Source organism: Yeosuana marina (genome assembly GCF_011762485.1).
Taxonomy (GTDB): Bacteria; Bacteroidota; Bacteroidia; order Flavobacteriales; family Flavobacteriaceae; genus Yeosuana; species Yeosuana marina.
The window spans coordinates 1-57,671 of sequence record NZ_JAAKGI010000005.1; the positions used below are offsets into that span (position 1 = coordinate 1).

The 57,671-nt window shown below is 32.2% G+C and carries 51 protein-coding genes and 1 tRNA gene (1 of these 52 running past the window's edge); 36 read left to right on the forward strand and 16 right to left on the reverse strand.

Translation table 11 applies throughout. The features are described from left to right. Positions 1–100: LpxL/LpxP family acyltransferase (locus tag G5V56_RS07185; RefSeq protein ID WP_455433268.1), on the forward strand; the 100-nt coding region annotated here is incomplete at its 5' end. Between the two features lie 320 nt (positions 101–420). On the opposite strand, the gene G5V56_RS07190 is transcribed toward G5V56_RS07185, so the two are convergent. Next, on the reverse strand, positions 421–1,041 hold the full coding sequence (locus G5V56_RS07190) for an L-threonylcarbamoyladenylate synthase (RefSeq protein ID WP_166963340.1): 621 nt from the start codon (positions 1,039–1,041) through the stop codon (positions 421–423). Positions 1,042–1,197: 156 nt separating this feature from the next. Here G5V56_RS07190 and G5V56_RS07195 point away from each other — a divergent pair, with 156 nt between their 5' ends. Beyond that, complete coding sequence (locus G5V56_RS07195; protein WP_166963342.1) at positions 1,198–2,118, forward strand: aspartyl protease family protein; 921 nt, start codon at positions 1,198–1,200, stop codon at positions 2,116–2,118. Continuing rightward, a complete protein-coding gene (locus G5V56_RS07200) occupies positions 2,115–3,083 on the forward strand; it encodes a hypothetical protein (RefSeq protein WP_166963344.1) in 969 nt (322 codons plus the stop codon). Before G5V56_RS07195 ends, G5V56_RS07200 begins: the two co-directional genes overlap by 4 nt. A gap of 7 nt (positions 3,084–3,090) precedes the next feature. On the opposite strand, the gene G5V56_RS07205 is transcribed toward G5V56_RS07200, so the two are convergent. After that, positions 3,091–5,433 carry an ATP-dependent helicase gene (locus G5V56_RS07205; RefSeq protein WP_166963346.1) on the reverse strand — a complete coding sequence of 781 codons (2,343 nt, stop codon included), beginning with the start codon at positions 5,431–5,433 and terminating at the stop codon, positions 3,091–3,093. Between the two features lie 137 nt (positions 5,434–5,570). On the opposite strand from G5V56_RS07205, the gene G5V56_RS07210 reads away from it, so the two are divergent. Further along, complete coding sequence (locus G5V56_RS07210; RefSeq protein ID WP_166963348.1) at positions 5,571–7,136, forward strand: FMN-binding glutamate synthase family protein; 1,566 nt, start codon at positions 5,571–5,573, stop codon at positions 7,134–7,136. A gap of 11 nt (positions 7,137–7,147) precedes the next feature. After that, on the forward strand, positions 7,148–7,669 hold the full coding sequence (locus G5V56_RS07215) for a DUF7935 family protein (RefSeq protein WP_166963350.1): 522 nt from the start codon (positions 7,148–7,150) through the stop codon (positions 7,667–7,669). 1 nt (position 7,670) lies between these two features. Here G5V56_RS07215 and G5V56_RS07220 read toward each other — a convergent pair whose 3' ends face one another. The 3 genes from G5V56_RS07220 to G5V56_RS07230 form a co-directional block, all read right to left on the reverse strand. Further along, on the reverse strand, positions 7,671–8,585 hold the full coding sequence (locus G5V56_RS07220) for a patatin-like phospholipase family protein (protein ID WP_166963352.1): 915 nt from the start codon (positions 8,583–8,585) through the stop codon (positions 7,671–7,673). Positions 8,586–8,667: 82 nt separating this feature from the next. Continuing rightward, complete coding sequence (locus tag G5V56_RS07225) at positions 8,668–9,576, reverse strand: patatin-like phospholipase family protein (protein ID WP_166963354.1); 909 nt, start codon at positions 9,574–9,576, stop codon at positions 8,668–8,670. 12 nt (positions 9,577–9,588) lie between these two features. Next, on the reverse strand, positions 9,589–11,595 hold the full coding sequence (locus G5V56_RS07230) for a M1 family metallopeptidase (RefSeq protein ID WP_166963355.1): 2,007 nt from the start codon (positions 11,593–11,595) through the stop codon (positions 9,589–9,591). 76 nt (positions 11,596–11,671) lie between these two features. Here G5V56_RS07230 and recG point away from each other — a divergent pair, with 76 nt between their 5' ends. From recG to G5V56_RS07255, 5 genes are all read left to right on the forward strand, one after another. Further along, the gene (recG, locus tag G5V56_RS07235) at positions 11,672–13,774 is read left to right on the forward strand and encodes an ATP-dependent DNA helicase RecG (RefSeq protein ID WP_166963357.1); all 2,103 of its coding nucleotides are present in this window, start codon (positions 11,672–11,674) and stop codon (positions 13,772–13,774) included. 128 nt (positions 13,775–13,902) lie between these two features. Beyond that, complete coding sequence (locus tag G5V56_RS07240; RefSeq protein ID WP_166963359.1) at positions 13,903–14,133, forward strand: 4Fe-4S dicluster domain-containing protein; 231 nt, start codon at positions 13,903–13,905, stop codon at positions 14,131–14,133. A gap of 15 nt (positions 14,134–14,148) precedes the next feature. Then, positions 14,149–15,273 (forward strand): 3-methyl-2-oxobutanoate dehydrogenase subunit VorB, encoded by a 1,125-nt coding sequence (locus G5V56_RS07245; RefSeq protein ID WP_166963361.1) that lies wholly within the window; start codon positions 14,149–14,151, stop codon positions 15,271–15,273. 10 nt (positions 15,274–15,283) lie between these two features. Continuing rightward, positions 15,284–16,000, forward strand: a complete 717-nt coding sequence (locus G5V56_RS07250) for a thiamine pyrophosphate-dependent enzyme (RefSeq protein ID WP_240911241.1) — start codon at positions 15,284–15,286, stop codon at positions 15,998–16,000. 5 nt (positions 16,001–16,005) lie between these two features. Next, positions 16,006–16,575 (forward strand): 2-oxoacid:acceptor oxidoreductase family protein, encoded by a 570-nt coding sequence (locus tag G5V56_RS07255; RefSeq protein WP_166963365.1) that lies wholly within the window; start codon positions 16,006–16,008, stop codon positions 16,573–16,575. Positions 16,576–16,663: 88 nt separating this feature from the next. Here the strand turns inward: G5V56_RS07255 and G5V56_RS07260 are convergent, their stop codons facing one another. Continuing rightward, on the reverse strand, positions 16,664–17,755 hold the full coding sequence (locus tag G5V56_RS07260; protein ID WP_166963367.1) for a DUF2911 domain-containing protein: 1,092 nt from the start codon (positions 17,753–17,755) through the stop codon (positions 16,664–16,666). A gap of 184 nt (positions 17,756–17,939) precedes the next feature. Further along, complete coding sequence (locus tag G5V56_RS07265) at positions 17,940–18,752, reverse strand: universal stress protein (RefSeq protein WP_166963369.1); 813 nt, start codon at positions 18,750–18,752, stop codon at positions 17,940–17,942. A 147-nt stretch (positions 18,753–18,899) separates the two neighbouring features. Between G5V56_RS07265 and pheT the strand changes: the two genes are divergently transcribed. Further along, on the forward strand, positions 18,900–21,326 hold the full coding sequence (gene pheT / locus G5V56_RS07270; protein ID WP_166963371.1) for a phenylalanine--tRNA ligase subunit beta: 2,427 nt from the start codon (positions 18,900–18,902) through the stop codon (positions 21,324–21,326). A gap of 70 nt (positions 21,327–21,396) precedes the next feature. Here pheT and G5V56_RS07275 read toward each other — a convergent pair. After that, positions 21,397–21,472: transfer RNA gene (locus G5V56_RS07275), tRNA-His, on the reverse strand. A 173-nt stretch (positions 21,473–21,645) separates the two neighbouring features. After that, positions 21,646–22,368, reverse strand: coding sequence for a bacillithiol biosynthesis deacetylase BshB1 (gene bshB1, locus G5V56_RS07280; protein ID WP_166963373.1), 723 nt, complete (start codon positions 22,366–22,368; stop codon positions 21,646–21,648). Between the two features lie 397 nt (positions 22,369–22,765). Here bshB1 and pckA point away from each other — a divergent pair, with 397 nt between their 5' ends. From pckA to G5V56_RS07295, 3 genes are all read left to right on the forward strand, one after another. Beyond that, complete coding sequence (gene pckA, locus G5V56_RS07285) at positions 22,766–24,394, forward strand: phosphoenolpyruvate carboxykinase (ATP) (RefSeq protein WP_166963375.1); 1,629 nt, start codon at positions 22,766–22,768, stop codon at positions 24,392–24,394. A 262-nt stretch (positions 24,395–24,656) separates the two neighbouring features. After that, positions 24,657–25,259 (forward strand): SatD family protein, encoded by a 603-nt coding sequence (locus tag G5V56_RS07290; protein WP_166963377.1) that lies wholly within the window; start codon positions 24,657–24,659, stop codon positions 25,257–25,259. Further along, positions 25,253–25,972, forward strand: a complete 720-nt coding sequence (locus G5V56_RS07295; protein ID WP_166963379.1) for a DUF3307 domain-containing protein — start codon at positions 25,253–25,255, stop codon at positions 25,970–25,972. Before G5V56_RS07290 ends, G5V56_RS07295 begins: the two co-directional genes overlap by 7 nt. 38 nt (positions 25,973–26,010) lie before the next feature. On the opposite strand, the gene ccsA is transcribed toward G5V56_RS07295, so the two are convergent. Continuing rightward, positions 26,011–29,202 carry a cytochrome c biogenesis protein gene (ccsA, locus tag G5V56_RS07300; protein ID WP_166963381.1) on the reverse strand — a complete coding sequence of 1,064 codons (3,192 nt, stop codon included), beginning with the start codon at positions 29,200–29,202 and terminating at the stop codon, positions 26,011–26,013. 96 nt (positions 29,203–29,298) lie between these two features. After that, the gene (locus G5V56_RS07305) at positions 29,299–29,691 is read right to left on the reverse strand and encodes a group III truncated hemoglobin (protein WP_166963383.1); all 393 of its coding nucleotides are present in this window, start codon (positions 29,689–29,691) and stop codon (positions 29,299–29,301) included. A gap of 60 nt (positions 29,692–29,751) precedes the next feature. Between G5V56_RS07305 and G5V56_RS07310 the strand changes: the two genes are divergently transcribed. The 12 genes from G5V56_RS07310 (at position 29,752) to G5V56_RS07365 (ending at position 40,809) form a co-directional block, all read left to right on the forward strand. Beyond that, on the forward strand, positions 29,752–30,519 hold the full coding sequence (locus G5V56_RS07310) for a Rossmann-like and DUF2520 domain-containing protein (RefSeq protein ID WP_166963906.1): 768 nt from the start codon (positions 29,752–29,754) through the stop codon (positions 30,517–30,519). Next, positions 30,500–31,030 (forward strand): KdsC family phosphatase, encoded by a 531-nt coding sequence (locus G5V56_RS07315; RefSeq protein WP_166963385.1) that lies wholly within the window; start codon positions 30,500–30,502, stop codon positions 31,028–31,030. Before G5V56_RS07310 ends, G5V56_RS07315 begins: the two co-directional genes overlap by 20 nt. 8 nt (positions 31,031–31,038) lie before the next feature. Further along, positions 31,039–31,362 carry a hypothetical protein gene (locus tag G5V56_RS07320; RefSeq protein WP_166963387.1) on the forward strand — a complete coding sequence of 108 codons (324 nt, stop codon included), beginning with the start codon at positions 31,039–31,041 and terminating at the stop codon, positions 31,360–31,362. Positions 31,363–31,380: 18 nt separating this feature from the next. Further along, positions 31,381–32,295 carry a geranylgeranylglycerol-phosphate geranylgeranyltransferase gene (locus G5V56_RS07325; protein ID WP_166963389.1) on the forward strand — a complete coding sequence of 305 codons (915 nt, stop codon included), beginning with the start codon at positions 31,381–31,383 and terminating at the stop codon, positions 32,293–32,295. A 1-nt stretch (position 32,296) separates the two neighbouring features. Further along, positions 32,297–32,884, forward strand: a complete 588-nt coding sequence (locus tag G5V56_RS07330) for a Maf-like protein (RefSeq protein ID WP_166963391.1) — start codon at positions 32,297–32,299, stop codon at positions 32,882–32,884. A gap of 149 nt (positions 32,885–33,033) precedes the next feature. Then, the gene (locus G5V56_RS07335) at positions 33,034–33,564 is read left to right on the forward strand and encodes a mechanosensitive ion channel domain-containing protein (protein WP_166963393.1); all 531 of its coding nucleotides are present in this window, start codon (positions 33,034–33,036) and stop codon (positions 33,562–33,564) included. A 33-nt stretch (positions 33,565–33,597) separates the two neighbouring features. Beyond that, the gene (gene corA / locus G5V56_RS07340; protein WP_166963395.1) at positions 33,598–34,665 is read left to right on the forward strand and encodes a magnesium/cobalt transporter CorA; all 1,068 of its coding nucleotides are present in this window, start codon (positions 33,598–33,600) and stop codon (positions 34,663–34,665) included. A gap of 76 nt (positions 34,666–34,741) precedes the next feature. Then, a complete protein-coding gene (locus G5V56_RS07345; protein WP_166963397.1) occupies positions 34,742–37,264 on the forward strand; it encodes a PIG-L family deacetylase in 2,523 nt (840 codons plus the stop codon). A 116-nt stretch (positions 37,265–37,380) separates the two neighbouring features. Beyond that, positions 37,381–39,075 carry a sodium:solute symporter gene (locus G5V56_RS07350; protein WP_166963399.1) on the forward strand — a complete coding sequence of 565 codons (1,695 nt, stop codon included), beginning with the start codon at positions 37,381–37,383 and terminating at the stop codon, positions 39,073–39,075. Continuing rightward, the gene (locus tag G5V56_RS07355) at positions 39,053–40,039 is read left to right on the forward strand and encodes a Gfo/Idh/MocA family protein (RefSeq protein ID WP_166963401.1); all 987 of its coding nucleotides are present in this window, start codon (positions 39,053–39,055) and stop codon (positions 40,037–40,039) included. Before G5V56_RS07350 ends, G5V56_RS07355 begins: the two co-directional genes overlap by 23 nt. A gap of 103 nt (positions 40,040–40,142) precedes the next feature. Next, positions 40,143–40,619 carry a hypothetical protein gene (locus G5V56_RS07360; protein WP_166963403.1) on the forward strand — a complete coding sequence of 159 codons (477 nt, stop codon included), beginning with the start codon at positions 40,143–40,145 and terminating at the stop codon, positions 40,617–40,619. Continuing rightward, positions 40,609–40,809: a helix-turn-helix transcriptional regulator gene (locus G5V56_RS07365; RefSeq protein ID WP_166963405.1), complete on the forward strand. Its 201-nt coding sequence runs from the start codon at positions 40,609–40,611 to the stop codon at positions 40,807–40,809. Before G5V56_RS07360 ends, G5V56_RS07365 begins: the two co-directional genes overlap by 11 nt. Positions 40,810–40,863: 54 nt before the next feature. On the opposite strand, the gene G5V56_RS07370 is transcribed toward G5V56_RS07365, so the two are convergent. Beyond that, complete coding sequence (locus tag G5V56_RS07370; protein WP_166963407.1) at positions 40,864–41,712, reverse strand: DUF2911 domain-containing protein; 849 nt, start codon at positions 41,710–41,712, stop codon at positions 40,864–40,866. A gap of 88 nt (positions 41,713–41,800) precedes the next feature. Then, the gene (locus tag G5V56_RS07375) at positions 41,801–42,451 is read right to left on the reverse strand and encodes a DUF1003 domain-containing protein (RefSeq protein ID WP_166963908.1); all 651 of its coding nucleotides are present in this window, start codon (positions 42,449–42,451) and stop codon (positions 41,801–41,803) included. A gap of 112 nt (positions 42,452–42,563) precedes the next feature. Between G5V56_RS07375 and G5V56_RS07380 the strand changes: the two genes are divergently transcribed. The 9 genes from G5V56_RS07380 (at position 42,564) to G5V56_RS07420 (ending at position 52,132) form a co-directional block, all read left to right on the forward strand. Next, positions 42,564–43,460 carry an alpha/beta hydrolase gene (locus G5V56_RS07380; RefSeq protein WP_166963409.1) on the forward strand — a complete coding sequence of 299 codons (897 nt, stop codon included), beginning with the start codon at positions 42,564–42,566 and terminating at the stop codon, positions 43,458–43,460. 167 nt (positions 43,461–43,627) lie between these two features. Next, positions 43,628–44,284 carry a TetR family transcriptional regulator C-terminal domain-containing protein gene (locus G5V56_RS07385; protein ID WP_166963411.1) on the forward strand — a complete coding sequence of 219 codons (657 nt, stop codon included), beginning with the start codon at positions 43,628–43,630 and terminating at the stop codon, positions 44,282–44,284. 10 nt (positions 44,285–44,294) lie between these two features. Further along, positions 44,295–45,605 (forward strand): ABC1 kinase family protein, encoded by a 1,311-nt coding sequence (locus tag G5V56_RS07390; protein ID WP_166963413.1) that lies wholly within the window; start codon positions 44,295–44,297, stop codon positions 45,603–45,605. Positions 45,606–45,609: 4 nt separating this feature from the next. After that, positions 45,610–46,230: a flavin reductase family protein gene (locus G5V56_RS07395; protein ID WP_166963415.1), complete on the forward strand. Its 621-nt coding sequence runs from the start codon at positions 45,610–45,612 to the stop codon at positions 46,228–46,230. 44 nt (positions 46,231–46,274) lie between these two features. Then, positions 46,275–47,714 carry an SDR family oxidoreductase gene (locus tag G5V56_RS07400; RefSeq protein ID WP_166963417.1) on the forward strand — a complete coding sequence of 480 codons (1,440 nt, stop codon included), beginning with the start codon at positions 46,275–46,277 and terminating at the stop codon, positions 47,712–47,714. After that, positions 47,711–47,851 carry a DUF2256 domain-containing protein gene (locus tag G5V56_RS07405; RefSeq protein WP_166963419.1) on the forward strand — a complete coding sequence of 47 codons (141 nt, stop codon included), beginning with the start codon at positions 47,711–47,713 and terminating at the stop codon, positions 47,849–47,851. The genes G5V56_RS07400 and G5V56_RS07405 overlap by 4 nt, the downstream gene beginning before the upstream one ends. Further along, positions 47,821–49,128, forward strand: a complete 1,308-nt coding sequence (locus tag G5V56_RS07410; protein WP_166963421.1) for a DASH family cryptochrome — start codon at positions 47,821–47,823, stop codon at positions 49,126–49,128. The genes G5V56_RS07405 and G5V56_RS07410 overlap by 31 nt, the downstream gene beginning before the upstream one ends. Next, positions 49,129–50,661, forward strand: coding sequence for a cryptochrome/photolyase family protein (locus G5V56_RS07415; protein ID WP_166963423.1), 1,533 nt, complete (start codon positions 49,129–49,131; stop codon positions 50,659–50,661). It begins immediately after the preceding gene. Beyond that, positions 50,651–52,132, forward strand: a complete 1,482-nt coding sequence (locus G5V56_RS07420) for a cryptochrome/deoxyribodipyrimidine photo-lyase family protein (RefSeq protein WP_166963425.1) — start codon at positions 50,651–50,653, stop codon at positions 52,130–52,132. The genes G5V56_RS07415 and G5V56_RS07420 overlap by 11 nt, the downstream gene beginning before the upstream one ends. 1 nt (position 52,133) lies before the next feature. Here G5V56_RS07420 and G5V56_RS07425 read toward each other — a convergent pair whose 3' ends face one another. Beyond that, on the reverse strand, positions 52,134–54,194 hold the full coding sequence (locus tag G5V56_RS07425) for an acetate--CoA ligase family protein (protein ID WP_166963427.1): 2,061 nt from the start codon (positions 54,192–54,194) through the stop codon (positions 52,134–52,136). 123 nt (positions 54,195–54,317) lie between these two features. Between G5V56_RS07425 and G5V56_RS07430 the strand changes: the two genes are divergently transcribed. Beyond that, positions 54,318–55,535: an aminotransferase-like domain-containing protein gene (locus G5V56_RS07430; RefSeq protein WP_166963429.1), complete on the forward strand. Its 1,218-nt coding sequence runs from the start codon at positions 54,318–54,320 to the stop codon at positions 55,533–55,535. A 16-nt stretch (positions 55,536–55,551) separates the two neighbouring features. Here the strand turns inward: G5V56_RS07430 and G5V56_RS07435 are convergent, their stop codons facing one another. Further along, entirely contained in the window at positions 55,552–56,151 is a 600-nt protein-coding gene (locus G5V56_RS07435) for an indolepyruvate oxidoreductase subunit beta (RefSeq protein WP_166963431.1), read from the reverse strand. Between the two features lie 9 nt (positions 56,152–56,160). Further along, a protein-coding gene (locus G5V56_RS07440; RefSeq protein WP_166963433.1) for a thiamine pyrophosphate-dependent enzyme crosses the window boundary here: on the reverse strand, positions 56,161–57,671 show its 3' portion. The gene runs 103 nt beyond the window's last position; only the last 1,511 of its 1,614 coding nucleotides appear in the window; its start codon lies off the right edge, out of view — the gene reads right to left on this strand; the stop codon is at positions 56,161–56,163.

Consider the following 57,671-nt stretch of genomic DNA (forward strand, 5'->3'; position numbering starts at 1 on the left):
TCAACTAACAGATATGTTTTTACACGAGGTTGAAAAACAAATTCGTGAGGCTCCTGAGTATTATTTTTGGACTCATAAACGATGGAAGCACGCCAAATAAATTGTAACGAAGTAATATATTTTGGTGTTCGTCATTGCAAACGCAGTGAAGCAATCTGTTTAACATTAACTTCTTTTTAAGAGATTACTTCAGTCATTCCCCCTTCACAATTTTTTAGAAGTCCAGTAATTTGGTGTCAAAACTAAATATTATAAATTGAAGTATCAATTTTTGATAAAAGAATAGGGAGCAGTAAAAACTAATTCACATTCAAAGTATCAATTTGTTCACGATTATCCTAAAGCCAATGGAAAAACCCTAAATAGGTTTAATAAAAACGATCTTCGAATTAGTTAATATTTACCGCAATAAAACTTAAACTAAAAAATCTCTAAACTTCCTTTACCCTCCCTTATAATAAGTGGTTGCTCTTCAGATAAATCAATAATCGTTGAAGGCTCATTACCACCATAACCACCATCAATTACTAAATCAACTAAATCATCCCATTTTTCTAATATAAGTTCAGGATCTGTAGTGTATTCTATAATTTCATCTTCATCATGAATAGATGTTGATACAATGGGGTTCCCTAACTGTTTCACAATTTCTCGTGCAATGTTGTTATTAGGAACACGAATACCAACGGTTTTCTTCTGTTTAAAAGGGTTAGGTAATGTTTTTGCCCCTGGTAGCACGAACGTATAGGGGCCTGGCAGTGCTCGTTTTAATATTTTAAAGGTAGAGGTTTCTATTTGCTTTACATAATCACTTAAATTACTTAAATCATGGCAAATAAATGAAAAATTAGATTTTTCAAGCTTAACACCTTTAATTCTGGCTATTCGTTCTAGAGCTTTTATGTTAGTGATATCACAGCCCAAACCATAAACCGTATCTGTAGGGTAAATAATTAATCCTCCTCTTTTTAGAATTTTAATAACCTTATCAATTTCTCTAGGATTAGGATTCTCTTCATATATTCTTATAAATTCTGCCATAAAACCACTTAACACATTTACTTACAAAGTAAAGATATTTTTTAGAGACAATTATCTTTTATCGGTAAACTACTTAATTATGTAACAAATTCATAAAAAAATAGTCTTTTTTATATGTTACGATTCTGTATATGTTTTTTAATATCTTTCACTTGTGTGCATTCTGTTTTTTCCACAGATGTCACGCCACCCCCTATTATATTTACAGAAGCAAAAGTAGTTAATGACAATACAACAAGAATTCCCTTTAAACTAATAGATCATTTAATTGTTGTTGAAGCAGAACTTTTAAATCAAAAAGGTAACTTTATTATTGATACAGGCTCTGAAACACTCATTCTTAACAAAGTCCATTTTTCAAATAACAATATTTTCAACAAAACGACAGAAACCTCTGGAGTACTTTCTGAGATTGATATATCTTATGAGAAAAGAGTCAAAGAGTTTACAATAGATAATTTTACGGTTTTAAATACAAATTCTGATGTTATAGATTTATCACACATTGAAAAGAGCAAGCACATGAATCTCTTAGGTATTATTGGCTTTAATGTTTTAAAAGATTATGAAGTATTTATCGATTTGTATTTAAACCAAATAACTTTAAGCAAAGTGGACAGAAAAGGCAATAGACTTAACAAAAAAGTATATTTAGAAAAAATTGTTGATAGTATTGATTTCAAATTAAAAAATCATACCATCGTATTAAATGCTACTATTAATAAACAAAATGTTAAATTTGGGTTAGATAGTGGAGCAGAATTCAATCAAATAAATAAAAATATCAACAAAAAGATTTTAAAGTATTTTGTTCCTAAAAAAAGATTATTATTATCTGGTGCAGGAAAAAGAAAAATTGAAGTTTTGGCAGGGAAATTGTATCGTGTAAAACTTAGTAAAACTGTTTATTTTGGTCCTATGTTTACCGTTTTAACGAACCTAAGCAATATGAATAAAGCTTTTGGAACCAATTTAGATGGCATTTTAGGATTTGAATTTTTTAAACAAAAGCGAACAATTATCAACTATCAAAAAGAAAAAATATATTTTATAGATTATCCAAAAGGAACACATTGAAACAATTAGTCTTACATATTACTTTTATAGTTTTAGTTTTAACAAACTTAAACGCATTTGCCCAAAGCAATGACCTTAGTGGTTATAGAATAGAAGGTGATGATGTTGTTTTTTCTTTTGATAAACGCGATTATAAAAATGCAACTGCAGATAATCAAAGCTACAGACGCGATTTTGATGATTTAAATATAGAAAGTGTTGTGGTATCAGGTCAATTTAATAATTGGTCGAAAAACAAATGGCGCATGACCAAAATCAATGATAATGTTTATGAACTTCGTAAAAAATTAATAGATTTTACAGATGAATTTTCGTGGGAGTTTAAGTTTGTTATCAACAATACATTTTGGGCTGAGCCTTCAAGAAAAGATCCTAATATTGTTGTAGCAACTAAATACGGTTACGGACTTGGAAATGTATATAATCTTAAAATGTATACAGCATACCCTGATAAAAACGGGAATACAACTTTTAAATTGAAAGGATATACGGACGCTAAAGAGGTTATTTTGTCTGGCACTTTTAACCGATGGGATGAGCATCTTTTTAAAATGGAGAAAGCTAATGAAGGCTGGGAACTTACCTTACAATTAAAACCAGATGACTACGAATATCGCTTTATTGTAGATGGAAGTTGGATGGCAGACCCAGACAATAAAGATAAAGTAGTTAATGAATTTGGTGAATACAATTCTCATTTAAATATTAAACAACAAACCACCTTTAAGCTTAAAGGTTATGCCGATGCACAAGAAGTTATTTTAGCAGGAAGTTTTAATGGTTGGGACGAACACCAATATAAAATGCGTAAAACGGATGAGGGGTGGATATATAATATTCCTCTTTCTGGTGGAAAATATCACTACAAATTTATTGTGGATGGCGAATGGATTGTAGACCCCAACAACACCGTCAAAGAATACGATGATGATGGACATATCAACTCCGTGCGCATGGTAAAATAATGAACTTCTACCCTATTACTTCTAGCTTAGCAAAACGTAATAATAATTTTTTAACACCACCATGCTGAAAATTTATCTCGGCTTTTATATCTGCTCCAGAACCTTCTATTTTTAAAACTTCACCTGTTCCAAAACGCAAATGTTTCACAAGATTTCCAACGGTTAGTGTATTATCAAATAAATTTGCATTACTAGTTGCTTGTGCAGAACTAACTGGTTTTAAATTTTTAGGTGATGTTATTTGAACTTTTGCTGATTCTTGTTTTATAGATTTTATTGGCTTTTTAAAATCTGGCTGTTTCGCGGTCTTAAATCTAATTTTATTCGGATCAACATCACCAAAAATGTTAGCATCCAACATGGGATTGATTCGTCTTTCTTGCATCGGAGTTACATTTTCTACAAACTGCTCATCTATTTCTTCAATAAACCTACTTGGTTCAGAATCTACTAATTTACCCCAACGGTAACGCGATAAGGCATAGGTTAAATAGGCTTGCTTTTCGGCTCTCGTTAAAGCCACGTAGAATAAACGGCGTTCTTCTTCAAGTTCAGTACGCGTATTCATACTCATAGCACTAGGAAACAAATCTTCTTCCAGACCTACTACAAATACATGATTAAACTCCAGCCCTTTAGCTAAGTGAATAGTCATCAATGCAACGGCATCTTCATCGCCTTTTTCATTATCTAAATCGGTCGCTAAGGCCACATCTTCTAAAAATTCAGCTAAATTTCCTGTGGTATCAGCTATTTCAAGCTGTCCTTCAACAAAATCTTTAATACCATTTAATAATTCTTCAACGTTTTCTAATCGTGTAACACCTTCAGGAGTTCCATCTTTATTAAATTCGCGCATTAAACCACTCGCTTTTACAACATGTTCTGCTAATTCAAAAGCGGTAGCAGTTTGGTTCATTACCTGAAAACTTTCTATTAAGGTTACAAAATCTCGTAGTTTGTTTTTGGTACCATTATTAATATTGATGTCTAGAGAATCTAGGTTTTTCAGAACTTCAAAAATAGTTTTTTTATACCCATTCGCAGCTACTACTAATCTATCAATAGTTGTTTGTCCAATACCTCTTGCTGGATAATTTATAACACGTTTTAAAGCCTCTTCGTCAGCAGGGTTTAATATAATACGCAAATAAGAAATAACATCTTTAATCTCTTTACGCTGGTAAAAACTTAAACCACCGTAAATTCTATATGGAATATCTCGTTTTCTTAAAGCATCTTCCATAGCACGTGATTGTGCATTGGTGCGATATAAAATGGCAAATTCATTATTATGCAAGTGTTCTTGCATTTTAGTATCCCAAATAACACTTGCCACATAGCGTCCTTCATCACCATCTGTTAACGATCGATGTATTTTAACCTTAGAACCTTCTTCATTAGCAGTCCAAACAACTTTATCTAACTTTGTTTTATTGTGTTCTATAACCGAATTTGCGGCACCTACAATATTTTTAGTAGATCGATAGTTTTGCTCTAGTCTAAAAAGCTTCACATCATCATAATCCTTCTGAAAATTCAAAATATTATTGATATTAGCCCCTCGAAACGCATAGATACTCTGGGCATCATCACCTACTACACAAATGTTTTGAAAGCGATCTGCTAAAGCACGAACAATTAAATACTGGCTATGATTGGTATCTTGATACTCATCAACTAAAATATATCTAAATCGGTTTTGATATTGTGCCAAAACATTAGGAAATCGTGTTAATAACTCATTGGTTCTCAACAACAAATCATCAAAATCCATGGCTCCAGCTTTAAAACAGCGATCTACATATTCAGCATAAATTTCACCCATTTTCGGTCTTCTGGTCATAGCATCCGCTTCCAATAACTCAGGATTATTAAAATACGCTTTTACAGTAATCAAACTGTTTTTGTAGGATGAAATTCTATTGTAGACTTGCTTTGTTTTATAGATTTCTTTATCTAAGCCCATTTCTTTTATAATAGAACCTAATAGCTTTTGAGAGTCTTGTGTATCATAAATAGTGAAGTTGCTAGGAAACCCTAAATGATGTCCTTCAAAACGTAATATTTTAGCAAATACCGAGTGAAATGTTCCCATCCAAAGGTTTTTGGCTTCACTAGTGCCAACAATTTTTGCAATACGCTCTTTCATTTCGCGTGCTGCTTTATTAGTAAATGTTAATGATAAAATATTAAACGCATCAACCCCTTGACTCATTAAATAAGCAATACGATACGTTAACACGCGTGTCTTACCAGAACCTGCACCTGCTATAATAATCATGGGACCATCTTTTTGCAAAGTAGGTTCTAATTGTGCTTCGTTTAACTGACTTAAATACTTCTCCAAACTTCATGAATTTTTACGACGTGAAATTAACCATTGTTAGGCTTTTTATTGAGGTGATTTATTAATAATTATAAACAATTCGCATTCTTATTGAATTCCTAAATTTTAAATATATTTATGCCTCAATTACATTTTTCATGGAAGATCTATCAAATTTTTTATCAAATATTTCGTGGTGGATATGGTTTATAATTGCTATAGTCATGGTAATCATCAGAGATGTTTTTATTCAAAAAAAACATACAATCAGTCATAATTTTCCTCTTGTTGGACATTTTAGGTATATGCTTGAGAAAATTGGTCCTGAACTAAGACAATATCTAGTCGCTAACAATAGAGAAGAATTACCTTTTAACCGTATTGAACGTGGCTGGATTTACGCTTCTGCCAAAAAAGAAAATAATTACGAAGGCTTTGGTACCGATAGAGATATTTATGCCAATCAACATGTATTTGTTAACAATGCCATGATGGCTTATAGAATTGATGATAAACATCCTAACAGCATTGATCACTCCTTTTTACCATGCGCCAAGATTATTGGTATGCATCATAAACGCCAAAAACCGTTTCGCCCAGCCTCCATTATCAATGTATCTGCAATGAGTTTTGGATCACTATCGGCTAAAGCTATTGAATCACTTAATAAAGGAGTTAAAATTGCTAATGCCTATCACAATACAGGTGAAGGAGGCTTGTCACCATACCACAGTCATGGTGGTGATGTCATTTTTCAAATTGGTACAGGATATTTTGGGGTTCGTGATAAAAATGGGAATTTTTCAATTGATAAGCTTGTAAAATTAACTCAAGACAATTCATTTATTAAAGCGATTGAAATAAAACTATCGCAGGGAGCTAAACCAGGAAAAGGAGGTGTTCTTCCGGGTGCTAAAATCACCAATGAAATAGCTAAAATCCGAAATGTAGAAGTTGGAAAAGACGTTATTTCTCCACCAGGACATACTGCCTTTACTAATGTAATTGAAATGGTAGATTTTATAGAATCTATTGCAGAAAAAACAGGCTTACCCATTGGTATTAAAGCTGCTATTGGAAAATTAGAACAATGGGAAGAACTAGCTGATTTAATGAACAAAACAGGAAAAGGACCTGATTTTATTACTGTTGATGGTGGTGAAGGAGGCACAGGTGCAGCGCCACCAAGTTTTGCAGACCACGTATCGCTACCGTGGGTTTATGGATTTAGTGATGTGTACAAAGTATTTCAAAATAAGAACTTAACTAAACACCTCGTTTTTATTGCAAGTGGACGATTAGGATTTCCTGCAAAAGCAGCCATGTCTTTTGCTATGGGAGCCGATTGTATTAATGTAGCACGAGAGGCTATGATGAGCATTGGTTGTATACAGGCTCAACGTTGCCATACCAACAGATGCCCTAGTGGTGTAGCTACCCAAAGTAAATGGTTGCAAAACGGTATTGATCCTACACTAAAATCTGAACGATTAGCACAATATTTTAAAACCTTTAGAAAAGAACTTATTGAGATTACACATGCTTCGGGATACGAGCATCCATGTCAATTTAAAATGAGTGATATAAAAATTAATGTAGATGACTTTAACATCTCAAAAACACTTAACACAACCTATATGTATGATAAAACAGAAGTTCCATTTTCTGGTATGCAACATTTAAAAGATTGTGTATATTTGAGTGGTAATTTTAATAAAAATTAAAGCCTACAATTATGGAAACCGAAAAAATTATTGACCTATTTTTATATACTATCCCTTCATTAATTACTGGACTTATAGCTTATTCGTTTTTTAAAATTCATACAAAAAATGAAGATGGTCGTAGGCGTTTTTTACTAAAAAAAGACATGCAAGTAAACTCTTTGCCTTTACGCCTTCAAGCCTACGAGCGTATGGCTATTTTTTTAGAGCGTATCACACCTTCAAAATTGCTAATCAGAATATCTCCAATATCTTCAAATAAAACAGATTATGAAACCTTACTTATACAAAATATTGAACAAGAATTTGAACATAACTTATCTCAACAAATTTATATAACTGATAAGTGTTGGAGTATTATTACAGCCTCAAAGAATGCAACAATTCAACTAATAAGAAAAGCTAGTTTACTTGAAAAAACAGACACAGCAAATAAGCTTCGTGAGGTCATTTTAACTGAAATGATGGAGCGACGTTCTCCTAGCGATACCGCCTTATCATTTATAAAAGAAGAAGTAAGTGATCTTTGGTAAACTAATGATTTCTTAATTCATTCATTTCTATGCCGTTTTGGTTTCTAGCCTTGGCATAATCAAAACCTTGCTGCCACCATTTAACCATTAAGCGTTTACTAAAAATTAATGAATTTTCTGTTAATTGTGTAGGCGTGTAATATAGGTTAAGAGTGACATTTTTATGAGCTGCTGCCAACTTACCAATAGCAATATCAGCTTTTTCAACCTGATCTAACAAGTGACCAAACAAACTAATCATTAACGAAAATGGATTTTTACCCAACACCTTATTATATTCTAAATTTTCACTTTCTAAAACAATAGCATCAACCTCTGTAGCGCCGCGTGCAATCGCTTCTCGAATAGGTATAACACACCCCAAACCGCCATCAGCATACTCAAATCCATTACGGGTTGCTAATGACATAAACGGGATGTAATTACAAGAAATCCAAATCCAATCGCAAAACTCTTCATAACTAAACTCTTTTATAGACTTATACTCTACCCTGTTTTTTGATAAATTTGAAACGGTTACAATAACATCCTCTTTGGTAGCCCTAATTGTTTCGTACTCCTCCCTTGTAAAGTTTCTAAAAATATTTCTTCGTAAAGCTTTACTTTCTCCAAAGGTTCGTTTCTTTTTAATAAATTGAAGCACGGAATTGAAATAATTAATCGTTACATATTCTCGATCACCTTTTCTGCGCTGAACAAAAGGATTAATACTAAAAATAGTTTTTTGATTGACATTAGTAAAAATATTATACACTTTAGGAATATCATTGACCGCTAAATGCGGTATTAACAGGCTTCCGGTAGAGGTTCCCAAAAACATATCGTATTGATACCCTTTTTCCTCCATAAGGTATTGTGCTACGCCACCAGCAAAGGCTCCTTTACTTCCTCCGCCAGATACAACTAATGCTCTCATTTATTACTTTTTAATATTTTTTTTAGTCAGATAAAATGCTTGATTTGTTGCGCTCTGTTACTAATAATTTAAAATAAGCATTTTACATTTGATTTTCCAACGGACTTACTTCTTGATTTTTATGTTGTGCAAACTGATACCCACGTTGCCACCAATCTGTCATTTTTTGTTTATCAAAAATTAGGGAATTAGTAGTCAACACAGTGGGCGCATAATAAAAATTGATAACTGCATCATTGTGGTTCGCAACGTACTTCCCTATTCTTATGTTTTGAGATTCAATTCTATCCAACATAAACCCAAACATACTTGTCAACAATGAAAAGGCATTTTTAGAAGGCATTCTATTTAGTTGTGTTACTTCTGTTTGCAAAATAATAGCATCAACCTCTTTTGCTCCTCGGTTAATAGCCTCTTCAATAGGAACCATATTCCCTAGCCCACCATCAGCATATTCACAACCGTTTTTCTTTACTAAGGACATAAACGGCGTATAATTACAAGAAACCCAAACCCACTCAACAAATTCATCATAACTATAATCCTTTAAACGCTTATATTCTACCTGATTTAATGATAAATTAGACACTGTAATTACAATATCTCTCGATGAGTTTTTTAAAGCATTAAAATCACTTTTTGATAACGTATTTTCAATGAGTTTTTTTAAATTTTGACTTTCGCCAAAGGTTTTACTTCCTCGTAAAAAATTAAATAATACATTTAAATGATTGATTGCAATATTTTGTGTACCATGCTTTTGATTAACAACAAAAGGACAAACATTAAAAATACTTTCGGTTGAAACATTTGTATAAACGGATTTAATTTTATCAATCTCATTTAAAGCCAAATGAGATACTAACAAACTTCCCGTAGAGGTTCCTATAAATAATTGATAGTCGCGTTTTAGCTCTTCGATAAGATATTGAGCCACACCACCCGCAAAAGCACCTTTACTACCACCACCAGAAATTACTAACGCTTTCATTTTTTAAGTCAATTAATTTTTTTCTTGCTTTATTGTTTCCAACATGTTTTTTGAAAATTTAGAAAATCTCCAATTATGATGCTTCGTTGCCTGCTGTAAATTTTCTTGACAAATTGAATCACAAGCGTGTAATAATCCTAAATATTGAAAAGCATTTTGACGAAGGTTAAAATCATAGTTCGGATTTGTATAATTTCTTAACTCTTCAAAAAAACGTTGCTTATTCTCAGGTTCAAATTTAGGTGTGTTTAGAGCCAAAGCCAACCACAGTGTTCTAATATTTTTATCATTAAACCCTTGAATATCTTTTGTTTTTTGCAAATACTTACTTCGGTCGTCAGGGAAATTAACCCAAAGATTATATAATGCCGTTTCTATGGTAATATATGATTTATCTTCTAAAAGCGATTCATAATCTCGTTTTAATCCTAGAGGAATCGTTGTTAAGTTTTTAGCAATAGCCTGACGAACTTTTATACTATTTCTAAAAACGTCTCCGTTAATCCTATCAGGAATTTGTGATAACAGTTTTATTTTAGCCTTATCAGAAATTCCAGAAACCAAATAATCGTCACATTTTGATGTTTTCACTTCACAATCTACCATCAAATACTCCTGAATAAATGTAGACTGTTTTAAGCTCTCTAAAGCATCATCATAAGGAAATAATTTATTTTTTAACCAGGTCGCAACAAAGTCTTTTAAATCCTTTCCGCAAATCCGTTCAACCTCACCGATAAAATCATTGGTTTCTACGTTTTTAAACCGATGTTTTTCAAGATAGCTTTTCACGGCTTTTTTAAACACCTCGTCCCCTACTTTTTCTCGCAAGGCATGCAGCACCCAAGCACCTCGCTTATAAAAGGTCGTACTACTCGCCTTGGAATCTAACAAAGCAGACCCTTGATTAACTTGATCTTGTTGCAAGAGTTCCTGCGCATATTCATATAAGCGCCAATAGTAATAATTGTCTCCAAAAACCTCACGTTCGGCTAACAAGGCATAATACGTTGCGAAACCTTCTTGCAACCAATGATGTGTACCAGATGTTTCAGTAACCAAATCGCCAAACCATTGATGTGCTAGTTCATGCGCATTTACATTGACATAATTTTTATCAACAAAGGCTGTAGAATCAATCACAAAAGCATACGAAAAAATAGTCGTACTCGTATTCTCCATACCCGCATATAAAAAATCCTTTACAGGAACTTCTTTGTAGTTTTGCCAGGCGTATGGCACCCCAATCTCTTTCTCTAAAAAATCGAATATGCGCTTTGAATAACGATACGTTGGCTCAAATTTTAATGAATCTTGGGGGTAATAATACAAATCCAAAGGAATACCACTTTTAGAAACTTTGACTTTTTTATTATATTTCCCGATAGCTAAAGCTAATAAATAACTAGACATTGGCTGCTGCATATCGTATTGCCAAGTTATTGTGGAGTCGTTTTCTTTTTTATTAATCAGTCTTCCGTTTGCAATCACTTCATAATGTTTATCAAACGTAATGTTTAAATCAAATATCACTTTCTCTTTCATATCGTCAAAGCTAGGTAACCAATTACTGGTGTATTTGCCTTGACCTTGCGTCCAAACTTGTTTCTCGATATATTTTTTTTGTAACAAATCACTCGAAGTGACACCCTCTTGAGCATTCCAATCAATAAAATACATCGCTTTTTTAGGATGTGTTGTATAGTCCAAAGTGATAACATTATCTTTTGAAGGACGAAACGGATGGATAATCCAAAGTTTTTTATCGTCGTATCTGTAGGCTGTAGCAGAAGTTCCATTCAAAACAACCTTATTGAAGGCCATATTTTGAGCATCAATAAAAAGAGAGTCCACTGGTTTTAAAACATCAAAAGAATAGGTGACTTGACCTATAACTTCTTTAACTTTCGGATGTATAGCTATATTAACCTTAGCGGTTTTAAAATCAACAAAATTAGTTTGTTGGCTATAGCCAGAAAAACTAATCGATAAAACAATGAGTATGCTTAAAAATTTCATATAATAAATATAACAAAGGTTGAGCCAAATTAATAATTATACTTGTTATTCGTAGTAAAAGAATTATTTTAGTTTCATGAATACCAATCTTCAAACCCCCATAGATTATTTAAAAGGTATTGGCCCAAATCGTGCCGATTTACTTCGTAAAGAGCTCGGTATTTATACGTATCAAGATTTAATTAACTTATTTCCAAACAGATATATAGATAGAACACATTACTACACCATAAACCAGTTGCAACGAAACTCAGCAGATGTTCAAGTTATTGGAGTTATTACAAGTCTGCAAACTATTGGCGAAGGCAGGTCCAAACGCTTGGTTGCAACTTTTAAGGACGACACAGGTATTTTGGACTTGGTTTGGTTTCGAGGTCACAAATGGATTCGTGAAAGCTTAAAACTTAACAAACCTTATGTTATTTTCGGAAAAACTAATTGGTTTAACGGCAAGTTTAATATGCCACATCCAGATATGGAACTCCTTGAAGATCACAAAAAAAATCTTCAGAGTGTTATGCAACCCGTATATCCTTCAACAGAAAAATTATCAAATAAGGGCATTACCAATCGCGTGATGATAAAAATCATGCAACAGTTATTTTTGGAAACCAACGGTAAGTTTATTGAAACACTATCAGATAATCTAAAAAACGAATTAAAATTAATCAACAAAAGCGACGCACTTTTTAATGTTCATTTTCCAAAAACTCAAGAGCTTTTAGCAAAGGCACAATACCGATTAAAATTTGAAGAATTATTTTATATTCAGCTGCAATTAGTTATTAAAAATTTAATTCATAAATCAAAAATTAAAGGATACCCTTTCAATAATGTAGGAACCTATTTTAACACCTTCTACAAATCACATTTACCATTTGAATTAACCAATGCACAGAAGCGAGTTCTTAAAGAAATTAGAGCCGATTTAGGGAGTAATGCGCAGATGAATCGATTGCTACAAGGCGATGTCGGTTCTGGAAAGACCATAGTAGCGTTCATGTCAATTCTCATGGCACTTGACAACGGTTTCCAGGCATGTTTAATGGCTCCAACTGAAATTTTGTCAGTACAACACTATAACGGATTACTTGAATGGTCTAATAAATTGAATATCAGTATTTCAATACTTACTGGTTCAACTAAAACTTCAGAAAGACGAATAATTCACGAATCATTAGAAAATGGTGAATTACACATCTTAATTGGCACCCACGCCCTACTCGAAAATAAGGTGAAATTTAAAAATTTAGGACTGGCTATTATTGATGAACAGCACAGATTTGGAGTAGCTCAACGAAGTAAATTATGGCATAAAAATGAATCACCTCCACATGTTTTGGTGATGACCGCCACCCCTATTCCTCGCACCTTAGCCATGTCGGTTTATGGCGATTTAGACATCTCTATAATTGATGAATTACCTCCTGGTAGAAAGTCTATTAAGACAGTTCATCGGTACGATAAAAACCGATTGAATGTCTTTAAATTTATCCGAGATGAAATTAAAAAAGGCAGACAAATTTATATTGTTTATCCATTAATTCAGGAAAGTGCCGCTATGGATTATAAAGATTTAATGGACGGTTATGAAAGTATTTCCAGAGACTTTCCGATGCCCGACTATCAAATATCCATTGTTCATGGTAAAATGAAACCTGCCGATAAAGATTTTGAAATGCAACGCTTTATTAAAGGTGAAACACAAATTATGGTTGCGACGACCGTTATTGAAGTTGGTGTTAATGTTCCTAATGCCTCGGTTATGATTATTGAAAGCGCAGAACGTTTTGGATTATCTCAATTACACCAATTACGGGGCCGTGTTGGACGAGGTGCCGAACAAAGCTATTGTATTCTAATGACTAGTCAAAAATTGAGTAGTGATAGTAAAACACGTTTAGAAACCATGGTAAAAACCAATGATGGTTTTGAAATTGCAGAAGTTGATTTGAAATTACGCGGACCAGGTGATATTATGGGAACACAGCAAAGCGGCGTTCTTAATTTAAAGATTGCAGATATTATTAAGGACAAAGATATTTTACAACTAGCACGTTTTCATGCTAAACAAGTTTTAAATAAAGACCCTAATTTATCTAAGGATGAAAATCAAGTTTTACTTTATACCTATAAACAATTGAGTAAATACAAAAATATCTGGAATTACATTAGCTAATAATCCGTTTCAATTATTTTATTACACATTTCCAATACTTGACATTTATCATATTTTATTTATTAAATTATACATAATTTTATATATAATTTAATTACAAGGGGTTATTTATACATAAAATTATCAATATGGCAAAAGTTAAAGGCGCAATAGTAGTGAATACAGAAACTTGCAAAGGTTGTGAAGTCTGCATGCCTGTTTGTCCTGAAAAAGTTATTGGTATGTCATCAGAGGTTAACAGAAAAGGGTTTCATTTTGCTTATATGGAACATCCTGAAGACTGTACTGGCTGCACAAACTGTGGTTTAGTATGCCCTGATAGAGCAATAACCGTATATCGAGTTAAGACATCTGACTAATTTAAGAACATTTTTATGGCTGAATTAAAACTAATGAAAGGAAATGAAGCGTTGGCTGAAGCTGCTATTAGAGCTGGGGTTGATGCTTATTTTGGCTATCCTATAACACCTCAATCTGAAGTTATTGAATATTTAATGGCAGAACGTCCCGAAAAAAGAACGGGTATGGTTGTTTTACAAGCTGAAAGTGAAGTGGCAGCTATTAATATGGTATATGGTGCTGCTAGTACCGGGAAAAAAGTAATGACATCATCTTCAAGCCCTGGCATATCGCTTAAGCAAGAAGGTATTTCTTATATAGCTGGTGCAGAATTACCTGCAGTTATTGTAAATGTGGTAAGAGGCGGACCTGGATTAGGAACCATACAACCGTCACAGGCTGATTATTTTCAATCTGTAAAAGGCGGCGGTCATGGAGATTATAAATTGTATGTCCTTGCTCCTGCTTCAGTTCAGGAAATGTCTGATTTTGTAGCAGATGCCTTTGACATTGCTTTTAAATACAGAGCACCTGTACTTATCTTATCTGATGGTCTTATAGGGCAAATGATGGAGAAAGTTGTTCTTAGAGATCAAATAGAAAGAATCACTGATGAAGACCTTATAAAAAATCAAGGAAGTTGGGCTACTACAGGAAAAAAAGATAGACATAGAAATATTATAACATCCCTAGATCTTCAATCTGAAAAAATGGAAGCCAGAGTGCATAGACTTCAAAAGAAATATAAACAAATGGAACTTGAAGATTTGCGCTATGAAACCATACAATGTGACGACGCAGACTATTTAATTGTAGCTTATGGTTCAAGTGCTAGAATAAGTCAAAAAGCTGTTGAATTAGCTCGTAACAAAGGAATAAAACTAGGATTATTAAGACCTATTACACTTTTTCCGTTTCCTAAAAAACAATTATTTGACTTAGCCGACCAAGTTAAAGGTATTCTAAGTGTTGAATTGAATTCTGGTCAAATGGTAGAAGATGTAAAACTTGCTGTTGAACATAAAGTTCCTGTAGAGCATTTTGGACGAACAGGAGGCATTATTCACACACCAGAGGAAGTTTTGGAAGCTTTAGAACAAAAAATTATAAAACATGGAGATTTTAGACATCATAAAACCCGAGAATCAAGTATTCTGTAAAACTAAACTCATGACAGATACGACTTTGTCGTATTGTCCGGGTTGCGGTCATGGTACTGCACATAATTTAACCATGGAAGTTATTGATGAAATGGGTATTGTAGAAGATACTATTGGCGTTGCACCTGTTGGTTGTTCGGTATTGGCTTATGATTTTATGAATATTGATATGACACAAGCAGCACACGGTCGTGCACCAGCAGTTGCTACAGGAATTGCAAGAACATGGCCCGAAAAATATGTATTTACCTATCAGGGAGACGGAGACCTTGCTGCTATTGGTACTGCCGAAACAATACATGCCTGTAACAGAGGAGAAAATATCGTCATCATTTTTATTAACAATGGTATTTATGGAATGACAGGAGGACAAATGGCTCCAACTACTCTAGAAGGTATGCACACATCTACGTCTCCTTACGGGAGAGATATCGAAAATATGGGTAGCCCTTTAAAAATAACGGAATTAATAGCGAATCTTCCGGGTGTTTATTATGTGACAAGACAATCTGTTCATACCCATAAACACGTTAGAAAAGCTAAAAAAGCCATAAGAAATGCTTTTGAGAATACACGCTTAAAAAAAGGACTTTCATTTGTCGAAATTGTATCTAATTGTAATTCTGGTTGGAAAATGACTCCTAATGAATCTAATATTTGGATGGAAGAACATATGTTTCCTTACTTCCCGTTAGGTGATATTAAAGTAAATGGTAAATTAAAATAAGTATCATGTCTGAAGAAATAATTATAGCAGGGTTTGGTGGTCAAGGTGTTTTATCAATGGGTAAAATTTTAGCCTATTCGGGTATTATGCAAGATCAGGAAGTTAGTTGGATGCCTTCATACGGACCAGAAATGAGAGGTGGAACTGCAAATGTTACGGTTATCTTAAGTGATGAGAGAATAAGTTCTCCATATTTAAAAGTGTACGATACTGCCATCATTTTGAATCAACAATCTATGGATAAATTTGAAAGCACTGTTAAGCCAGGTGGTATTTTACTTTACGACACTAACGGAATTTCACATCATCCAACAAGAACAGATATTAAAATCTATCAGATTGAAGGCGCTAAATTAGCGGCAGAAATGGGCAATAAAAAAGTGTTTAATATGATTATTCTAGGTGCTTTCCTAAAGATAAAACCTATAGTGAAACTTGAAAATGTTTTAAGTGGATTAAAAAAATCGCTTTCTGAACGGTACCATCACCTTATTCCTTTAAATAAAGAAGCTATTACTATGGGAATGAATCATCTAAACGTTTTTAACGCAGAGCAACAAATTATACATAGTTAAATAATTTAAAATCTCGAAGAATAAAAAAAGCCTGACTTTCATCAGGCCAAAAACTTAATGGTTCGGTTTTTGATCGATTTGATTGTTATTATAATGCGTTCAATTCCCCTAAAAGCTTTTCTGAATTTGCTTTGACATTAGCGGGTGGATTTAACGATAATGCCTTTTTTAAATATTTAATTGCTTTCTGTTTATCTCCCATTATTTTATAAGCTTCACCCAAACTATCATATCCATTGGGGTCTTTTGGATTATTCTTTATGTTGGTTTTAAAACATTTTAAAGCACGCTCATAATCTTTTGCGTTTAGCATTTGATACCCTAACGTATTTAACTGATTTTTATTAGCCATTTCAGATGCTTCATCCATAAGCATAGCATATTCAAGAGATTTTCCTTGTTTATTCAATATCTGACCTTTAATAGCTAGATTATTAAATGTTTTCTGGCTAAAAAACTGCCCTTCAATAGCAGCATTAATCCAGCCCAAAGCCTCATTTAAATCGCCTCCATTATTTAATGCATAATTGGCAGCTTGCTCCCAATTTTGTCTAAGAAAACCGGTTTGTCCTTTCAACTCTTCTCTAATACTGTTTAAAACTATATTACTAACAGGCACTTCAATGGTAAAAGGAATTTCCTTTTTATCCCAAATTAACGACACACTTGCTGATGTTGGCGTTACCGTATTAAACTCATAAGTCAACAATTCTTTGTGAGGTACATCGTTTGTTACAACATCGGCCCGTAAAACGTCATTGTTTTTATCATAAAAAAAACTTCCCCACGCATTAGCATCTTTTGACAAAATAATGGTCGCCTTATTATCTGGTTTTACTTCTACAAAAAAACCATACGTTCCTCCTTGAATGGGCTTTCCTTCAACCATAACATTATCGGTAAATGTTATGGTTGTATTTTCATCTGCTCCAGCTCGCCAAGGTGCAGCTTTAGCAGTACCAAAACCTAAGTTATTCATACCGTAAGGCACTAGTTTACCCCAAATTTCTCTACCATTAACAATGGGTCTTGAATAATTAATTGTAATGTCGGTAATTCCAACTCGTTGTGATACGCTTGCTCTTTGACTTCCTCTTGGCGTATTTAATTGTGCAAATGTGTTTAAGCTTAATACACAAAATGCTAATGTAATAAAGTTTGTAATACTGTTTAGTTTCATTTTTTGATTGATTTATTATTTAACTCTAACAATTTAGCTACTAATAAGTTATATTCTTGTTAGTGTTTTGTTAAAGCCATTGTTAAAAAGTGTTAATTAACACTTTTACAATTAGTATAAAAATTTAAAAATGAATGAAATACTGAACAAACTATTTACTGTATGATACTATTTTAACTAAAAACTAAGCGTGAATCGATAATAAAGGTATGTCCATTCCAGAAATCATGACTCTAGTTTTGCTTTTATGAACTAAGGACGACCAAAAACCATATTTATAAGGCACCATAATGAGCAAATCTGCATGGATTCTTTTCATTTCGTCTTTAATTTCTTGGATAACGGCATCAGAATGAACTTCTTTATACATATACTCTATATCTTTGAAACCCTCATTAATACCACCTAATTCATTTTTGTCTTGCTCTATTTTATTCAGATTATTACTCACATGAAAAACTTCTAGCTCAGCATGAAATTTTAAAACGGCTTCTTTCACTTTTTCCAAAACATCAACTGCCACACCTTTTTCAATATCGCAAGCAAACAATACTTTTTTTATTCCTGTAAATTTAGCTTTCAAAGGAATGGCTAAAATTGGTACTTCAATTTTATGAATGGCCTCTGTGGTTGTGCTCCCCAACAAATCCTGCTCTAAAGACTTATCATCCATTCCCATTACAACCAAATCCGCTTGGTGACGGTCAATAGACAATTGTAATTCCTGATAAAAATCACCCATAGCCCAATCGGCTTCGATAGCTATACCATGTTTTAGAGAAAGGGTTTTAATTCTGTTTTCTACATTTTTATGATTTTGTTCTATTGAACTTTGAATTACCGAAAAAGAAAGTCTAGCGTTTTCTGCATGAATTGAGATTTTATGAAGATGAAAAATAATTAATTTAGCACTTGTTTCCTTTGCTAAGTTTATAACATATTTTGTAGCATTTTCTGCTTCATTTGAAAAATCGGAGGCAATAATAATGGTTTTCATTTTATGAAAATTATATGAAAATTAAACTGTAAATGATTAGTATTAAAGTTAAAGCTTACAAACGGATATTTATTCAATAAAAAATAATTTAACATTTCTATTACTGTTTTGTATTGTTATCTTTGCAACCTTATTTAATAATAGAAAATGAAGATTTCATACAATTGGTTAAAGCAGTTTATAAAGATAGACTGGACACCAGAAAAAACAGGAGAGTTACTTACAGACTTAGGACTTGAAGTTGAAGGCATTGAAACTTATCAATCTGTAAAAGGAGGTTTAGAAGGCATCGTAATTGGTAAAGTTTTAACATGCGTAAAACACCCAAATGCCGATAAATTAAAATTAACAACTGTTGATATTGGTGGTGAAACACCTTTACAAATTGTGTGTGGAGCTCCTAACGTTGCTGCGGGGCAAAAAGTTCCTGTTGCCACCATTGGAACAACTTTATATACTGCCGAAGGAGAGTCTTGGACTATAAAAAAAGGCAAAATACGAGGCGAAGAAAGTCATGGAATGATATGTGCAGAAGACGAACTTGGTTTGGGACAATCACATGATGGCATTATGGTTTTAGATGAAACTATTGCCGTTGGAACTTTAGCTTCCGAAGTTTTTGAAATTGAAAACGATCATGTTTTTGAGATTGGACTAACACCAAACAGAGCTGATGCCATGAGTCATTTAGGTGCAGCAAGAGACTTAAAAGCAGGCTTGTTGCAAAAGGATATTTCTTTAGAACTGATTACACCTTCTCTTAGTGCTTTTCATGTAGATAATAGACTATTAAAAATAGATGTTGATGTAAAAAACAAAGAATTAGCACCTCGTTATTGCGGTGTTACCATATCCGGACTTAGAGTTGGTGAGTCTCCTAAATGGTTGCAACATCGTTTAAAAGCCATAGGCTTAACACCCATAAATAATATAGTAGATGCTACCAATTATGTATTGCATGATTTAGGACAACCGCTTCATGCTTTTGATGCTGTAAAAATAACAGGACATAAAATTGAAGTTAAAACTGTAAAAGCAGGTACTAAATTTATCACCCTTGATGGTGTGGAACGAACATTATCTGAAGAAGACTTAATGATCTGTGACGCCGAAAAGCCTATGTGTATTGCGGGTATTTTTGGTGGCATTAATTCTGGTGTTTCTGAGTCAACAACAAGTATTTTCTTAGAAAGTGCTTATTTCAATCCAGTAAGTATTAGAAAATCTGCAAAACGCCATGGATTAAATACAGATGCTTCTTTTAGATTTGAACGTGGTATTGATCCTAATATGACAGAACTTGCTTTAAAACGCGCTGCATTATTAATTCAAGAAATTGCTGGTGGAGAAGTTACATCTGATATTGTAGATTTTTATCCTAATAAAATTGAAGATTTTCAAGTACGCTTAAGTTTTGATAATGCCAAAAAATTGATTGGTGAAGAAATTCCTAAAGACATTATAAAAAGCATTTTAACCTCTTTAGAGATTAAAGTTAATAACGTTACTGAAACAGGACTAGGCTTAACGGTTCCTGCGTACAGAAATGATGTTCAAAGAGAAGCTGATATAATTGAAGAAATTCTGAGGGTTTATGGTTACAATAACATCAAGACTACCGAAAAATTAAATGCTTCTATTTCTAGTTCTACAAGATTTGAAGATCATAAAATTCAAAATATTGTTGGAAATCAATTAGCCTCTCAAGGGTTTTATGAAATGTTAGCTAATTCTTTAACAACGCCAAGCTATATAAGCTTGAGTGAAGAATTAAAGGAAGAACACAATATCACAATCTTGAATCCTCTAAGTAATGATTTGTCCGTTTTAAGACAATCTTTATTATTTTCTGGATTGGAATCCGTATCCTACAACCTCAATAGAAAACAACTTGATTTAAAATTGTTTGAATTTGGTAAAACTTATCATGATTTTAATGGTAAACATATAGAAAACAAACATTTAACCTTATTTTCTACAGGAAATCAAAATAGTGATAGCTGGTTATCTTCAAATAAAAAAAGTGAATTCTTTTATTTAAAAGGTACTATTTTTTCAATTTTAGAGCGTGTAGGCATTTCAAGATTTCAAGAATCTCCTATAACTAGTGATTTATTTAGTGAAGGATTAGAATTAAGTTTAGGTAAAATGAAATTGGTTAGCTTTGGATTGGTTAAAAAATCTATTCTAAAGCATTTTGATATTTCTCAAGAAATCGTTTTTGCAGATTTTAATTGGGATACCGTTTTAGATATAGTAAAACGAAATAAAATCTTATTTAAAGCAATTCCTAAATATCCTGAAGTACGTCGTGATTTTGCTTTGCTATTAGATGACAACATAAGTTTTAAAGACATTTATAGTATTGCCAATAAAACAGAAAAGCAATTACTTAAAAACGTAAGTCTTTTTGATGTGTACCAAGGTAAAAATTTACCACAAGGAAAAAAGAGTTATGCTGTTAGTTTCACGCTTCAAGACGAACACAAAACTTTAACAGATAAGCAAATAGACAAAATAATGAATACGCTTCAAAGTAATTTTGAAAAAGAACTTGGTGCCGAACTACGATAAGTCCAAAAAAATCATTTTAACAACAAATACAAAAAAAGCCTTTCAAGAAATTGAAAGGCTTTGCTTTTTTGGGTGGAAGACCGGGTTCGAACCGGCGACCCTTGGTACCACAAACCAATGCTCTAACCAGCTGAGCTACAACCACCATGTAGCGCATTTTTCAATGCGTGTGCAAATGTAACTGATTTCATTTTTTCTACAAAGATTTTTATTAAAATTTTAAAGTTAATTTTAATTATAATCTGTCTAAAATATATCAGTTCAAACTGTGGCTTATTAAAATAAAACTTAAACCGCTAAAACATAGCAAATAGCAATTCTATTTTAAGTGAAACAGACTATCTACGGCAATATATCTGTCTACAGTATATCCTTCTCCATAATCAGTACCAATGAGTCTTCCCATATCAATCGCTCTATTTTTGATATTATCTGTAAAGTTTTTAGTTGCTATCGGGGTAATAGGCTCTTTACTGTCTTTATCATAAAATTGTGTTTTGTAAGCCATCACTGAAGCCATTTTTTTATCCATAAATCCAGAAACGTCAACCACGACATCTGGTTCTAAATTCTTCCATTGTATATAATGGTAAATCTGTTTTGGTCTCCAAGGCTCTTGCCATTTGTCATCATCTTCTAATTTGGTATCAATTTTTAATAAGCCGCTTAAAAAGCAAGCATCGCATACTAATTGACTTCCTTTTGCATGATCAATATGCCTATCGTCTATCGCATTACAAATAACAATTTCTGGTTTAAACTTACGAATCATTTTAATAAGCTCTAATTGATGCGTTTTATCATTTACAAAAAAACCATCTGCAAATTCCATATTAACTCTTACACTAACTCCTAATATTTCGGCTGCATTATTGGCTTCTTCAAATCTAGTTTCGGCCGTTCCACGGGTACCTAATTCGCCTCGCGTTAAATCTATAATACCTACCTGACTACCGTTTGCTATTTCTTTTGCTAAAGTGGCTGCACAACCCAACTCTACATCATCTGGATGCGCACCAATAGCAAGAATATCTAATTTCATTTTTTATTTTGTTTTATATTATTTATAATAGAGCAATAATTTATTATAAAGTTGGTTAAATTAAAGTACTATTTATAATGCAAACTTGATAATTTTTGCGCTTTAAAATTCAATTTTTATGATTTTTCACATCAAAAAACTTATCATGAAACAGAAAATCATATAAAAAAAGGTTTGATTGTTAAAAACTCCATATTACTCTCACGTTTTCGTTCAAGTTTTTTTAATTTAAAAGATGTGAAAAATGATAATTATTGAAAAATGAATGCCAAGCGAAAAGTATGATATTTATCATAAATATTAATGGATTGTGATAGTAATTTTACCATGTAAATAAAAAAGAAACCAAAAACAGAAGCCTATAAAGGCACAAATTAATTTTTAAAACTTAAACAAAATGAAAGAATCAACAACCTTATTAAATACAGACTTAGAAAAGTATGGTTTAAAAGATGTTAAAGCTCATTGGAATTTATCACCTGAAGAACTTCAAAAAATCACGGTAGAAAAAGGAATGGGAGAAGAAACATCTAACGGAACTCTTGCTGTAAACACAGGAAAATTTACAGGTAGATCTCCTCAAGATCGCTTTATTGTAAAAGATGATTACACAGCAGATAGAGTTTGGTGGGGTAAAGTGAATAAACCAGTTTCTCCTGAAAACTTTGATAGATTACAAGTTGAAGTTGAAAACTATTTATCTGGTAAAGAATTATACGTAAGAGATGGTTCTGTTTGTGCAGATCCTAAGTACAAAATGAATGTTAGAACTATTGCTGAACTACCTTGGTCAAGTATGTTTGTCTTTAATATGTTCTTACGTCCTTCTACTAAAGAATTAGAAAATTTTCAAGAAGATTGGTTAGTACTTTGTGCTCCTAATTATGAATGTCCAGATCCACAAGGTTACGGAATCAGACAAGGAAATTTCTCTATCTTAAATTTCACAAAAAAAATAGCTTTAGTTGGTGGTTCTGCTTATACAGGTGAAATTAAAAAAGGTATTTTCTCTGCTTTAAACATGATTTTACCAACAGATAAAAATGTATTACCAATGCACTGTTCTGCAAATGTTGGAGAAGAAGGTGATACTGCTATTTTCTTTGGTCTTTCTGGAACTGGAAAAACTACTTTATCTGCTGATCCAAACAGAAAATTAATTGGTGATGATGAACACGGTTGGACTGCTGAAAACAACATCTTTAACTTTGAAGGTGGTTGTTATGCAAAAGTTATTGATTTAACTGAAGAAAAAGAACCAGATATTTTTAGAGCTATCAAACCAGGTGCTCTTTTAGAGAATGTTGTAATAAAAGAGAATGGTGAGGTAGATTATATGGATGGATCAATTACACAAAATACTCGTGTAAGCTATCCTATTTATCATATTGACAATATACAAGAGCCTTCATATGCAGAAAATCCTAAAAACATTTTCTTCTTAACTTGTGATGCCTTTGGTGTATTACCTCCAGTATCAAAATTAACTCCTGGTCAAGCAGCTTACCACTTTATTTCTGGTTATACTGCTAAAGTTGCTGGTACTGAAGCAGGAATTACAGAACCTGTTCCTTCCTTCTCAGCTTGTTTTGGCGCTCCTTTTATGCCATTACACCCAACTGTTTATGCTGAAATGTTAAGTAAAAAAATGACTGAAGCTGGTGTAAATGTATGGTTAATAAACACTGGATGGTCTGGTGGTCCTCACGGAGTTGGTTCTCGTATCAAGCTTAAATATACAAGAGCGATGATTACAGAAATTCTTAAAGGAAGTTTAGAAAACGTTGAGTTTGATCAACACCCAATTTTCGGATTGTTTATGCCTAAATATTGTCCTAATGTACCAATTGAAATGTTAGATCCAATGAATACTTGGTTACAAAAAGGCGGATACATTAGCAAAGCTATTCAATTAGCACATTCATTCCACTTAAACTTTGAGAAATTTGCTAATGAAGCATCTCAACAAATTATTGAAGGTGGACCACTAATTGATGAACACCACCACTTAGACGTTCACATGTAATTAATCTTTAATTATAATAGCAAAAAGGAGTTCAAATTTTGAACTCCTTTTTTTGTTTTCAATTTAAAACTTTAAATCATGGAAATAAAGACAACTAGAATACGTTTTCCTTAAGTACGCTATTTAAGCATACATATAATCTTTAAAGCTAATATTTTTATTTATAATCTTTTAAGCTAATATTTGTTATTATTAGTCATTTAACTAATAATATTTGTTTTTAAATAAAAAAGAAATATATTTGATAAACAAGATTCTTAAAATGACAAGCATTATAACAGGAGATATTATCAATTCAAAAGAAAGTAATCCTAAAAATTGGCTGAATGCTTTAAAAGGTGTTTTAAACAATTGTGGAAATGAGCCTAAGCAATGGGAGATTTATAGAGGCGATAGTTTTCAATTAGAGATAAAACCAGAAAATGCTTTAGAAACTGGCATTTTAATCAAAGCTACCATAAAACAATTTAAAAATACAGATGTTAGAATAGCAATTGGTATTGGTGACAAAATATATACTTCTGAAAAAATAACAGAAGCCAACGGAACTGCTTTTGTTAATTCTGGTGAGTGTTTTGAACAATTAAAAAAGAACACATTAGCCATAAAATCTCCATTTACAGCCTTTGATATTCAAATAAATATCATGTTAGAATTAGCTCAATTAACCATGAATAATTGGACAGCTACAACAGCTAAACTCGTAAAAGCTGCTCTTGAAAACCCTGATTTAAACCAAAAAGAGCTTGCTAAGCATTTTAATAAAACACAAGGAAATATTAGTCAAGGGCTTAAACGTAGTGGCTTTGACGAAATTTTAAAAATGATACACTACTATAATTCTCAAATAAAAACGGTATGCTAACTTTATTTATAAAGCTTATACTAGCCCACTTTTTAGGTGACTTTCTTTTTCAGTCAGAAAAATGGGTAATCCATAAAGAAAAGCATAAACACAAATCTAAATTTTTATATTGGCATATTCTAGTGCATTTGGGAGCTCTCCTCTTGGTATTACAAGCAAATATCAATTATTGGTTAGGTATTCTTATTATTGTGATTTCTCATTACAGTATTGACCTCATTAAACTTCATCTTCTTAATTCTAAATTAAATACAAGATTGCTTTTTACGCTAGACCAACTAGCTCATCTCGCCATTATAGCCATTGTGGTTAATATGTATGAACCCTACAGTTTTAAAATAGAAACAATATATAATTCACAGTTTTTATTATTTATAACTAACATATTGGGAGTAACCGTAGTGTCGTCAATTATAATGAAAACCATTATATCAAAATGGTATCTTGAAGATAACACTAATAAGGATTCCTTAAAAGATGCTGGTGCTTATATAGGAATGCTGGAGCGTTTATTTATATTTGCGTTTATCGCTCTTCATTATTGGGAAGGAATAGGATTTTTACTAGCAGCCAAATCTGTTTTTAGGTTTGGTGATTTATCTAAATCTAAAGACCGAAAATTAACAGAATATATCCTTATTGGAACACTTATTAGCTTTGGTTTGGCTTTTTTATTTGGTATAGAATACATGTATCTATTAAAACTTGTTTAACCTATACATGTATTCTTTATTTATTTAATAATTACAACCTATTTTTTATAAAATTTAGAAAATTTTCGATGTGAAAAATAACCTACTAAAGCAAGAAAACCAACAGCTATAGCAATAAACCTTACACTTACTATTTGATCTCCGCTTGCGTAAGAATGTAAACCGGCTAAGTAAAAGTTAACTCCAAAATAAGTCATCATAATACTTGCAAACGCAGCTATTGACATAAGATTAAAGAACCAACGTCCACGAAGTCCTGGAACTAAGCGCATATGGATTACAAAAGCATATATCATGATGCTAATTAGCGCCCAGGTTTCTTTAGGATCCCAACCCCAGTATCGTCCCCAACTTTCATTAGCCCACATACCACCTAAAAAGTTACCAATAGTAAGCATAACCAATCCGATTGTTAAAGACATTTCATTAATGATTGTAATTTCATTAATATTACGTAACATCTTCTCTTTATTATCTTTATTGGTAAAAATCATTAAAAACAAGGATACGAAACCTAAAATCATTCCTAAAGTAAAAGGTCCATAACTCGCCACAATAACAGCCACATGAATTTTAAGCCAATAACTATTTAAAACAGGTTGTAAATTAGCTATAGCCGGATCCATCCAGTTCCAATGTGCAACCATTAATATTATGGACGTTACAAAAGCCGTTGCTGCTATGGTAAGATCACTTTTTCTACCAAATAATAATCCGAAAAGCATTGTTGCCCAAGCTACATAAATCATAGATTCATAAGCATCACTCCACGGCGCATGGCCAGAAATGTACCAACGCATTATGAGTCCGAGAGTATGCAAAACAAACAGTGCGACGATGGTATACTTAAATACATCAACTACTATTTTAACTGGTTTGCTTTTGCTTTTAAAAATTTGAACAATAAGAAAAACAAACATTAAAGTACCGGCATACATATACCAACTGAATAACCTTTTAAAAATATCGTATTTATTATAAAGAACTTCAGTTTTTACTTTATTATCGCTTATCATTACCTGTGAACCATACTGATGTTGCGTTTTTTTGAAGGCCTCTAAAAGTTTATCGGCTTCAGCAAAATTACCAGATTTTTTAGCTTCATTTAACGTATATAAATAAGCTCTAAAACCATTATTTACAAAGTTTGCATAGAGAGAGTCTTGTATTTTATATTTTCCTGTTTTATAGTCCGCAGGTGCAATCCATTTATTGTTTGAATCATTAGGAACTGGAAATATTTTTAGAGATTTCCCTTCAATCGTATTAAACAATAAATTAACACGCTGATCTGCTTCTTTAAATTCTTTTTGAAAGGCATTAGGTACTTGCGCCTTATAAGCCTCATCAAGATACGGGGCTAATTTATATTGGCCTTCATCTGTTAGGAAATCTGATAGTGACGCATATGTTACCTCTTTCCCAATACCGATAAGTTTTCTAATAGAGTCGTCCTTTTTTGCTTTTAAATAAATAATCGGCACATTATACCAAAGCATAGGACTTTCTTGTATGGATAAAAATATTTGATTCGCATCAAACGATTCATATTCATCATTTTTACTTAGCTTTCTAAGCATTTCAGAAGCATAGGTATTAACCGGCATCATACGACCGCTAAGATCTTGAATGACCAAATATCCAAATTTATCGGCATGCTCTTTAGGAGTAATATTAGCTGTTAACACAGAATCTATCTGTGCTTTTGTAGGGGCAAAATGCATGTGCCCATCATCATCTGAATGACCTTGTGAAAACGCATTCATACCAAACGCAATCAATAAAACAGCTAAGAGTTTTGATTTTTTTGATTTTATATTGTTCAATTGCTTTTCCAATAATTTGAAGCGCGTTCCTTTACTAAACATAATAGCCATCAATCCGAAAAACAACATAAAATAACCAATATAGGTTACCCAAGTTCCCCAAAAATCATGGTTTACAGAAAGAACAGTCCCTTTTTCGTCTCCGTCAAAACTGGATTGAAAAAATCGATATCCATGAAGTTCTAATATATGATTCATATAAATTTTATAATCAAAATTTCCGCCTTCTTTATCTAAAACGGTTACTTTACTTGAATAAGAAGAATATCCTCGAGTCGTTCCTGGATAGCGTTCAGCCTCAAAATCGTTAAGTTTAATTGAAAATGGTAACTCTAGTGTTTTCGAACCGTAGCGAAGGTGAATATCTAACCCACCAATTTTAACGGTTTTAAAAGGATTACTCATTCCGGGTCCGCCGAGTACAGCAACTGTTTTAGTTTCTCCTTTCGTTGCTATTTTAAGCATAACCCCGTCTTCATCTTTTGTGTTTAGCATTTTAGATTTTTGCACAACTCCGATCTTTCCTTTAATAACAGGTTTTGGAAATACCATTTGCATCCCTCCTATAACGTATCTTGAACGCAATTTTAAAGGCTGTAAACTATCTTTAACTAAGACGCCTTTTGCCATAGTAGCCATAGTCATATACTGACCATCAAATGGTGAATTTATAAAAAGGCCATCATCATCGCTATATTTAAAATTAATAGCCCCATCTGTAGGGGAATTGAGCGTGAATAACACATTATGAATAAGCATCATTTGACCATCTTTCAGATAATGATTTTCAGCTCCTCCTGCTCCTGCTTCAACAATTTTTAAATAATTATCACCATTTTCATCTGGAACAATATCTTCTTCAGCTCCTTGAACAAAATTTTCTAAATCAATTTTTACAGGTTGTTGATTGTATTTAGTATCTATAGAAAAGGTATTGTTTAAACGAGGCGAAAAATCTACTTCTTTTTCAATTGGTAGTCGCTGCGGAACTCCGTCTATTTTATAATCGCCATCAATATAAGCTGTTATATATGTTTTTTTTGATAAAAATGTATTTTCGGTAGCTCCCTCTCTAATGTGCATCATTCCTTCAAAACTTGCGTATCGAGTAATAAAAGCACCTATAATTATAAAAATAAATGCTAAATGAAGCGTTAGAGTTGCCCATTTTTCTTTTTTGTACAATCGATATCTAAAAATATTACCAGAAAAATTTATAATGAAAAAGACAAAAATAGCTTCAAACCACCAAGCATTATAAATTAATGTTCTTGTGTAAGGTGTTGGTGAAGTACTTTGTCCTGCATCTAAAATAGTCCCTGTTGCCATAGCAGCAGCAAAAACAATAAATAAAATGGCAGTAAGACGTGTTGAAAAAAGAATCTTGGTGAGTTTATTTAACATGATATGTTGTTTGTAAATGGAGTAGCAAAATTAAAGCATTTTGTTCAGTAAGAAATGATAAGAATCATAAAAATCTTCTTAAAATTTCAACTTTAACTAATTATTTTTTCTTGCTTCAAAAATTTTTAAGTATAAAAAAGTGCCCATTTTTCTCGCACGATATTTGGCGTTTTCTGCATAATCGCCTTTAAAGTGCTCGTCAATAGTTTGAAACCAAAGATTTAGCCACAAACCAAAATGTAATTCTGTTATAGAATTATTACATTCCTTATCTACTTGCACATGAGCCTCTAACGGATTGCCTGAATATTTTGTTTTTAAAAACAATGTAGACTGCCAAAAATTTGTAAGCCTTTCAATATGGTCATCCCAATCCTTAATGATTTTATTAAAAAAAGATCCTAAAACAGTATCGCTTCTTACTTTTTCGTAAAATGAAGAAACCAATAAAAAAATATCTTCCCTATTTCTTATATCGTTTTTATTCATAGTAAACAAAGATACATGAATAGGCTTTTATATAACGCATTACTTACTTATTTTAGCACTATGATTTCTGTAGTAATTCTTGGAGGTGGCAACGTTGCCGTACATTTATTTAAAGCCTTTAATAAGGCAGAAAATGTTGTTGTAAATCAATGGTTTAATAGAGATTTAAAAGCTATTGATTTTTATAAAAACATGGTTGAAGTTACAGATGATTTATCATCTCTTAAAGACGCCGATGTTTATTTAATTGCTATTAGCGACGATGCAGTTGCTAAATTTTCATCAAAACTTCCTGTAGAGAATAAATTGGTTGTTCATACGTCTGGTAGTGTTGGATTGGCTGACTTAGATAAAAAACATCATCGTGGTGTATTTTATCCGTTGCAAACCTTTAGCAAAGATACTGAGATAAACTTCTCAAAAATTCCAATTTGTATTGAAACTACAGATAAAAACGATCTAAAAACCCTGCAACATTTAGCAGAAGCAATAGGCAGCAAGAGTTACAGAGTAAATAGCGAGCAGAGAAGTTCTTTACATTTGGCAGCTGTATTTGTAAATAATTTTACTAATCAATTATACAGGATAGCGCATGAGATAACAGAATCGACCGGGACAGAATTTGATATTTTAAAACCGCTTATCCTTGAAACAGCAAACAAAGTTCAAAACTTATCTCCCTATATGGCCCAAACAGGCCCAGCCAAGCGCAATGATAAAAAAACCATAAAAAAGCACTTAAAAAAATTGGAGAATTCTCCTCATAAAGACATTTACAAACTATTAACAGATTCTATACAACAAACGCATGGACGAAAAAAACTATAAAGAATATTTACAACATATCTCTACTTTTATTTTTGATGTAGACGGTGTTTTAACTGATGGCACAGTACAAGTAACAGATACTGGCGGACTTTTAAGAAGAATGAGTGTTAAAGACGGTTATGCCCTTAAAACGGCTATCGATATGGGTTTTAACATATGTATTATTACTGGCGGAACTAATGAAGGTGTAAAAATGCGTTTAGAAGGCTTAGGAATAAAAGATATTTTTTTAGGAGCACATCATAAAATTGACCAACTAAATGAATACTTAACGACACACCATATTAAATCTGAAAATGTGCTTTATATGGGTGACGATTTACCAGATTTCCCAGTAATGCAACTCGTAGGATTACCATGCTGCCCACAAGATGCTGTGCCTGAAATAAAAAACATATCTAAATACGTATCTCATAAAAATGGAGGTTATGGTGCTGTTAGAGATGTTGTAGAACAAGTGTTGAAAGTACAAGGAAAATGGCATAAAAATTTTGATGCTAAGTATGATTAAATTGTTTAATGACAAGACATAGTAGAAGACATAGCACTGGTTTTGGATATATTGGTTTTGGTAATAATCAAAATATTTTTAATCAGCATTCAAAAAAACCATTTTCAGAACTTAAAGAACGACTTGACCAAGAAACACATTTAAACCATCAACTTAACTTTGTACACCATAAACTTAGTAAAGGTGAAAAAGAAGACATAAAAAACAAAATAAGAAAAGCTGAAAAAGTAAAGGCCATAAAGATTTTTGTCGTGACATTTATCCTAACCATTTTACTTGCTATTGCCATTTATTTTTATTTGTTCATACCTCTATTTAAAGCTTTTAAATAATAAACCAATCATACTACAATGCAAAGCATTATAAACCTCATCCGTTGGAAAAATCTTCTTATGATTGCTTTAGCTCAATACCTAATTAAATATGCCTTATTACAACCTTTTGCCGTAAACATGTCGTTGTCTCATTTTGAGTTTTCACTATTAGCTTTAGCTACCATATGCATTGCAGCTGCTGGTAACATTATTAATGATATTTATGATATAGAAACTGATTTTATCAATAAACCAAAACAAATAATTATTGGTAAAACCATTACAGAAAAAACGGCATACAATCTATTTATTGTGTTTAATGTTATAGGCGTTGGTATTGGTTTTTTTGTGTCTAATTCAATTGGAAAGAGTGAGTTGTTTTCAATATTTGTTATTATTTCTATTCTACTGTATTTGTATGCTAGCTTTTTAAAACAAACCTTCTTAATTGGAAATATTATTGTTTCAGCCTTAGTTGCTTTTAGTATTATCATTGTTGGAATATTTGAATTAATTCCTGCTATGACCTCTCAAAACCAAGCTATTCAACTGACGTTTTTCAAAATTATTTTGGACTACGCTTTGTTTGCTTTTATGTTAAATTTTCTTAGGGAAATAGCAAAAGACATTGAAGATGTTGATGGTGATTTTAAAACAGGAATGCATACGCTCCCCATTGTTATTGGTAGAGAGCGTGCCTCAAAAGTTCTTTTTTGGTTATCGTTAATCCCGTTATTAATAATCATTTATTACATTAACACCTCTTTGTATAAACAACCCATTGCTGTTGGTTATTTTTTAATATTTTTAGTTGGTCCACTTATCTACACAAGTATTAAACTATTTTCCGCAAAAACAAAAAAGGCTTTTCATAGCATAAGTAATCTGCTTAAATTAGTTATGCTTTTTGGTATGTTATCCTTATTGTTATACCCAATTATAACACATTAAAATGCTTAACGAAAAACTCAAAGATTATCATATTATTCTAGCTTCGGGATCTCCAAGACGACACTTGTTTTTTAAAGATTTAGGTATTGATTTCGAAATTCGTTTAAAACCTGTAAAAGAAGAATACCCAAAAAGATTACGGCATTTTGAAATCAGTGATTATCTATCTCAATTAAAATCACTGCCCTTTAAAGATGAACTAGCAGAACGTGATATTCTTATTACTAGTGATACTATTGTTTGGCATAACAATGAGGCTTTGGGAAAACCAAAAAACAATAAAGAGGCGTTTCAAATGTTACAATCATTAAGTAACACAACTCATGAGGTTATTACATCCGTTTGTTTTACAACCAAAACAACTCAAAAAACAATTAATAATATTACTCAAGTAACTTTTAAAAAGCTTGCAATTGAAGAAATTAGTTATTACATAGATACTTATAAACCTTTTGATAAAGCTGGTGCATACGGTATTCAAGAATGGATTGGTCAAATTGGTGTCACAAAAATTGAAGGATCTTTTTTTAATGTTGTAGGGTTACCAGTCCATATAGTTTATCAAGTTCTTAACAACTTAGTAGATTAACATTTTATAAATATATCACTTCCTTGAGTTAGTGTATCTTTGAAATAAATTTAAAAAACCCATAAAACGAGCATGCTAAAAAAGCTAATTACCAAAAAATGATAGTAATACAAGAAGTATGTGACCGTTAAAAACAATAAAATAAATACATGAAAACAGCATTCGATTTGTACTCTTTAGAAATTATTAAAACAATAATTCTCTTTCTATTTTTTATCATTCTAAATTTTATTTTAAAAAAGATTATAAAAGGAATTGGTAAACGTAGTAGTATTAATATTGCAAGAGTAAATCTTATTACCAGATATGTTACTGTTACGCTTCTATTAATTGTTTTACTTATTGAAGCCATTATATTAGGAGTTGAACCCAATCAAATTACACTTGTTTTTTCTTCTGTTTTTGCAGTTGTTGGAATTGGCTTATTTGCTATCTGGTCTATTTTAAGCAATATCACATCTGGTGTTATTATGTTTTTTTCATTCCCGTATAAAGTAGGAGACAAAATCATGATTCACGATAAAGATTTTCCATTAGAAGCCATTATAGAAGATATAGGTGCCTTTCAACTTCATTTACGATTAGATGATGGTAATTTAGTAACATACCCTAACAATCTCATGTTACAAAAAGCGGTAACGCTCGTTAAAAAGGATGCCATTGAAGAAGACTATGATTAAATCCTTATATTTATAATTATTAACCTCTTATCTATGCCCAAAAATAGAACGTCTAAATACAGAAAAAAATTAGGATTAAGTCCGGGTTCTATTATTTACACAGGTGATAAAGAAACGCAAGAGCTTTTTATAGACTCTTTTGATTACAATTCAGAATTTCTAGATGAAAAAACGCACGCTAACATTGAAGATGTTTTTCACTATAAAACAACCAAATCAGTTACCTGGATTAATATTAATGGTCTTAATCATGTTGATGCTATAGAAAAAATAGGAACTCACTATAATTTACATCCACTTACCCTTGAAGATATTGTAAATACCTCGCACAGACCAAAAATAGACGACTATGACAATTATGTATTTGTTGTTTTAAAAATGCTCTATCACAATGCCAACGATGAAATTATTAATGAACAAGTTTGTTTTATTCTTGGTGAAAATTATGTGTTAAGTTTTCAAGAAGCCGAAGGTGATGTATTTGAAACCGTAAGAGAACGCATTAGGTATGCCAAAGGACGTATTAGAACATTAGGATCAGATTATTTGTTGTATGCACTTATAGATGCGGTAACCGATCATTATTTTATGGTTATTGAAACCATGAGTAACAAAATTGAAGATTTAGAAGACAATCTATTTAACGGTTTTTCACAAGAAGAGATAAGTATTCAAATTCAAGATTTAAAACGTGAAATTTTAAAAGTTCGTCGGGCTATCTTCCCATTAAGAGAAATTATTAGCAAGATTGAAAAGAATGAGAATAATTTTATCAAAGATAAAACCATCCATTATTTTAGAGATGTTTATGATCATGTCATCCAAATTTCTGAAAATATTGAAATTTATCGCGATATGATTTGGGGTCTTATGGACATGTATATGACTACTTTAAGTAATAAAATGAATGAAGTCATGAAAGTGCTTACTGTTATTTCTACCATATTTATCCCATTAACTTTTCTTGCAGGAATTTATGGGATGAATTTTGCTAACATGCCAGAATTACACTATCAATATTCTTATTTTATTTTGTGGGGAGTCATGATTGTTTTATTCTTGGGAATGCTTTATTATTTTAAAAAGAAAAAATGGTTTTAATTTCGTTAAAGAAACATTAAAAACACTTACTTGGCTGGTATCTTTTTTATATTTGGTTAATTCCAAATATAAAATAATGAGAAAACCAGTACTCTATCTACTATTACTCCTTTTTATTCCTTTAATAAACCAAGCTCAGCAACCAGATAAACCAAATTCTTCAGAGATTTTTGAGTCTATTCAAAAACTAAATTTCTTAGGATCTGTGATGTATATTGCAGCACATCCAGATGATGAAAACACAAAACTTATCTCCTATTTTTCAAATAAAGTAAAAGCAAGAACTGCTTATTTAGCTTTAACTCGTGGAGATGGTGGTCAAAATTTAATTGGTCCTGAAATTAGAGAACTTTTAGGTGTTATTAGAACGCAAGAATTGTTAGCTGCCAGACGAGTAGATGGTGGTCAACAGTTTTTTACAAGAGCCAATGATTTTGGGTATTCAAAAGACCCAGAAGAAACATTAGGTATTTGGAATAAAGACAAGGTATTGAGCGATGTGGTTTTAGCCATTAGAAAATTTAAGCCAGACGTCATTATCAATCGATTTGATCATAGAACTCCTGGTACAACGCATGGGCATCACACTAGTTCTGCTATGTTAAGTTTTCAAGCCTTTGATTTGGCAAACAATCCAGATGCGTATCCAGACCAACTTAAACAAACAAGTTTATGGCAACCACAACGCGAATTTTTTAACACATCGTGGTGGTTTTATGGAAGTCAAGAAAAATTTGACAAGGCAGATAAAACAAATATGTTAAGCATAGATACTGGTGTTTATTATCCTTCAAAAGGGTTAAGCAATTCAGAAATAGCGGCTTTAAGTAGAAGTAATCACAAATCGCAAGGGTTTGGCACTACTGGTAGTCGCGGTAAAGAGCTTGAATATCTTGAATTATTAAAAGGTGATTTACCAAATGATAAGTCCAATGTTTTTGATGGTATTGATACCTCTTGGAATCGTGTAAAAGGAGGAAAACCTATCGGAGATATCTTGACTAATGTTGAAAAAAATTATGACTTCACCAATCCATCTGCATCCATTCCGCAATTAGTAAAAGCTTATAAACTCATTCAAAATTTAGAAGATGAGCATTGGAAAACTATCAAATCGGAAGAAATAAAAAATATTATTGCTGATTGTGCAGGATTGTATTTAGAAGCGGCTGCAAACACAAACCATGCAACGCCCAATTCAGAAATCCCCTTAACTATTGAAGCCATAAACAGAAGTAACACTCAAATAGTCTTAGAAAGTATTAAAATAAACAAAGAGAATATTAATGAACATGTGGAACTAAGCAATAACCAAGATCATTTCATTAAAGACACCTTAAAAATTTCTAAAAATCAACAACCTACAGCACCTTATTGGTTGATGCAAAAAGGTACGTTAGGAATGTACAAGGTTAATAATCCTGAATTAATTGGCCTTCCTGAAACTCCTCCTGCTGCTATTGTTGACTTTAATATGTTGGTTGATGGAGAACCTATAACCATATCAAAACCTGTTATTTATAAAACCAACGATCCTGTAAAAGGTGAAACTTACAAACCCTTTGTAGTTATTCCTGAAGTCTCTGCAAAATTTGCTGAAAATGTTATTGTTTTTGAAGATGATGCCCAAAAGCAAATTCCTGTTATTGTAAAGGCTGGTAAAGACAATGTAGAAGGCTATGTATCTATTTCACACCCAAAAGATTGGAATGTCTATCCTGAGAAGCAAGCTATTTCAATAGGTCATAAAGGTGAAGATCAAACCATTGTTTTTACTGTTATTCCACCAAAAAATCAAAGCGAAGGCTTCATAACCCCAATGGTTCATATTGGTGATAATATCTACACAAAAAAGCTAATAGAAATCGATTATGAACACATTCCGTTTCAAACCGTATTGCTTCCAAGCGAAAGCAAAGTTGTAAGGCTTAACATTAAAAAGAAAGGAAATAATATTGCGTATATTGAAGGTGCTGGTGATGTTGTTCCAGAAAGTTTAAAACAAATTGGTTATAATGTGGTTACTATAGCTCCTAAGGATATTAATGCAGAAACCTTAAATAGATTTGATGCTGTTGTCGTGGGCATACGAGCTTATAACACCGTTGAAGATTTAAAATATAAGCAACAAATACTATTTGATTTTGTAAAACAAGGAGGTAATATGATTGTACAATACAATACAAATTCCAGATTGAAAGTAGATGAATTAGCTCCTTATAATTTACAATTATCCAGAGATAGAGTCACCGATGAAAATGCAGAAGTGACTATTTTAAATCCAGACAACCCCATCCTTAACTATCCAAACAAGATTACAACAGAAGATTTTGAAGGATGGACACAAGAGCGCGGTTTGTATTTTCCTGACGAATGGTCTGATAAATTCACGCCTATTTTATCTATGCACGATAAAGGTGAAACTCCTAAAGATGGAAGCTTGTTGGTTGCTAAATACGGAAAAGGCTATTATATTTATACAGGATTAAGCTTTTTTAGAGAGTTTCCAGAAGGCGTTCCTGGTGCCTATCGCCTATTTGCCAATATGCTCTCAATTGGAAAAGATACTATTAAAAATAACGCTAAATTAAAGAACTAAAAATGACTAACAATACAACAGATAAAAAACCGTGGAAACGTCTTTATACCATCGTTTTAATAGCTAATGTATTGTATTTTATAATATTCTATATATTAATGAAACTCTTCTAATATATGGAATCACTAGATTGGATTGTACTATTAGGCACCTTACTTACCATTGTTGGCTATGGCTCTTGGAAAACCAGAGGTAGTAAAAATGTACATGATTTTATTCAAGGTGGTAATGAGGCTAAATGGTGGACCATAGGGCTTTCTGTCATGGCAACACAAGCAAGTGCTATTACGTTTCTATCAACACCAGGACAGGCATTTAATGATGGTATGGGCTTTGTACAATTTTATTTTGGTGTTCCCATCGCCATGATCATTATTTGTATGGTATTTATCCCTTTATATCATCGTTTAAAAGTCTACACCGCTTATGAGTTTTTAGAAAACAGGTTTGATCTTAAAACAAGAAGCTTAACCGCTATGCTGTTTTTAATACAACGGGGTTTAGCCGCTGGAATTACTATTTATGCACCAGCTATTATCTTATCGGCCGTATTAGGATGGAATTTAAATATCCTCAATATCATCATTGGTGTGTTAGTCATTATTTATACAGTTTCTGGAGGAACAAAAGCTGTAAGCATGACACAAAAACATCAAATGGCTGTTATTTTTACTGGGATGTTTATCGCCTTTTTTTTAATCATCAGTTATTTACCTGAAAATATCACGTTTACCAAAGCTCTGGATATAGCAGGCGCTAGTGGTAAAATGGATATTTTAGATTTTTCATTTAATTTAGAGAACAGATATACGGTTTGGAGCGGACTTATTGGTGGAACGTTTTTAGCGCTTTCTTATTTTGGAACAGACCAAAGTCAAGTACAGCGATACCTTTCAGGGAAATCGGTTAAAGAAATGCAAATGGGATTAATTTTTAATGGCTTGCTCAAAGTCCCAATGCAATTCTTTATTTTATTGGTTGGTGTTATGGTGTTTGTGTTTTATGAATTTAATGAATCGCCTATTAACTTTAATCCTGCTGCCGAAAAAACTATTTTAAATTCTGATTATGCGCAAGATTATAAAGCTCTAGAAAATGAGCAAAATATTATATTCAATAATAAACAAGAGTTAATTAATTCATATATAGAAACAAAGGATGAAAACTATGTCAAGGATATAGCTCTTGCCAATAAAGCTGATAAAGAAAATAGAGATGCTGCCAAAGTTCTAATTCAAAAAGCGGCTTCAGATAAAGTAATAAGTGTTGAAACCAATGATAAGGATTATGTATTTATTCATTTCATATTAAATAATCTGCCTCGAGGTTTAATAGGTTTATTATTGGCCGTTATTTTAAGTGCTGCTATGTCGAGTACGGCGAGTGAATTAAATGCTCTTGCCTCCACCACTACCATGGATTTATATAAGCGCTCCATAGTTAAAAACAAGGATGAAAATCACTATTTAAATGCTACAAAGTGGTTTACCTTAGCTTGGGGTATTTTAGCCATTATAATCGCTTCCATAGCCTATCTAGCTGATAATTTAATACAATTAGTCAATATTATTGGGTCTATTTTCTATGGAAATGTCTTAGGTATTTTCTTACTAGCATTTTTCTTTAAATTTGTAAAAGCGAATGCTGTTTTTATAGCGGCTTTAATTACTCAGGCAATCATAATTGTTGGTTGGTGGTATGACTGGATGCCTTATTTATGGCTTAACCTTTTTGGATGCTTCTTGGTAATTAGTTTTGCATCTTTAATCCAAATAATGAAAAAATCAAATGAAAAAATCACTTCAAAATAGAAAGGTTCGTTGGGGAATTATTGGTTTAGGAAACATTGCCCATAAATTTGCAACAGACTTACTGACCATTGATGATTCTGAGCTTTATGCCGTAGCATCCAGGGCTCAAGAAAAAGCAACTGATTTTGCATCAAAATACAATGCTACAAAAGCCTATAGCAGCTATGAGGATTTAGCATCAGATCCTCTTGTAGATGCTGTTTATATTGCAACACCTCATGCTTTTCATAAAGAAAATACCATTTTATGTTTAGAAAAAGGAATCTCTGTTTTATGTGAAAAACCTTTTGCCATGAATGCAGATGAAGTCAATGAAATGATTGCCTGCGCTAAAGCAAACAACACACTCCTTATGGAAGCACTTTGGACTTATTTTCTTCCGCATTATCAATATGTATTGGAAACCTTGAAAAACAAAACATATGGCAACATTTTAAAATTAGAAGCTGATTTTGGTTTTTTTCGTGAATTTAATAACGACAGCAGACTATTTAGGAAATCGCTTGGTGGCGGAAGTCTATTAGATATAGGTATCTACCCTATTTTTTCAGCGTTGTCAACATTAGGAGTCGCTCAAAAAAAGGAAGCACATGCCACTTTTTTTGATAATAAAACGGACTCATCTTGTGATATGACTTTCTATTACGACAATGACGTTACAGCAACTCTAAAAAGTTCACTTTTGGAAGACTTACCTACCGAAGCTATTTTCTATTGCGAACAAGCCACTATTAAAGTGAACAGACAATTTCATTGTCCAACTACAGTTTCAATACTTATTGATGGCGAAGAAAATATAAAAGATTTTGGTTATACAACTATTGGTTACAATTTTGAAACGATTCATTTTAATAAATTACTTCGAGACGGCAAAACTGAAAGTGATATCATGTCTTTTGAATTTAGCGAACAACTTATCAAAACACTTGACGACGTTAGAGAACTTATCAAGCTAAAATATTAAAAGTATGGTTTTTATTACTTTTAGTTAATTTTATTTGTCTATATGTAAAGTTTGTTTTACTTTTGATTTATCAATCACATAAATCAAATTAAAACGAACAGTTATGAAAACAAATTATTTATTACCAAACAAGTATAAAACACTAGGTTGGATACTTTTTATTGTGGGTATAATTTCTGGGATTATATTTGCCTTTGGAGGTTATGAAACTAATCTTTTAACTACAAAAGTACTTTCAATTTATGACGGACTCAACATTACCGTTGATGGCAAACTGTCTCTTTTTAACATTCAAAAGAATAGTATTATTGATGAACTTATTACAATTGCTATCATAATTGGTGGGCTTATTGTTGGATTTTCAAAAGAGAAAGTTGAAGATGAATTTATTTATAAGTTGCGCAAAGATTCGCTTGTTTGGGCCATAATAGTAAACTATGCTGTATTGCTATTTATCACTTTGTTTATTTATGATTTGGCCTATTTTCATGTTTTGGTTTTTAATATGTTTACTCCTTTAATTTTCTTTATTATCCGTTTTAACTTTTTAAAATTAAAATCCAGAAGTGATGAAGAATAACATAAAAGTACAACGTGCTATTCATGATATGACGCAAGCGGATTTAGCTGAAAAAATAGGTGTAAGCAGGCAAACTATAAATGCCATGGAAAAAAACAAATATGTACCGTCTACAGTTTTATCTCTTAAAATAGCTAAACTGTTTAAAATACCATTAGAAGATATTTTCTTTCTAGAAGATGAAGACTAAGAAAAGCGCAACAAATGTTGCGCTTTTTTTTAAAATTTTGGATTTATCGATAAATTACATACCCTCCCACTCTTCTATAGAGTCCATATTCATTTTCACATAATCAGCGTTACCAGCTTCTTTGGCCCCTTCTAATGATTTTTTAGCTATTTCAATAGCCTCCATTTTGTTTCCAGATTTTGCATATATTAAAGATTGTTGTCTTAATTGCCAATACGCTGGTTTTTCAGTCATAGACATTGCTTTGTCTATCCATTCCTTAGCTCTTTCAATATTTTTATTCTCTTCAGAATAATATACGGCAGCAGCATAATAATCTTTTGCCGTTGGTGTTCCGCTCATCACATCATTAATACTAGCCAAAACTTTATTATCTGTTGGGACTGTAAATGGAATTCCTAAATACGTTTTTTCCCAAATTAAATCTAAAGTAGCACCTCCGTTGGTAAGATTACTAATATCTAAAGTAAAGGTTTGAACATCAAAAGGAAGTGGATACGATTTAACTGTAATTTTAGCAGCCACTTTAGTATCGTCCCATACTTGAGGCGTACCCCAGTTTTCTGTATTAGAATAAAAAATAACATCCCATGACTCCTCATTTGGAATCGTATAAAGAGCATAAGAACCAGCTACCAATGATTGTCCGTCTACTCTTACATCATCACTAAATGTGATTTTTGTATTCGCATTAGCGCCTGTTCTCCATAATGTACCATAAGGAACCAAATCCCCAAAAATAGTCCTGCCTCGCATAGAAGGTCTTGAATATTCAAGCGTAACATCTGTTAAGCCTACTTTTTGCTCCAATTTAGCAAACGGACTTGGCTGTGGTGTTTCAATTTGTGAATACCCCATAAATGATATGGTTAGCAATAGAATTGATGATACTAGTTTTTTCATGTTTTTAAGTTAATTTAATTAGTAGCTTTTAAAATAATAAAAAATAAGGTATGATATCGATTTTTTTTTACATTTTACAAATATTTAATCATTCCTTTAAATTAATTTGTTTCATAATGTCTTCTAACATTTCTACCTGTACCTGTTGAATTGTTAAAAGTTCTTGCTGTTGATGAATAATTAAATGATCAATTTTTTCATGCAACATCCTTATTTCTAGTTCAGATTTTAAATTAATCATGTAATCTTGCTTAGAACGCTCTCTGTCCTTTTCTTCTTGTCTGTTTTGACTCATCATAATAACAGGAGCTTGCAACCCCGCCAAGCAGGATAAGATTAGGTTTAATAAAATAAACGGATATGGGTCAAAACCCTTATTCACTAAAAATATAATATTTGAATAAATCCATACAGCTATAAAAATTCCAAATAGTATAATAAACTTCCAACTACCTCCAAAGGAAGCAATTTTGTCTGCGAGCCTTTGACCAAAGGTAAAATTCGTAGCATCCGAGTCCGCACCAATTTTATCTGTAATAGTCTCATGTTTTTGTAAAGTCTTTAAAACATCCTCTTCAAGTTCATTAAGTTCTCCAACTTCGTGAATTAAATATTCTGCAATATATTTTTGTCGATAATGGTTAAGCTCTGAAACTGAAATAATACTTTTTAAGTTAAAATCTGGATACTCTTTCAGTATTAAATTAAATATAGACTTTCTTATAGATTTGGCTTGTATTTTTTCACTATCTTGGAATTCTTGTTGCTATAAACTACTAATAAATATTATCATAATTTTTCATAATATTTTAAAACTTTCAAATTTATTATAATGCTTCAATAACCTTCAAATGATTAACAAGATAGTAACATTTTTTATATTTTCTTGGAGCGCTCTGGTAATTTCACAAACTAGATATATCGATACTGTTTTTGATAACATTACTGTAAAAACATATAATTATTCTATTAGAAATAGCGATACTTTAAAGCTTGACCTATATGAACCAAAAAATGATAATTGTACTAATAGACCTCTTTTTGTAATTGTTCATGGTGGCGGTTTTACCAGTGGAGAAAGAAATAATTACTCATTGGTTTCATTAGCTGAAAGCATAACCAAAAAAGGATATGTTGTTGCTTCAATTGACTATTCTCTCTTAAGCAAGAACAAAGTATTTAGTTGTAATATACCCTTGGATGAAGAAATGACTATTTATGCAGAGGCTGGAGAAGATTTACTTAGTGCTCTAGCTTATTTAATTAAATATAAAGAGGATTTTTTAATTAATGAGTCTAAAATTATTTTATTTGGGTTAAGTGCAGGAGCCGAAACAGTTCTAAATATTACCTATAACAGAGATTTGTTAATACCAAAGAATGAAACTTATAAAAATATTAAACCAGCTGCAGTTATATCCATATCTGGAGCTTGTCTGAATAGTGATTTGATAACTAACACTATTCCTGGTGTTTTTTATCATGGAAACAAAGATCAAATAATACCATATGACAGAGATTCACATCATTTCTGTGACCCAACAGAAAAAGGTTTTCTTATTATGGATGGCTCAAACAGAATAGTTGAAAAGCTAAAAGCTTTAGATTCTAGTTTTATGTTTTATACATACAAAGATAGAGGTCACGATATTTTTAATCTCCCAACAGACGATTTTTATCAAACCTTTGTGTTTTTAAAGAAAGTCGTTTTTGATAACACTTTTTATCAGGCACAAATAATTGAGTAATCTTCGTTAATTTCTTGGTGTAATATTTTTAATAATTAAAAACTAACCATATTACCTTAATTATTCTTGTATTAAAAATGATGCTATTGTTTTAAATATAATTTTGTTTAATCTTTTTTAAATAATGTTAAACATTTTTCGTATTTTTGTTTCATAATATTTATATCATGGCAAAAAAGAAAACAATTACAGAGAGCGACATTCTATCATATTATATGGATTATGTATTGGAACACAACGAAAAACCAAAATCGGTTTACGTTTTTGCTAAAAATAATAATTTTGAAGAATCCTTATTTTACAATCATTTTGCCTCATTTGAAGCTATTGAAAAAGAAATATTTAAAGCCTTTTTTAATAATACAATCAAAGTATTAGATGCTAGTGAAGACTATCAATCGTTTGATGCTAGAAACAAACTATTGAGTTTTTATTTTACATTTTTCGAAAACTTAACTGCCAACAGAAGCTATGTTGTATATGCTTTAAAATCTCACAATAAGGATTTAACAGCTCTGATGTCTTTAAGTGAACTTAAAAAAAGCTTTGCTAAATACATAGCAAATCTTGATATAGAAACTTTAGATATTAAAAACGATAAAATAGAAAAAATTCAAGTAAAATCTCTTCAAGAATCTGCATGGGTACAATTACTAATAACCATAAAATTTTGGTTAGATGACACTTCTGCTAGCTTTGAAAAAACAGATATTTTTATTGAAAAATCTGTTAATACAAGTTTTGATATTTTAAATATTGCACCATTGAAAAGTGTTATTGATTTTGGAAAGTTTCTTTTCAAAGAAAAAATGCACATGAACTAATTACACTTACATGAAAACCATAGATAGTATTCCTGTTTCTAAAATTCAACGAGCCTCCAAATTAGTATCGACAGGTGCTAAAGTGGGTGTTAATTATTTAAAATATTACGGAGACAAGCTTGTTAGCACTGAAATTGAGGCTAAAGAGCGTCTTAATAAAAATAATGCAGAAGATATATACGATGGCTTGAAGCAACTAAAAGGTAGTGCCCTAAAAGTAGCCCAAATGCTTAGTATGGAAAAGAGTATTTTGCCACAGGCTTATGTTGAAAAATTCTCCCTAGCACAGTTTTCTGTGCCGCCATTATCGCCTCCGTTAGTACTAAAAACATTTAAAAACTATTTTGGTAAATCACCAAATGATATTTTTGATTCCTTCAACTCAACGTCTGTAAATGCTGCAAGTATTGGACAAGTTCATATTGCAGAAAAAGATGGGAAAAAACTTGCTGTGAAAATCCAATATCCTGGCGTTGCTCAAAGTATTGCCTCAGATCTTGCTATGGTTAAACCAATTGCAATGAGTATGTTTAACATTAAAGGCAAAGACTCTGATAAATACTTTAAGGAAGTTGAAGGAAAGTTATTAGAGGAAACAAATTACAGGTTGGAAATCAGTCAAAGTAAAGAAATTGCTGAGGCATGCTCTCACATTTCCAACCTCTTGTTTCCGCAGTATTATGAGGAGTTGTCTTCAGATCGTATTATCACTATGGATTATATGGAAGGTGAGCATCTTTCTGAGTTTACAGCCTATAATACAGACCAGGAAAAAGCTAATAAACTAGGCCAAGCTCTATGGGATTTTTATATGTTTCAAATTCATAAATTGAAAAAAGTACATGCAGACCCGCATCCAGGAAATTTTTTAATCTCTAAAAAAGGCGAATTAATAGCGCTTGATTTTGGTTGTATGAAAACTATTCCTGATCAATTTTACATACCTTATTTTGAATTGGCTGAAACAAAAAATATTAATAATCCCGAGTATTTTGTCTCTAAATTATACGAATTAGAGATACTTCGTGAAGATGATTCAAAAGAAGAGCTAGCTTTTTTTACAGATATGTTTCACGAAATGTTAAGTCTATTTACTCAACCATTTCATAAAGAGTATTTTGATTTTTCTGATGCTAATTTTTTTGGCAAAATAGCTGAATTAGGAGAACGCTACTCAAAAAATACCGAGTTACGAAAAATGAATGGCAACAGAGGTTCAAAACACTTTATATATATTAACAGAACCTTTTTTGGACTTTATAATTTAATGTTTGACTTAAAAGCGCAAAACATTAAAATCAATAATTTCAAAAACCTTTAAAATTATGCCCCATTTTACCCAATTTGATATTGATAACATGCAACATCTATATAAGATTAATCTCATCAATAGTTGTTCAGGATATAAATCAGCCAATCTTATAGGTACGAAATCTGCTCAAGGAATCTCGAATGTTGCTGTTTTTAGTTCTGTAACGCATATTGGCTCAAGTCCAGCCTTACTTGGTTTTTTTTTAAGACCAACAACAGTTATAAGGAATACGTATGAGAATATTAAAGAAACTGGTTATTTCACAATCAATCATATTCATGAATCCATATTAATTGATGCACATCATACATCGGCTAAATATGACAAATCTATTTCAGAATTTGATGTAACCTCTCTTGAAGAAGCTTATAAAGATGGTTATTCCGTTCCCTTTGTTAAAGACGCTCCCATACAAATGGCCATGAAATATGTAGAAGAATATGCTATTAAAGCAAATAACACCATTTTACTTATTGGAGAAATTAAAGACTTGTACATTGCAGACAATCTTTTAGAAGAGGATGGATTCGTTAATTTATCAAAAGCAAACGTTGCTACTATTAACGGATTAGATGGTTATTCTATTCCAAGCTTAAAAACACGATTAGAATATCAGCGACCAAAAGCTTTATAAGCCTTTTGGGTGATATATAGCTTTTTAACCTTAACTTATAACACATGAAAATACTTGTTACAGGTGCTACTGGCTATATAGGAAAACGAATTATACCTCTTTTGGTTAATGAAGGTCATGATGTAGTTTGTGCTGTTAGAGATACATTACGTGCTGATAAAAGCTATTTTGAAGAAAAACACATTGATATTGTTGAAGCCGATTTTCTAAATCCGGAAACATTAACAACAATTCCAAAAGATATTGATGTTGTATATTATTTGATCCACTCCATGTCAAACACATCGAAAGATTTTGAAAGTTTAGAAGAACAATGTGCTATAAATTTCAAAACTTATATTGAAACGACGCATGCAAAACAAGTTATTTATTTAAGTGGCATTACCAATGATGAAAAGTTATCGAAACATCTTAGATCACGTAAAAATGTTGAAAATGCTTTAGCTTCAAAACACTATGCGTTAACGACATTTAAAGCAGGAATTATAGTAGGTTCTGGTAGTTCGTCGTTTGAAATTATTCGCGATTTAGTTGAAAAATTACCAGTTATGATTGCTCCTAAATGGTTAAATACAAGATCACAACCGCTCGCAGTAAGAGATGTATTAACCTTTTTATCAAAAGCCAAAGGAAAACGGGAACTCTACAATCAATCTTACGATATTTTTGGTCCAGAGATACTAACCTATAAAGACATGCTATTACAATTTGCTGGTATACGTAAATTAAAACGACATATAATCACGGTGCCTGTAATGACTCCTAAATTATCATCCTACTGGCTATATTTTGTTACATCAACATCTTATAAACTCGCTTCAACTTTAGTAGATAGTATGGGAGTAGAGATTATTGGAAAGCCAAGTAACATTAACGATATCATTGGAATTACACCTATTACATATAAAGAAGCCGTAGAATTAGCCTTTGAAAAAATTGAGCAAAATAGTATTATTTCTAGCTGGAAAGACTCTATGGTAAGTAGTGGTCGTTTAAAAGATAGTATTCATAAATATATAAATGTCCCCAAATACGGTTGTTTTAAAGATTACAAAGAACGTAAGGTTATTGATGAAGCCAAAACCATAAACAAAATTTGGTCAATTGGAGGCACAACCGGCTGGTATTATGGTACCTTCTTATGGAAAATTAGAGGCTATCTTGATAAGCTTTTTGGTGGTATTGGTTTACGCCGAGGCAGAACGCATCAAACTGAGTTAAACATTGGTGATGCCTTAGATTTTTGGAGGGTTATTTATGCCGATAAATCTCAAAAAAAGTTATTGCTTTATGCCGAAATGAAATTACCTGGTGAAGCTTGGTTAGAGTTCAAAATTGAAGATAATCTTCTTAAACAAACAGCAACCTTTAGACCAAGAGGACTTGGAGGACGCTTATATTGGTATAGCGTCCTGCCTTTTCATGGGTTTATTTTTAAAGGTATGATTAACCAATTAGTAAAAGTTAACAAGATAAAAATTTGAAAAAACAGGATCTACCAGAAAAATTATGCCCTGTCTGTAATAGATACTTTTCTTGGCGAAAAAAATGGGGACTAAACTGGGAGAACGTAAAATATTGTAGTGAGAAATGCAAGAGAAACAAATTAAAAACATATTAATATGGTTCCAAAAAAATCTTAGGGTTCAGGATAATGAAGTTTTAGAGCGAGCATTAAAAAGTAACCATAACATTATAGCCGTATATTGTTTCAATCCAAAAGATTTCAAAGTTACAAAGTATGGATTTAAAAAAACAGAAAAGTTTCGAGCAAAATTTCTAATAGAAACTGTTACCAATCTAAAACAAAACCTTTCTAAATTCAATATCAATCTCCTCACCTATCTTAAAAATCCAGAGACTATAATTCCAAAATTAGTTGAAACCTATGCTATTTCCGAAATTCACCTTCAAAACGAATGGACACAAGAAGAAGTTTCGGTTTTAAAAACAGTAAGAGAACAATTAAAAGATGTTACTGTTTTCAGCTATTATGATCAATTTCTATATCATCCAGAAGACATTACCATAGAGATTAATCAAATACCAAAGGTGTTTACAGATTTTAGAAAACATGTCGAAAAAAGTGCTAAGGTTCGAAGTTGTGTGACTCATTCTAAAACAAATCAAAACAATATCATAACAGAGCACACATCAATTCCCACCTTAAACGACCTAGGTTTTGATGATTTTGAAACTCATCCGCAATCTGCTTTTCCTTTTAAAGGTGGTGAAACCAATGCTTTGAATAGGCTTCATGACTATTTTTTTAAAACTAAAAAATTAGGTGTTTATAAAATAACCAGGAACGGTTTGGTTGGAAAAGATTTTAGTTCAAAATTTTCTCCATGGTTAGCTAATGGCAGTCTTTCTGCAAGAACCATTTATTGGGAAGTAAAACGTTTTGAAGAGGAGCTTTTTAAAAATGACTCTACCTACTGGCTTATTTTCGAATTGATATGGAGAGATTATTTTAAATACATATCGCTTAAACACGGTAATGATATTTTCAAGATTGATGGAATTCTTAAAAAAGCTAATGACTGGAATTTAAGTGCATCTGCTATCAAGCAATGGCAGCTAGGAAAAACAGCAGAACCTTTTGTAAATGCCAATATGATAGAGCTTAATAAAACAGGTTGGATGAGCAACCGAGGTCGACAAAATGCAGCCTCTTATTTTGCAAAAAACCTCAAACTAGATTGGCGCATTGGTGCTGCTTATTTTGAATCGCTACTGATAGATTATGATGTTCATAGCAATTATGGCAACTGGATGTATGTTGCGGGTGTAGGTAACGACCCCAGAGATAGAGTTTTTAATGTGAAACTGCAAGCCGAACGTTATGACTACAATAACAAGTTTCAAAATTTATGGCTACAAGAAACCTTATTTTAAATGAAGACTCTCAGACTCATACTTGGCGACCAACTTAATATAAAACACTCATGGTTTAAACAACCTCATGACGAAATTGTGTATTGCCTTTTTGAAATGCGTCAAGAAACAGATTACGTTGTCCATCACATTCAAAAAGTTATTGGTTTTTTTGCTGCAATGCGGCAATTTGCGAAAGATTTAAAAGTTCTTAACCACGGGGTTATTTACTTCAAAATTAATGATGCTAACAACACTCAGAACCTAGTTGATAATTTAAAGTTACTGATAAACGACCACAGCATCCAACGGTTTGAATATCAACAACCAGATGAGTATCGTTTAGATACCCAATTAGATACGTTTTGTAAAACACTTTCAATAGAATCTGGCATATATTCAACCGAACATTTCTATACAAAAAGAAATGATTTAGCTCAATTCTTTAAAGGAAAGAAACAATATCTCATGGAGAATTTCTACCGATATATGCGCAAAAAACATGATGTTTTAATGGTTGGTAATCAACCCGAAGGCGGTACATGGAATTACGATAAAAGCAATCGAAATAAATGGAAGGAAGACGACATAATTCCATCTTATAAATATTTTGAAAATGATGTTTCAGATGTTGTTAATGATATAAAAAAAACGAATATTAAGACCATAGGGCAGTTTAAAACTAAAACTTTTGCTTATCCTATTAGTAGAAAACAAGCATTAGAACAGTTACGATTTTTCTGTGAAGAATTATTGATTCATTTTGGAGACTACCAAGACGCTATGCATACCAGCGAAGCGTATCTTTTTCATTCAAGACTATCGTTCGCTATGAATCTTAAATTGATTTCTGCAAAAGATGTGATTAAAACAGCTACTAATTACTACCACAAAAACAAGAATCTCATTGATATTTCTCAAATCGAAGGTTTTGTTCGTCAAATAATTGGCTGGCGCGAATATATGCGAGGTATGTATTGGGCAAGAATGCCAGAGTTTAAAAAAGAAAATGCCCTTGATAACACCAATAAACTCGCCGATTTTTTCTGGACAGGACACACAAAAATGAATTGTCTTAAAGAGAGCATTAACAATTCTCTCGATAATGGTTATGCACATCATATTCAACGTCTTATGATTACTGGTAATTATGCATTGTTAACTCAAACTAATCCAGACGATATTGATGCTTGGTATCTTGGAATTTATGTAGATGCCATAGAATGGGTGCAATTACCTAACACTCGTGGGATGAGTCAATTTGCAGATGGTGGAAAAATTGCAACAAAACCGTATGTATCCTCGGGGTCTTATATTCATAAAATGAGTAATTACTGCGACTCATGTTGTTATAACCATAAGAAAAAAACTGAAGAGGATGCCTGTCCATTTAATAGCTTATACTGGAATTTTTTAGACGATAAAAGACCCTTTTTAGAAAACAATTTTAGAATGAAGATGATGTACCGTGTTTTAGACAAAATGACACCTGAAGATTTACATCAAATAAAATACAAAGCACAACATATTATAAACCATCAAGATGAATACTAAAAGAGAACCTATAGATATTGTTTGGTTTAAACGTGATTTACGTTTAGAAGATAACGAGGCCATTTTTAATGCATTAGCATCTGGCAAGCGTATCTTATTGCTTTATGTGTTTGAAGAATTACTTATAGAAGACAATCATTATAGTGAGCGTCACTGGAACTTTATCAAGCAATCTTTGGTCGATTTAAACGAACAACTTAAACACTATAATTCTAAAGTTTTAGTTGTAAAATCAGATATGATAGCTGTTGTAAACCAACTTTTAAATCAGTTTCAAATCTCTAATATTTATTCACATCAAGAAACGGGGATTTTAATTACCTATCAACGTGACAAATCGTTCAGTCGTTTTTGTAAAAACAATCAAATTACATGGAACGAAAACATCAATAACGGTGTACAACGGGGCCTTAAAGACAGAGAACAATGGATTGAAAAATGTAATGCTTTTTTTGAAATTGAACCCTTATCATTTCAGCCAGCAGAAAATCAATTGTTAACCATGAGTGAGATTGAAAACATAGAAACCCAGTTTGATACTCTAAGTTTAGAAACCAGTCCGAACTCACATTTTCAAAAAGGTGGCCGTACCACTGGTTTAAAATACTTGAAATCATTTTTCGACGGTCGATATCAAAACTATATGCTGCACATTTCAAAACCAGAATTGTCCAGAAAAGGATGTAGCAGAATTTCGCCATATCTGGCGTGGGGAAATCTATCAGTTCGCGAAGTGTATCATCAAGCGTATCACTTAAAGGGAACTGCTGAAAATAAAAAGTCTTTAGACGCATTTATGTCCAGATTACGTTGGCAAAGTCACTTTATACAAAAGTTTGAAATGGAACACACCATGGAAGAAGCCAGCATCAATAAAGGGTTTCATAAACTTAAAAAAGAGATTTCTAAAGAGTATCAAGAAGCGTGGAGAACAGGTCAAACGGGATTTCCAATTATCGATGCTTGCATGCGATGTCTTAAAGAAACAGGCTATTTAAATTTTAGAATGCGCGCCTTAATCGTTTCTTTTTTTACCCATAATTTGTGGCAGCCTTGGCAAGAAGCTACAACCCATTTATCGCAAATGTTTCTGGATTTTGAACCTGGTATTCATTTTCCGCAGTTACAAATGCAAGCTGGGGAAACCGGTATAAACATGCTACGTATTTATAATCCCATAAAAAATAGTTTAGAACATGATCCAGAAGCTACATTTATAAAAAAATGGGTGCCCGAATTAAAGCATTTAGAAGTGTCTTTCGCGCATCAACCATTTTTAATGACAGAATTAGACCAAGCATTCCATAATTTTAAATTAGGTGTAGATTATCCATATCCTATTGTTGATATAAAAGAAACTAGAAAAAAAGCGAGTGATACCTTATGGAGTATGAAAAAAGATACTGTGGTTAAAAAAGAACGTCAACGTATTTTAAAAAAACACACTTCAAGTTTTGAAACAAAAAATTAATTTACCCTCTTTTTATACAAATTCTTGCATCTACTGCAATCAATTTATTTTCAGATGCTAACAATGGATTAATATCTAAATCCGTAATTTCAGGAGCTATACTAAGTAAATTGGAAACTTTGACAATGGTTTCTACAAGAGCCTCAATATTTATGCCCTTATGTCCTCGGATGCCTTTTAAAATAGGATATGCTTTTAAACTATTAATCATTTCTAGAGCTTGTTTACTAGAAATAGGTATCATACTAGCACTTACATCTTTTAATACTTCAACAAAAATACCTCCAAGTCCGCAAAGTACAATAGGTGGATAACTGCCTTCTTGTTTAGCACCAACAAATAGCTCCATACCGCTAATCATTGGCTGAATTAAAACAGATTGTGCTCCTTTTATTGTAATTAATTTATAAAACCCTTCTATCAATTCCTTTTCATTTGAAATATTTAACAAAACACCATTAACATCAGATTTGTGTAATGGGCCAATGACCTTTTCAACTACAGGATACTTTAACAATTTTGAGACTATTAAAAGCTCTTCCTTATTTTTTACCGTGTTATAAGAAGTACATTCTATACCAGCATAACTTAATATTTTTATAGCGACATCTGTTGGCATATATCCATCAGGTAACCCGTCTATGATATCTCTTAAGCTTTTATCAGGTTTAATAGTAAACGCTTCATCACTATACTCAGTTGTTTTTTGATTATAAACTAACGCTAAAGCCTTTCCAAACAATACCTCATCAGAAAAAGCAATATTCCCTTTGGATATAAATTGGTTTATTTCATCCTGAACATTAATAATGGATGGCAATATCGCATAAATTGGCTTTTTAGAAGTCTTTATTTTTTTATTTAAAACGTCATAAACATCATAAACTGGTTTTAATCCTGGGCTTCCAAAAATCACTACCATAGCATCTATATTGTCAAACTGATTGTCGCAATAATCTATAATGATATCAAGTTGTTCTGCAGTACCAGTTGCTAAAAAATCAATTGGATTCGCAACTGATGAACCATCAAATAATTCCTCCAATAAAGTTTCGCTTTTGGATCCTTTCAAGGAAGGAATTTTTAAACCATTTTTAGATAAAACATCAGTAAGCATCACCGCTGGTCCTCCTGCATGCGTAATGATAGCAATATTTTTTCCTATACTTTCTTTCTGCAAAAGAATACCTGCAACCGTAATGAGTTCATTTCGTCCAAAACAACGTATAATTCCTGCTTTTTTAAATAAGGCATCGATAAACACATCTGAAGTAGCTAAAGCTCCCGTGTGAGATGACGCCGCTTTGATTCCGGCTTCTGTACTGCCTGCTTTAATAGCGGCTATTTTACAACCCTTTTTAATGAGTGAACTCGTGTGTTTCAGAAACTTAATTGGATTTTTAATACTTTCAATATAGAGAAGCTTGACTTTAGAATTTACTTTAGAATCAAAAGATTCATCTAAAAATTCTAATAGTTCCTCCACTCCTATTTGTGCACTATTCCCAACCGTATAAACACTTTTAAACGTTAAGCCCATACCTACAGCAGCTTCCATGATAAATACCGCTGTAGCGCCTGAACCAGATATGAAATCAACTCCAGACTCACTTAATTTAGGAATAGGCCTTGTAAAAACACCAGCATAATGCTGATTAATTAAACCTATGTTATTGGGGCCTAAAAGGCTTCCACCTACCTCATCAATCAATTGGACTATTTCTTTTTCTAAAAAGGCTCCTTGAGCATCTTTTTCACCAAAACCTGCAGAAAAAATAATAAATCCCTTAGTGTTTTTTTGTTGAGTAAGTATTTTTATGGGTTCTAAAATATAGTGTGCTGGGATTGCAATGATTGCCAAATCTACCTTTGGTATTACCTCAACATTATTAAAAGATTTAATGCCTTGAACACTGTCTTGTTTTGGATTAACAACAAATAAGTCGCCTTTAAATTTATGTTCAATTAAGTTTTTTAAAACTCTTCCTCCGGGACTTTGAATATTATCTGAACCGCCTATAACAACAATACTTTCTGGATGGACTAATTTTGGATGAAGCATAATTACAATGTGCTATAATTACAGTAAAGTAACTAATTTAATTTAGGACTTTAGCTGACATTTATCACAATCTATTTTATTAAAATTTTGTTATTTTGAATAGACATCTAAACACCGTGAATTATGTATGCATTTTCAAACGCAGTTAATTCTAGGCATTCTGAAGACATTAAATTACTAATGTCTCAAGCTTCTGGAAAAAGCTTGATTTCTTTTTCAGGAGGCATGCCAAATAATGATTTATTTCCTGTAAAACACATTGATGATATTTATAACTCGCTACCAAGCGATAAAAAAAAATTGTGTTTTCAGTATGGTCCAACGCCTGGTTATCCACCATTAATTAAATCACTACAAGATTATTTAAAAAATAAAGGATTACCTGTTGATGAAAATAAAATTTTAATCACTACGGGGTCACTGCAAGCCATTTCCATCATAACGCAGGAGTTTGTAAACGAAGGAGATATCATATTAACTGAAAACCCTTGTTTTGTTGGTGCTTTGTCAGTCTTTGAAACAATGGGTGCTACAATAGAAAGTATTCCTATTGATCATGATGGGATTGATATAAAAGCCCTAAAAACTAAAATTGCCACTTTAAAACAAATACCTAAGTTTTTATATGTTACTCCCAATTATCATAATCCTGCAGGTATTATTTATACTCCCGAGCGCAAAAAAGAACTTCTAGAAGTTTTGTGTGGAACCGGAATTATATTAATTGAAGACGATGCCTATAGCGATTTGTACTTTGATGAAACTGAAAAACACCTAACCAAACCAATGAAATCTTATGGTTATAAGGATGTTGACATTATTTATACAGGCTCGTTTTCTAAAATTCTTGGTCCCGGATTTAGATTGGGATATATGCTTTGTTCTCAGGAAATATTTGAAAAGGCCGAATCTATAAAACAAGCTTTAGATGCCTGTACGTCTAATTTTATGCAAATATTGGCTAATGAGTTTTTAGCGCAGGACAAGCTAAAAACTTATTTAAATTTTTTAAGAAGCGAATATTTAGAAAGAAAAAATTTGCTACAAAGTAATCTTGAAAAATATATGCCTAAAGAAATTACCTGGAATGAACCTAAAGGCGGATTTTATATTTGGCTGAAGTTACCAGAACATATTAAATCTACCGATATATTTAAAGAAAGTATTAAAGAAGGTGTTGTATTTGTAACCGGAAGAACCTTTGACCCTGCTAGTAAAAAAGATGATAGATTGCGTCTTTCATTTTCTAATATGCCCAAAGAGAGTATTGAAAAAGGAGTCATTATTTTAGCCGAATCTGTAAAAAAAGTACTTCAGAATTCAAAAATTAAAATCTCGTAATCTCTTTAAAATCGATTTATTTGTTGACTGTTAAATCTGTAAATTCTTTAGCTATTTTTTTGCCTTCAAAAAAAGCTTCCAAATTTAGATTAACAATTTTGTCACTCTTATGTTTAAATAATGAACGGATGGCATTTAGCAAACTATCTTCTGACAATGGTATAATGTTAGATGCTGCGCCCAACAAAACCATATTCGCGACTTTTGAATTACCTATTTTTTTTGCAATGTCTGTTGCATCAATAATTACATGATAAGGATACTTTTTAATTTGCTCATAGAGATCTTGTTTTTCAGGATAATTAGTTGTGTTAATAAACGGATTAGAATCCGTAACCAACCAGCCATTTTTATTCAAAAACGGTATATATCGTAATAATTCCATAGGTTCTACTGATAAAATTAAATCGGCTTTCCCTTCTGGAATAAGATCTGAATATACTTCTTTATCTGAAATTCTTACATGAGATTGTACGGCTCCACCGCGTTGACTCATCCCATGAACTTCAGATTGTTTAATAAATAAATTCTCGCTCAACGCTGCTGCGTCTAAAACGGCAGCAATGGTTAAAATACCTTGGCCTCCTACACCGGATAATATAATATTTGTTTTCATCCTCTTAATTTAACTTAATGATGCAATTTTTGATTTGATGTCCTCTTTTCGATCCCTTGATAATCTTACACAAGGTCTTTCAGAAATAATAACAGATAGACCTTTATATTTCAATTCAGTTCTTAATAATTCCACGTTTTCTTGATGATTCTTCTTTAAAGGAATCATCGTTTTTAAATGGTCTGGATGGACACCAATACCTAAACAAATTTTATGCAGTCTTCCTACAGCAGACGATTCTTGTGCGCCAGTCATGGCAATCGCAGAATTATCTGAAATGATAACTGTTATAGGTGAGTTTTCATAAACTGCATCCAATAACCCGGTCATTCCTGAGTGCGTAAAGGTAGAATCTCCTATAACAGCAATCGCATTCTCCAGTCCAGCATCAGCAGCTCCTTTAGCCATGGTTATAGAAGCTCCCATATCAATCAGTGTGTTTATGGTATTTAATGGTGGTAAGCTTCCTAACGCATAACAACCTATGTCGCCGAAAACATTTTTATTTCCAATTTCAGGAATTAACTCATTAATAGTATTAAATAAATCTGTGTGACCGCAACCTTCACATAGTCGTGGTGGTCTACTGCTAACTATATCTGGAATTGATTTAGCCGCATTTTGAAAAATTCCTAAAGAGTTGCCAACGATATTTGGATTGAGCTCTCCTGTTAATGGAATATCTCCAGTTAGTTTCCCTTTAATCTTATCATTTGTATCAAAATAATTATGCAGTAATTCTTCGACTATAGGATAGCCTTCCTCTACAACCAATATTTTATCACAATGTTTATAAAGTTTTTTGATTTTTTCTTTTGGTAATGGATATTGTGAAATTTTCAATATGGAGTAAAAAGAAGTGTCTTCACTAATATTTTCCATAACATAGTTATAAGCAATACCACAAGCAATAATACCTATTTCTTTGTCTTCACTCAATGTTAATTCATTAAAAGAAGATGTTTCAGAATGCTCAACCAAAATCGTTTTTTTATGAATTAATTTTTCGAATTGCTTTTTGGCATTCATTGGTATCAGGGCAAATCTAGAAGTATCACTTGGTAATTGCATTTCATTTTGCAATCGTCTTGATTTAAAGTCGATACCAGATCTTGAATGTGATAAACGAGTTACAATTCTTAATAATACGGGTAATTGTAATTCTTCAGAATAGTCGAAGGCATAATGCATGATGTCATAAGCCTCTTGCTGATTTGAAGGCTCTAATATGGGAACCATAGCGAATTTACCATAAAATCTAGAATCTTGTTCGTTTTGTGAGGAGTGCATGGACGGATCATCTGCAACCACAACAACAAGGCCTCCATTGATTCCTGAAATAGACATATTCATAAACACATCTGAGGCTACATTTAAACCTACATGCTTCATTACAACCATAGCCCTCTTTCCTGTATACGACATTCCTAAAGCAGCTTCCATAGCGGTTTTCTCGTTAACCGACCAGGTTGTATGAATATTAAGTTCTTTTGTTAGTTTAGATTTCTGGATATATTCTG

What these genes read in the sequence shown, in the direction of transcription:
- G5V56_RS07190 (WP_166963340.1), bottom strand. Translation starts at nt 1,041, where the DNA reads ATGGCAGAATTTATAAGAATATATGAAGAGAATCCTAATCCTAGAGAA.
- G5V56_RS07210 (WP_166963348.1), top strand. Translation starts at nt 5,571, where the DNA reads ATGGAAGATCTATCAAATTTTTTATCAAATATTTCGTGGTGGATATGG.
- G5V56_RS07215 (WP_166963350.1), top strand. Translation starts at nt 7,148, where the DNA reads ATGGAAACCGAAAAAATTATTGACCTATTTTTATATACTATCCCTTCA.
- G5V56_RS07220 (WP_166963352.1), bottom strand. Translation starts at nt 8,585, where the DNA reads ATGAGAGCATTAGTTGTATCTGGCGGAGGAAGTAAAGGAGCCTTTGCT.
- G5V56_RS07225 (WP_166963354.1), bottom strand. Translation starts at nt 9,576, where the DNA reads ATGAAAGCGTTAGTAATTTCTGGTGGTGGTAGTAAAGGTGCTTTTGCG.
- G5V56_RS07230 (WP_166963355.1), bottom strand. Translation starts at nt 11,595, where the DNA reads ATGAAATTTTTAAGCATACTCATTGTTTTATCGATTAGTTTTTCTGGC.
- recG (WP_166963357.1), top strand. Translation starts at nt 11,672, where the DNA reads ATGAATACCAATCTTCAAACCCCCATAGATTATTTAAAAGGTATTGGC.
- G5V56_RS07240 (WP_166963359.1), top strand. Translation starts at nt 13,903, where the DNA reads ATGGCAAAAGTTAAAGGCGCAATAGTAGTGAATACAGAAACTTGCAAA.
- G5V56_RS07245 (WP_166963361.1), top strand. Translation starts at nt 14,149, where the DNA reads ATGGCTGAATTAAAACTAATGAAAGGAAATGAAGCGTTGGCTGAAGCT.
- G5V56_RS07250 (WP_240911241.1), top strand. Translation starts at nt 15,284, where the DNA reads ATGACAGATACGACTTTGTCGTATTGTCCGGGTTGCGGTCATGGTACT.
- G5V56_RS07255 (WP_166963365.1), top strand. Translation starts at nt 16,006, where the DNA reads ATGTCTGAAGAAATAATTATAGCAGGGTTTGGTGGTCAAGGTGTTTTA.
- G5V56_RS07260 (WP_166963367.1), bottom strand. Translation starts at nt 17,755, where the DNA reads ATGAAACTAAACAGTATTACAAACTTTATTACATTAGCATTTTGTGTA.
- G5V56_RS07265 (WP_166963369.1), bottom strand. Translation starts at nt 18,752, where the DNA reads ATGAAAACCATTATTATTGCCTCCGATTTTTCAAATGAAGCAGAAAAT.
- pheT (WP_166963371.1), top strand. Translation starts at nt 18,900, where the DNA reads ATGAAGATTTCATACAATTGGTTAAAGCAGTTTATAAAGATAGACTGG.
- bshB1 (WP_166963373.1), bottom strand. Translation starts at nt 22,368, where the DNA reads ATGAAATTAGATATTCTTGCTATTGGTGCGCATCCAGATGATGTAGAG.
- pckA (WP_166963375.1), top strand. Translation starts at nt 22,766, where the DNA reads ATGAAAGAATCAACAACCTTATTAAATACAGACTTAGAAAAGTATGGT.
- G5V56_RS07290 (WP_166963377.1), top strand. Translation starts at nt 24,657, where the DNA reads ATGACAAGCATTATAACAGGAGATATTATCAATTCAAAAGAAAGTAAT.
- G5V56_RS07295 (WP_166963379.1), top strand. Translation starts at nt 25,253, where the DNA reads ATGCTAACTTTATTTATAAAGCTTATACTAGCCCACTTTTTAGGTGAC.
- ccsA (WP_166963381.1), bottom strand. Translation starts at nt 29,202, where the DNA reads ATGTTAAATAAACTCACCAAGATTCTTTTTTCAACACGTCTTACTGCC.
- G5V56_RS07305 (WP_166963383.1), bottom strand. Translation starts at nt 29,691, where the DNA reads ATGAATAAAAACGATATAAGAAATAGGGAAGATATTTTTTTATTGGTT.
- G5V56_RS07310 (WP_166963906.1), top strand. Translation starts at nt 29,752, where the DNA reads ATGATTTCTGTAGTAATTCTTGGAGGTGGCAACGTTGCCGTACATTTA.
- G5V56_RS07315 (WP_166963385.1), top strand. Translation starts at nt 30,500, where the DNA reads ATGGACGAAAAAAACTATAAAGAATATTTACAACATATCTCTACTTTT.
- G5V56_RS07320 (WP_166963387.1), top strand. Translation starts at nt 31,039, where the DNA reads ATGACAAGACATAGTAGAAGACATAGCACTGGTTTTGGATATATTGGT.
- G5V56_RS07325 (WP_166963389.1), top strand. Translation starts at nt 31,381, where the DNA reads ATGCAAAGCATTATAAACCTCATCCGTTGGAAAAATCTTCTTATGATT.
- G5V56_RS07330 (WP_166963391.1), top strand. Translation starts at nt 32,297, where the DNA reads ATGCTTAACGAAAAACTCAAAGATTATCATATTATTCTAGCTTCGGGA.
- G5V56_RS07335 (WP_166963393.1), top strand. Translation starts at nt 33,034, where the DNA reads ATGAAAACAGCATTCGATTTGTACTCTTTAGAAATTATTAAAACAATA.
- corA (WP_166963395.1), top strand. Translation starts at nt 33,598, where the DNA reads ATGCCCAAAAATAGAACGTCTAAATACAGAAAAAAATTAGGATTAAGT.
- G5V56_RS07345 (WP_166963397.1), top strand. Translation starts at nt 34,742, where the DNA reads ATGAGAAAACCAGTACTCTATCTACTATTACTCCTTTTTATTCCTTTA.
- G5V56_RS07350 (WP_166963399.1), top strand. Translation starts at nt 37,381, where the DNA reads ATGGAATCACTAGATTGGATTGTACTATTAGGCACCTTACTTACCATT.
- G5V56_RS07355 (WP_166963401.1), top strand. Translation starts at nt 39,053, where the DNA reads ATGAAAAAATCACTTCAAAATAGAAAGGTTCGTTGGGGAATTATTGGT.
- G5V56_RS07360 (WP_166963403.1), top strand. Translation starts at nt 40,143, where the DNA reads ATGAAAACAAATTATTTATTACCAAACAAGTATAAAACACTAGGTTGG.
- G5V56_RS07365 (WP_166963405.1), top strand. Translation starts at nt 40,609, where the DNA reads ATGAAGAATAACATAAAAGTACAACGTGCTATTCATGATATGACGCAA.
- G5V56_RS07370 (WP_166963407.1), bottom strand. Translation starts at nt 41,712, where the DNA reads ATGAAAAAACTAGTATCATCAATTCTATTGCTAACCATATCATTTATG.
- G5V56_RS07380 (WP_166963409.1), top strand. Translation starts at nt 42,564, where the DNA reads ATGATTAACAAGATAGTAACATTTTTTATATTTTCTTGGAGCGCTCTG.
- G5V56_RS07385 (WP_166963411.1), top strand. Translation starts at nt 43,628, where the DNA reads ATGGCAAAAAAGAAAACAATTACAGAGAGCGACATTCTATCATATTAT.
- G5V56_RS07390 (WP_166963413.1), top strand. Translation starts at nt 44,295, where the DNA reads ATGAAAACCATAGATAGTATTCCTGTTTCTAAAATTCAACGAGCCTCC.
- G5V56_RS07395 (WP_166963415.1), top strand. Translation starts at nt 45,610, where the DNA reads ATGCCCCATTTTACCCAATTTGATATTGATAACATGCAACATCTATAT.
- G5V56_RS07400 (WP_166963417.1), top strand. Translation starts at nt 46,275, where the DNA reads ATGAAAATACTTGTTACAGGTGCTACTGGCTATATAGGAAAACGAATT.
- G5V56_RS07410 (WP_166963421.1), top strand. Translation starts at nt 47,821, where the DNA reads ATGCAAGAGAAACAAATTAAAAACATATTAATATGGTTCCAAAAAAAT.
- G5V56_RS07415 (WP_166963423.1), top strand. Translation starts at nt 49,129, where the DNA reads ATGAAGACTCTCAGACTCATACTTGGCGACCAACTTAATATAAAACAC.
- G5V56_RS07420 (WP_166963425.1), top strand. Translation starts at nt 50,651, where the DNA reads ATGAATACTAAAAGAGAACCTATAGATATTGTTTGGTTTAAACGTGAT.
- G5V56_RS07425 (WP_166963427.1), bottom strand. Translation starts at nt 54,194, where the DNA reads ATGCTTCATCCAAAATTAGTCCATCCAGAAAGTATTGTTGTTATAGGC.
- G5V56_RS07430 (WP_166963429.1), top strand. Translation starts at nt 54,318, where the DNA reads ATGTATGCATTTTCAAACGCAGTTAATTCTAGGCATTCTGAAGACATT.
- G5V56_RS07435 (WP_166963431.1), bottom strand. Translation starts at nt 56,151, where the DNA reads ATGAAAACAAATATTATATTATCCGGTGTAGGAGGCCAAGGTATTTTA.